Below are 55,859 nucleotides of genomic sequence, written 5' to 3' on the forward strand. Positions count from 1 at the left end.
AGGATGGCTTAAGTTACAAGCCATCCTGGAAGGCTACGATTTAGCAAAATCTCTTGAGCCAGACTTGTGATCAAGAGACAGCTGAAAAGTGCCTTTTTTATTTGGTCGTTACGTATAACTTTGTTAAGTTGATAAAAGATTAGCAACAGAAGTTATAAATTTGAAAAGACTCCCTATTTCACAGTTACTCCCAGGTATGTTTGTGCAAAGCGTTACCAAGCAAACCGGCAGTATTAAAATTAAAAACCAAGGCTGGGTTAAAACTCAGGCTAGTATTAATAACCTTATAAAAGCAGGCATTTTAGAAGTAGAAATAGACCCTGATAAAACCCTCATTGACTCAGTCCCTGAAAAAGATCCTATCGCGATACCTACAACAAAAATAAAGCGTGACCCTTGGCAAAAAACACACAGTGCCGAACAAGAAATTGGGAAGGCAAAAAAGCTTTACGACGAAGCAAAAACACTCCAACTAAAAGCATTTAAAGACATAAAAGCAGGCCGCGATATAGATATTGCGCCATTTAGAGAGCTAGCTAGTGGCTTTATGGACTCGGTTTTTAGAAACCAAGATGCACTAGCCTGCCTTACACAAATGCGCCAAAAAGACGCTTACCTACTTGAGCACTCAATAAATGTCTCTATTTTAATGGGCATTTTTGCAAAGCATTTAGGCATAGAAAAAGACATTATTGTTGAGCTAACAACCGGCGCACTACTGCACGATATTGGTAAAATAAAAATTCCTGATGAAGTGCTCAATAAACCAGGCCGTTTTACTGACGACGAATTTAAAATAATGAAAATGCATTCGCTTTTTAGTAAAGAAATACTAGAAGAGTCGGGCTTAACAGGTATTGCTGTTGATATTGCTGGAATGCATCACGAAAGACTCGATGGTAAAGGCTATCCGTTTGGTAAGAAAGGCGATGAGATAAGTCAGTACGTACGTATGGCGTCAATTGTTGATGTGTATGATGCACTCACTGCAGAGCGTGTTTACAAAGCAGGTATGGAGCCAATAAAGGCGTTTAAAATATTAAAAGACGGATGCCCTGATAGTTTTGATCCTGTTCTACTTAATAAATTTATTCAATGTATTGGTATCCATCCGGTAGGAACGCTCGTTAGATTATCGAGTCAAAAAGTGGGTTTGGTTACCGAGAGTAATCCAAGCACACCACTAAAACCGGTAGTTAAAACATTTTACAGCGCTAAACATAGCCGCTATACCGAAGTAAAAGATATCGATTTATCTAACAAAAAAACAGTAGATACTCTCGAATCAGCTGTTAAACCCAAAGAATATAATATTGATTTAGAACGCTTTTATAAAAATTCAATACTTTCCTAAAACAATTGAGAGCTCAATATTCTATTGAGCTCTCAAACATAATATCTAAGTACTTACTGCGGCCAATCTTGCAGTGCTTTTAAGCTAAACTCATAGCCATCAAAATCAAGTACACTTTGCTCAGGTGTAATTTCTCTTACGGTTAAAGCCCCTATACTTTCCCCTTCATGTAACTCTCGGCCGTTTAACTTGATCCAACGTTTGTCAGCACTCGATGAGTAAATATGAGCCTGATATTTAATGCTAGGCAACATTGATTGCAAACCATCAGGTAGTAACTCTACAGGCTCAACACGTGATGACGTTTTTGATGCATGAGTAACTTCATAATCTTGATTTTTTTCTACGTCTTGTATAGCTTGCGCAAACGCATTTTTAAGCGTTGTAGGCACCGCTTCAAGTTCAGGGTCGCTCACTTGTTGAGCCTGACTACTGCCATTAATTGGCTTACCCAGCACCTTATATTTACTCATATCTAGTTGAGCAGATGATGTATTTTGACTTTGATTTTGCCCAAATACAGAAGCGTTTTGCGTATTGCTTGGGGCGTAATTACTTTGTGGGTTAAATACTGGCTGATTATAATTTTGAACTGGCATTACTTGTTGCATGCTCTGTTGTTGATTATAACCTGCTGTACTCGCCCCCTGACTTGATGGCATAGGAATATATTGCCCGTTAGGGGTTAATAGCATTTGCTGCACACCAGTAGGCGTTTGCACATGCACAAGCTGCCCTTCAATCGTGGCAGTATTTGTTGAAGTTGCTTTGGCTGGTTCTAACTTAGCTATTTGTATTTTTTCAACTTCATTATCTATTTGCTTAATTTCTTTTTTAGGTGCTAAATTTTCGCTTTCAGCCACCTTAATTACAGCGGATTGTGATGTATTTAATAAAGTAGTACCTTGAAACCACTTACCAGTAGTAAAGCCACCAGCTACTGCAATAAAAGCACCTAAACTAGTACCAAAAACTAATGCTAATCGTCTATAACGCTTAAGTGCTTGCTGTTGCTTTAACTGCTCTGATTGCAAGTCGTACTGTTCAGCACTCATATCTGATTGCTGCGACTGCTTTAGCGCATCTAATAAATAAGACATAACTTACCTAACTATAAAATAAATGAAAGCCCAATACCTACGGCAAATAATGCAGCGAATGCAAGGCTATATGGTACAAATGACGTTGCTTTGTTAGCCTCATTAACTGGCGCTACAAAATCCATGGGTAATGACTCATGTGCTGATTTTTTTATTATATCGCTATCAACTATCAACTGCTGCTTTGCAAAAGTGCCTACCAAAGCACGCTCACAGACCAAGTTCATTAATCGTGGCACACCACCGGTTAATTGATGAACAGCTTGCATGGCATCCAACGAAAAAATGCCTTTTTCACACCCTGCAACATGTAACCGATGCTTTATGTAAGCAACTGTTTGGCCTTGCGTAAGTGGTAATAAATGGTAACGAGCTGTTATTCTCTGGGCAAGTTGCCTCAGCTCATTGCGCTTTAAAAGTTCTTGTAACTCCGGTTGGCCAACCAATACTATTTGTAATAATTTTTTATGATCGGTTTCTATATTGGTTAGCAAACGCAATTGCTCAAGCACATTAGGAGCAAGTAATTGCGCTTCATCAATAATAAGTATGGTATGCCCACCCGATTTATTATTAGTCTCTAAATGCTTTTTTATAATATCGGTAAGGCTTTTAAGCGTCGCATTATTAGTATCGTAACTAATGTTGAGCTCATCACAAATACTGGCTAATAACTCCAGCTCTGAAAGTGCTGGGTTATGTATCATCGCTACTTGAGTGTTTTCAGGCAATTGTTCTAACATGCTGCGGGTAATTGTTGTTTTACCTGTGCCTACTTCACCTGTTAATAATACAAAACCACCGTCTTCACCTAATCCGTAGGTAAGGTGTGCTAAGGCTTCTTTATGTCGTTCACTTAAAAATAAGTAATGAGGGTTGGGCGAAATTGAAAAAGGTTTTTCATTCAGGCCAAAATAGCTTAAATACACCGTGATGTTCCTTCGTAATTAAATCACGGCCTATAATGGCAAAAAAACGCGCTAAGTGACAACGTTGTAAGCGCTTTATTATTGAAATAACGTAAATTTATGTAAAACAAAAAAATGCAGCCGTTTTAAGGCTGCACTTTTGTATATCAAATTTTTTGATGTACTTTATTTTTCGTAGCGTACTAACCGTAAATACACATTGCTGGTTTTGGCATGCAAGCTATTCAGCCCACTATCAAATTGATAAACCCACGCCGAGCTCATAGTGCTCACACCCGATGTATTTGACCAATAGTTTTGAAGCTTAGTACCAAAAAACACCTCTTCATTAATGCTCGGCTCGGTGCAACTGTGCTCTAGAATACTCGCTAATTCTTTAATGTTAGGCATTTGCCAATCATCGTAATCTGCGGTTGTATCATTTTTAGCACCGCGAAGCGCTTCTTGCCAAGTAAGGGAAGGTGTAGAACCTTCACAAAGCTGGGTCTCTGTATTATAAGTTTGCCCATAACTACAGCGTTGCCACATTAGTCCAGTTCCTGTATCAGAAACCGTACCGTCTGTATTTATGGTAAATCTATCTGTCGGTGTTGTGGTATCTGCACCGACGTAGCAAGTTTGCGCCGCTGCAATATTAAAGCTCAAGCTTATAGTTGCTAGTGCATAGAGTAATTTTAATTTCATTATTTTCTCCTAACGGCTTCTAACTAAACGTACATAAGCGAGCTTTTCTTTTGGATAAGCAAGGTCGTTACCATTACTCATATCTATAATATACGCTTGCGATAAACTTGTACCATCGGCTGCAGTTTGCGAGGTCCAGTACGGTAAATCCACACTTTCTATATCACCTGATTGAGGAATATAAGGAAAAAACGATTCGTCTATTAGCACTCTTTGCCCTTGTTTCCCGTAATCAATTAAACCTAAAAGCTCGTTATAAGTTGGTAAGCGCCAGTTTGTACCACCACAGAAATCTAAGCTATTCACTTCGTTTATATAACTTTGCACGCCGCAACTGGTATCATCCGGACAAGTTGAATTGGCTGTACTGGTATCGGTAAAAGTCGTAGCTCCTAAATCCCAAAAGTAATGATTTTGCCCTTCACGCAAACTTGTATTTGGCAATACTCCAGAGGATTCAGTTTTTACTTCCCATACAAGCCCAGTAACATTATCGCGTATACAGGTAAAGTCACTACTATCATCACCAACTTCATCAGCAAACTGATTAAGTTTAGTATAATCAAACGCTAAATTACCTTTGCCAACCTTATCTAAACGATTTGCATAGCTATCGCGTCCGAGCTCTGCATCTTGCGCTGGAAAGTCATCGCTTTCACAGTTAATGCGTTGTGTATTATTATAACACTCACCAACACCACTATCGTTTATAAGCCCGAGAGCTTTAGGTGATACATCAACAAATAAAGAGTCTGTATCGGTACGTCCTTTTGAGTCGGTTACCGTTACTTCAAAGCTCAATGTGGTCTCGGTATCTACATCAGAGGCAAAAAATGTCGTTGTACATTGGTTGCTATTACTTAATGTTTCGGTATTACCGGTAAGTTGTTGCCATTTACACTGATAGGTATCGGTAACAGTTTCACTACTTGTTGCATCAAGCGTTACTTGTTCAAACTCTTCAATATTTTGATCAGCACCTGCATTTGCATCCACTAATTCATTTGTTTTGTTAAGCGTCATTGAATATTGCGTACTCGCCTCACCGCCTTCATCATCGGTAACGGTTAGCTGCCAAGATAAATTTACGTTACTTTCAAGTAATGGATGAGAAAAGCTAAGCGTTGACTCATTAAAGCTCGCAATATCTAAATCAGGACCTGATAGCAATTGCCACAAGTAACTATCAATTTGGCCATTATCGTCAGGATCGCTCGACTCAAGGCCGCTCAAAGTCACCGTATCTTTGTAAACAGAAGGAAGTGTTTCAGGAGATGTTTGTGTAACAACAGCAAGAGGAAGTTGGTTATTAGAGCTCACTGAAATAGAAATATCGTCACTAACAGCGCTACTACCTGTACTCTGATAGCTCACTCTTAAGATTATTTCACTATCAGCTTTTACATCCGGTGCGGTAAGTGTTTGCTCAGCGCCATCAAGCGGAAAGCCTTCTAGGCTTGGGCCGCTAACTTGCTGCCATGAAAACGTACCATCAGCGGGAGAGCCTTGTGCTGTGATGGTAAATTCAGTTTTTTCGATAATTTGTAAATCGATTCCAGCATTAACAGAGGTTTCTACAACTGTATTATCGCTATCACCGCCACCGCCTCCACACGCACTTAACAAACCACAAGAAATGAGAGGGATTAAAGCAAACGCTTTCATACGCAGCACCTTTTATGTCAAATAATTACTATAGTGTAATCACAAGCAATAAAGATGCCATTAAAGCACTACAGATAAGTATCTTGATGAATACGTACAAATAGCTTTGTACCTATTTTACTATAATCAATTTTATACTCTCGACCATCTAACGCTTGAATAAACAGCAACTGCTTTTCTTCGCCAAATATATCAGCGCTACTTACATAAACCATCTCTAAATAACGCTCTTTTGCGTCGCGACGGTTTTTGGGTAACTCTTCTTTAAATGGCTCCAAGCCATGTTGCGTTACTTTAATTTTGGGATGAATTTCAGAGTTTACAATCACTAAATCAAGTTTTTTATCTTTATGTATTATGGTATTTCGACCACTTTTTAAAAAAGCTCTGTCTTGGCTCATTTTCTTTCCTACAGTCGCAGCTTAATTGTTAATTTGCGACGCTATAAACTGACTAGGCTCGCGCTTCCATTTATTTAAGTTAGCACTAAATGCCCAAATATCTCTATCTAATACACTGGCAGGTAATAATAAATCGTAACCTGTTAGCAGTTGAAGGTGCTTAGTTCTGTTAGCAAACATGGCTATAAGACCAGTATAGCTTACCCCTTTATGGGATGTGTACTGTGTATCTTCTATTAACCATTCTGATGGGCAACTGCCATTTTTGCAATGTTTTTGAACAACTTGCATAAACAAATTACGCTGCTCTATTAAAAGTTTCCCTGCAATTCTTGGTGCAAAATTTGTTAAAAACTCATCTATGTCATTTACTTTAACACCCACCGCATTGAGCTCTAAGTAATCAAGGCCATCTTCTACTTTTGGTATACCGCTGTGATGGAAGTTATTACGAGACATGCTCCAAGCCCCATATTTATGGCAATAAACAAGCTCCGACTCACTTATCAAAAGGCTATAATACGGCTCTTGAGTTTTTAAATATCCAATAAAAATAGCGGCAATACACAAACTCACTAAAAACACTTCAAGGATGCTAATTTCACCTGGCCTTAGTAAATTAAACAACATAATAAACACTAAGCCTATAGCACCGACTGCAAGCACCTCAATTGCGTTTCGCGCACCTTGTGCCCGAAATTTAATTACATTGTTAGATTTATCCATATTGGTAAAACACCATATAAAAAACAAACATAATAATGGCCCAAATTATGATCTTTCTTGTTGTTATACATAAGTTACAGGTCGTTTTAAATTTCATACATTACCGCTTTATCCTCAACAAAATAGGAACAATGAATAAATCTTATTTACTTTTACGCTTAACGCACAAATTTATGAGACACATAACCGCCTTTTCTCGGTCTTATTTCGTACAATACATATAATTAATTTTCAGGTATGAAACGATGTACTCAAGACAATCAGGTAAAGCTCTTTTTCCATTTATTATTACATTACTACTAATATTTAGCGTTTATTTATATTTACCCGCTAGCCACGGCGAACAAGCCGATTCATCACAAATGTCTACCCAAGTTATGGCTCATACTGTTACCTCTCAGGAAAACGCAGTGATGATAGAAGCCATTGGTAGCGCACGTGCAAACCAAGCTATTTATATAAAAAGTGCACAAAATGATTATGTCACCGATATATATTTTAAAGATGGCGACCTAGTCAGTAAAGGACAAAAACTAGTACAGCTACAAAGCCAACAAGAACAGCTTGCAGTTAAAGAGCTTGGTATTAATTTACGTGAAGAAAAACGTCAGTTAGATCGCCTAACCGAACTTTCACGTTCGCAATCAACGGCAAAGTCGTTACTTGAAGAGCAGCTATCTCGTGTTGATGCAACTGAGGCTCAACTAGAAAGCGCTAAAACAAAGTTAAATGAAATGACTATTACCGCGCCATTTTCGGGCCTGTTAGGTAAGCGTGAAATATCAATAGGTGCCTACGTAAGCAATACAACAATAATAACCACACTTGATGATATTAGTATTATTAAAGTTGACTTTAAAGTACCTGAAAAATATTTAGCACAATTAAATATGGGTATGAAGGTGCTTACCCAAAACGATGCCTACCCAGGGCAGACATTTACTGGCAAGGTAACGCATATTAGCTCGCGTATTGATTCGGTAACACGCAGTGTTGAAGTAACTGCAAGTTTTGCTAATAAATCAGGCTTATTACGCCCTGGTATGTTACTAAACACAGCGCTTGAGCTTAGTAGTAACCAAGCTTTAATGGTGCCAGAAAAAGCCGTTATCCCTTTACAAGACAAACACTTTGTTTTTCAAATTCAAGACGGAATAGCTAATAAAATTGAAGTGCATGTAGCTGGCAGAAATAATGGTTGGGTTGCTATTGATGAAGGCTTAACCGATGGCGAGCAAATTGTTACTGAAGGGCTAATAAAAATTCGCTCTGGAAGTAAAGTAAGCGTAAAGGGGTAATACGTGAAAATTACAGATACTAGTGTTAAACGCCCTGTTTTTGCCATTGTAATTAATTTACTCCTTCTTACTTTTGGATTGGTTGCATTTACTATGCTGCCACTTCGTGAATATCCGGATATTGAAACGCCGATTGTAAATATCAGCACTGAATACACCGGTGCTTCTGCCGAAATTATAGAAACAAAAATAACGCAAATAATAGAAAACCGTATTTCGGGTATTGAAGGTATTAAAAGTATTAACTCATCGAGCCGTAATGGACGTTCAAACATTACCATTGAGTTTGATATTAACCGCGACATAGATGCAGCATCTAACGATGTACGCGAACGCGTGGCTCGTGCACTAGATAGCTTGCCAGATCAAGTACGCCCGCCAGAAGTATCTAAATCAAATAGTGATGAAAGCCCTATTGCATGGTTTGTATTAAACAGCGAAACAATGGACTCGTTACAGTTATCTGATTACGCGCAGCGTTTTATTGTTGACCGCTTAGCGGTGGTAGATGGCGTATCTAATGTACGTATTGGTGGTGAGCGTCAATACGCCATGAAAATTTGGCTAAACCGTCAAGCAATGGCTGCACGCGGTATTACTTCAAGCGACATTGAAAATACACTTCGTACAGAAAACGTTGAGCTACCTGCCGGTGAAATAGAATCAATAGACCGTGACTTTACAGTACGTACTGCACGTAGTTATAAAGATCAACGCGATTTTAAAAACCTAGTAATTAAACGCGGCGATGAAGGCTATTTAGTACGTTTAGGTGAAGTTGCTGATGTACAGCTAGAAGCTGCCGACGACGAAAGCTTATTTCGTGGTAACGGGCGTAATATGATTGGCTTAGGTATTGTAAAACAAGCTAAAGCAAACACACTTACCGTAGTAGATAACGCACGTAGTGAGCTTGAAAAAATCAAACGCAATTTACCTGAAGGCACCACAATTCAAGATAGCTACGATTCGTCTGTATTCATTAAAGAATCAATTAATGAGGTTTACAGCACACTTGCCATCTCTATGGGGTTAGTCGTACTCGTTATATTTTTGTTTTTGGGCAGCATAAGAGCAACGCTTATTCCGGCAGTAACAGTACCAGTCGCACTGGTTGGTAGCTTTATGTTTTTATTAGCAATGGGCTACTCAATCAACTTACTAACTTTACTTGCCTTAGTACTGGCCATTGGTTTAGTAGTAGATGATGCCATTGTAATGCTTGAGAATATTCACCGCCGCATTGAACTGGGTGAGCCACCGTTACTAGCTGCATTTAGAGGCGCGCGTGAAGTAGGTTTTGCCATTGTAGCAACCACTCTTGTGCTTATATCTGTATTTGTACCACTGGTATTTATGGATGGCCGTATAGGCGCATTATTTACCGAGTTTGCTATGGCGGTAAGTGCTGCTGTATTTTTCTCAAGTGTTACCGCACTTACACTCGCACCAGCACTGTGCTCTAAAGTACTTAAAGTATCAGACAAACCAAATAAATTTAGCCAATGGATGGATCGTCAATTTACTAAAATTGAAGTAAGTTACCGTAATTCACTCTCAACTAACATAACTCGTAAATGGGGTTTAATGGTGAGCCTATTATTAGCTGGTTTTGTTAGTTACTCGCTGTTTTTACAAGTTCCTTCTGAGCTAACACCAAAAGAAGACCGTGGCACGTTCTTTATTATGATGAGCGGCCCTGAGGGCGCAAGTTATGAAAATAACGCTGCTAATATGGCAAAAATTGAAGAACGTTTAATGCCCTATTCTGAAGCAGGTGAGCTAAGCCGTGTACTTGTTCGAGTTCCTGGTTGGGGTGGCAGCGGCGGTGTTGCAATTGTAGGTATGGCCGATTGGGATAAACGCAAACGCTCAACATGGGAAGTAATGGACGAAATAAGCGGTAAAATGCAAGAAGTTACCGATGTTCGTGCATTTGCCATTATGCGCCGTGGTATTGGCGGTGGTGGCTCGTCTCGCCCTATTGAGTTTGTATTACAAGGTAACGATTACGCACAACTTGCCGACTGGCGCGACCGTATAATAAAGCGTGCAGAACTAAATCCTGGTCTTGTAAGAATCGACCATGATTATAAAGAAACCTTCCCACAGTTTTTAGTGAGCATAGATAAAAACAAAGCCGCTGATTTAGGTGTATCGGTGTCTGATGTAGGCTCAACCCTTGAAACAATGCTGGGCCAGCGCCGTGTTACAACATTTATTGACCGTGGTGAAGAATACGATGTGATTTTAAAAGGGACTAAAGAAGATTTCACCAACCCTACTGATATTTCAAATATATACCTTAAATCACGAAGCGGTGAACTAGTCCCACTTGATAGCCTTATCAGCTTAAAAGAAGAAGCAACCGCATCACGCTTAAACCGTTATAACCGTATGCGCGCAATTACATTAAGCGCCAACTTAGCTGACGGTTACACACTTGAGCAAGCGCTTAACTTTTTAAACGAAGTAGCCGCGCAAGAAAACGATATAGATGGCGCAGTAGATTACAAAGGTGAATCGCAGCTTTATTACGAAGGCGCATCAGCGATGACCTACGTATTTATACTTGCACTAACCGTTACCTTCTTGGTGCTTGCTGCACAGTTTGAAAGCTTTATGCACCCGTTTGTAATTATGCTTACCGTACCGCTTGGTTTAATGGGCGCTATGTTTGGGCTTTGGGCTACAGGACTGACCTTAAATATTTACAGCCAAATAGGTATTGTCATGCTCATAGGTTTAAGTGCAAAAAATGGTATTTTGATTGTGGAATTTACTAACCAATTACGCGATAAAGGCGTTGAGTTTAGTGAAGCAATACTACAAGCAGCTACCCAGCGTCTTCGCCCAATAATAATGACCTCACTAACAACCGTTATGAGCTCTGTTCCTTTGGTTTTTGCCTCAGGCCCCGGCGCCGAAAGCCGTATGGTAATTGGTGTAGTTGTATTTACTGGCGTTATTGTATCTACCCTGCTGACTCTTTTTGTTGTACCTGCTGCGTATTATGCTCTATCGAAAAATACACAGTCACCTGAGTTTTTACAACAAAAGCTGAATAAACAAGCTGCTGATAAACCTTTCGAAGAGATCTAATCTCTTTATTGCGCCGTAACCTTGTTGTTGCGGCGCATACAATTTATGCTCGCCTTTAAACTCCATATACATTTTAGGAATACTTATGAGCTCAACAACGCAAGTAGCAACATTTGGTGGCGGCTGTTTTTGGTGTATAGATGCAGCATTTAGACGTGTAAATGGCGTACTAACTGTAAGTTCAGGCTATACAGGCGGCGAAACTGACGGCCCAACCTATAATTCTGTATGCTCTGGCACAACTGGGCACGCTGAGGTTGTTAAAATTGAATTTGATACTACTGTAGTTAGCTTTGAAACACTTTTAGCAATGTTTTTCACTTTACATGATGCAACACAATTGAATCGCCAAGGTAACGATATAGGCACACAATATAGAAGCGTTGTTTACTATCACGATGAAGCCCAACTAAAGCAAACCAATGAAATGATAGCCCAACTGCAAAGCCATGTGAGTGAACCGATTGTGACAGAAGTGAGCCCTGCTACTACGTATTATCCGGCAGAGCATTACCATCAAGATTACTATAACGAAAACCCACAGCAAGGTTACTGTAGTATTTTAATAGCACCTAAATTACACAAGTTTGAAACCGTATTTAAAGAGTTTTTAACTGAGTAAATAATTTGAGTAGTTAAACTTAGCTACACAGTAAAAAGCCCGATTTAAATCGGGCTTTTGTCTATGTATTCAAACTAAAAGTGGTAATTAGAATTGGTAGCTTGCGCCTGCAAAAAAGCGACGCTCAGGTGTGTTGTAGTAATACACTTCACCCGTTGTAAAATCAGCGTTTGAATCAACTGCGTTGTATTCTTTATCAAATAAGTTTTCTACACGAAGCGAAACTTCAATGTGTTCATTTACTTGATAATTACCGGCTAAGTTCCAAAGTGTGTATGAGCCTAAACGCGTTACAGCACCTTGTCGGTCACTACGATATTGCATGTCTAAGCTTGCATCAAATGCACCAAACTGTTTTGCAAGTTCCCAGTTAAAGGTACGTTTAGCAACATTGCGTAACTCTGCACCTGTTTCTTTATTTTCTGCGCTTAAGTAAGCAAAGTTAAGGTTACTATCAAAACCAAAAAGCTGCTGAGACAAGCTAAATTCAACCCCTTCAAAGCGCGCTTCATCGATATTAGCGAGTGCAAAATTTGCGTCGTAATCAATTCTATCTTCAATATCGTTTCTGAATATTGCAACATCAACTTGTGTAATGTCAAAGTCCACACTCAAACCAAGCTCACGGTTTACTGATTTTTCAGGCTGTAAATCAGGGTTACCAAAGTTTGGAAAATATAAATCGTTAAAGGTAGGCGCTTTAAAACCAGTGCTTTGACTTATTCTAAAGGTTGCATCTTCAGATAAATGATAGCCTGCAGCTGCCGTATAGGTTGTTTCATCACCAAATTGCTCATCATCATCTTGGCGTACAGTTAAGTTAGCAAGAATTTTATCGGTATCGTAGTAAGCACCTACAAACACAGCAAGTACATCTCGACTATCTTCAACAAACACCTCAGAGCTGTGCGATACATCGTCGTTATACCAGTTAATACCACCACTAATATTAAATTCATTAGACAGTTGATACTGACCGTTGTAATCAATTTGAGTACGTTTAGTTATAAATGTGCTGGTTGCAGGCAGTCCAGTAAAAAAATCGACAAAAGTGTTATCTGAGTCATCCGTTGCAATAGCAATATCAACACTGTGTGATTGGTTCGTGTAATTTTTATTCCAACCAGCAGAAAGTTGATAGTTTTTAAAATCACCTGTTTCAACAGTACTTGTGGCTGGACTAAAACTACTGTCGTAATCAGCAAAACCTTCGCTGTATTGACCAAGTAACTTAAAGTCGCCGTAGTGTGCGTCGGAGTAATTTACTTTAAAACCAAGGTTTTTATTCTCGTAGCCATCTTCATCTGGTGCTACGCCTTGCAGTACATCAAAGTTATCTGTTTTTTCAAAGCCCGCATTAAATGCTGTTGTTATATCACCTGATTTTACAGAGCCTGCCACTTGATAATTTTGGTAAGAATCAGAGCCAAACATAGCATTTACAGATAAGTTATCTGACTCACGCGTTATAATATTAATTACACCAGCGAGTGCGTCAGAGCCATAAATAGCTGCACGTGAGCCTTTAATAATTTCAATGCGTTCAATACTATTTAAAGGGACATTACTTAAAGCTTTTTCACCGAGTGTTGCAGAGCCCGTACGCACGCCATCAATCAAAATTAACGTATCGCCAGAGCCTGTACCACGAAGTGACACACCTGTATTTTGGCCAAAGCCACCGTTTGGATTAACCTGAAAACCAACTTGCTTGCTTAATAACGTAGGTAAATCACGTACATTGCTTGCTTCTATTTCAGCACGGTCAATAACATTCACACTTGCTAAAACATCATTAATTGACTGCTCAAATTTATTAGCTGTAACGGTTATTTTTTCAATTGATTGTTCTGCGCCAGACACAGAAAATGAAAGCGCAGCAGAAATTGCAACGCCTAGAGCTGTTTTGTTTAACATGAAGTCCCCTACCTTTGCCCACCGCAAAGATTTTAGTAAGTAAGATTGCATCAAGGCCGGTCTCCGGACTCAGTAAGCATGTAAAAACAGGCAATACTTTACCGTTGCGGGGGCAGTGTTGGGGTTGTAGTCATCATGAAAACGCACCAACTTCCCGATTATCTTGCCGTTAGTTTCAATACCTTAAAACCAATGCCTAAGCATTAAGCAAGCACCTTGAAAATATGTCGCTATTGTGAGTATTTTGTTTACAAATGTCAATGGACGTCTATACAGCTAAAACAGTTTAACCATACGTGTTACTCAATATTAACTGGGAAATAGCCATCTTCAACTAATACATTAATATCAACTGCTTTTGGCAAACGAGGCTGTGCAAATAGAGTTAGCACAAATAGCAAAAATAATTGATAGGCTTTCATTTAATACCTTGTATTAAAATTACATGTAGTAAATATAGTAGCTTAAATACTAAAAAGCGGATCAATCGAAGGAAGACTTAAGGAGGAGAAATATAAAGCGGCTTTAATTAGCAGTAAAAAATTAAAGCACGCTTTATTACAAAGCTTATAGAGCTTTATTAATCGCGGAAATTTTTAAACTGAAAAGGCTGACCTAGCTCAGCACTACGCACTACTTGCATAGCCTCTTGAAGATCGTCACGTTTTTTACCCGTAACACGTACTTCTTCGCCTTGAATAGCCGCTTGAACTTTAACTTTTGAGTCTTTGATGGCTTTAACTACTTTTTTAGCCATGTCTTTCTCAATGCCTTGCTTAAGGCCTACATTACGAAAAACATTTTTACCCGCTCGCGTAATATCTTGAAGCTCTAAGCTTGATACATCCATACCACGCTTAGATATTTTATTCGCTAAAATATCAAACAATTGCATAACCTGAGAGTCTGCTTCGGCTTTTAGCTTAATTGATTTATCATTTAGCTCTATAGATGCGTCAACACCTCTAAAATCAAAGCGAGTTTCTAGTTCACGATTTGCATTATCAACCGCGTTTTTAGCTTCGTTCATTTCTACTTCAGATACAATATCAAATGAAGGCATTGGTTTGCTCCTAACTATTTAATCTTAATTTTATGTGGCAATTATAACGCTAAAATTATAAATCTTTACATTTTTCTGCATCTTGTTCAGGTGCGATATTAAATTAGTTTGATATACTAGCGCCTCTTTTTTAAGCGATCTTAGGATTTGTCGTGACAAGGCGTGTTTATCAAGCAATTTTTTTAATCAGCATAGTGGCTTTTACCTTTTTATTTGCCAAAGAAATAAAAGGTGGGGTTACAAACCTATTCCCTCATGTTGATAAAGTAGCTCACTTTGGGATTTTTTTCATACTTGCCATAATAATGGATAGAGCATTTAAACTTCCTTTGTACGTGCAAATACTTTTACTTGCCGGCTATGGCGCCTCAATTGAAATAATGCAAGGCACACTCCCTTACAGGCAAGCATCGCTCGGTGACTTTTTTGCAGATTTTGCAGGTGCTGCAAGCTACTTTATATTAAGAGTTATTTTTACTCCTCGAAAAAAGAATCCATATGGCTAATATTTTAATTGTTGGCGATGGCGCTATTGGCTTATTACTAAGCCACTTTCTGAGTGCGTCGCATAATGTCAGTATTTTAACTCGTAAAAACCCAACAAACACTCGCTTTTACAGCAGAGGAAAGGGCGCATCAAAAAAAATTGACGCACAATTTATTTCATTAAACCAGCTAAATAAAGCAACTGAATTTGATGTTGTTTTATTTACCGTTAAAGCTTTTCAAGTACTTGATGCGTTTTCACAAATAAAGCCTTTTTTACCAAGTCATTGCTCGGTTGTACTATCGCACAATGGGATGGGTAACGTTGATGAGGTAAATAGCCAACTAAGCGATCATCAAGCACTCTATTTTTTAACTACCAGCATAGCGGGTTTTAAATCAAACCAATATATTGTGCAACATACTGCTGAAGGGCAAAGCATTATTGGCGGCTGCAATGAATTGGCACTTAAAAATAGTGTACCAATGGCAGATACTTTCAAAGTAATACCAAACCTAAAATTTACTGATAACATTCAGCAGCTTCGTTTTGAAAAACTACTCGTTAATATTGCCATTAATCCATTAAGCGCTTTAAGTAATGTAAAAAATGGTGAATTACGCGCACCTAAGTACAACGCTATAATTTTTAATGCACTCACCGAAGCGTGCAATATAGCAAAGGTACAAGGGCTTAATATCCCATTGATTAAAGCACTTAATACCGCTTATAAAATAATGGAATTAACGTCTGACAATTACTCTTCAATGCAGCAAGACGTAGCGCATAGCAGAGAAACTGAAATATCAGCTATATGTGGCTATATTAGCAAACAAGGTAAACTTCACGGTATTCCTACACCTTACAACGATGAGTTGTTTGTCAAAATTCAGGCAAAAAAAAGCGTGGTATAAACCACGCTTATATAAATTCTTAATCTTAAGACGACAAACCTTATGGGCGATAAACTTTTACAGTTTCAAAGCCTTGCTCATGCAACATAAGTGCTTGTAGCTGGCTCATTACGCCCCTATCGCAATATAAATAGTAGTCAGTGTCTTTTGGTAAGTCACCAAACTTAGTTGCTAAGCGGAAAAATGGTAAATGTACCACTTCAACACCGTCAATTACTAACGGCGCAGCTTCTTCTTCTTCTGGTGAGCGAATATCAACTACCACAGAGCCTACAGGTAAATCTGCAACTGATTCAGCTTCTTTAAGTTCTTGCTTAGCCTCTACGTCAATATCACGCACGTCCATTATACGTGCGTTGTTTACAACGGTATCTAGCACATCAAAGTCGAACTTTTCTTCCTCACCAAGAATAACGTCTATTTTGGCTTTAACCGTTGGCTTTTTAGAAATAACACCACAGTATTCTGGCATTGTTTCTGCCATTTCGGCCGTACCAATTTGGCGAGCAATATTAATGATTTCTTGCTTATCGTGTTGAATAAGCGGGCGTAAAATAAGCGTTTCAGTAACACGGTCAATCACGCTTAAATTCGCTAATGTTTGACTAGATACTTGGCCAATACTTTCACCAGTGACAAGTGCTTGAATGTTTAACTTTTGCGCAACCACACTACCCGCGCGCATCATCATACGTTTAAGTACAACACCCATTTGGCTGTTTTCAACGTTTTCTAGAATTTCAGCAACTACAGGTTCAAAATCAACGGTTACAAACTTAACTTTATGAGTTGAGCTGTATTTTTTCCATAAGTAGTAACTTGCTTGTTTAACGCCAATTTCGTGCGCTGCGCCACCTAGGTTAAAGAATAAAAAGTGAGTACGTGCGCCTTTACGGATCATTTGGTAACTTGCTACGCCGGAGTCAAAGCCTCCCGACATAAGCGAAAGCACATCTTCTTGGGTTGGTAGCGGAAAGCCAGCCATACCAAAATGTGTATGAGAAACAATATAAGCTTTATCGTCTTTTACTTCTAAGCGTATTGTTACTTCTGGGCGGCTAAGTTTAACACTTGCGCCTTCAATATGCTGGTTCAACCCACCACCAACATAACGCTCTAAGTCAGTTGATGTAAAGTCGTGTTGCCCTATACGCTTAGCACGAACACAAAAGGTTTTACCTATAATTGTATGCCCAACTAACGCAATTGTTTTTTGGTAAATATCATCAAGCGTTTCGAATTGTGTTTCGGTTACTTCAATAAATTGAACAATGCCGGGGATGCGTTTTAGGCTGTCGATAAAATCAAGGCGAACTTGTGCATCTTCAAGCTTTGTAACAACTGAAATATTATCCCAGTTATTTCTTACTTGTACTTTTTCGTCAAGACGTCGCAATACAATTTTAATGTTATTTTCTAACACTTTAGTAAAGCGTTTACGGACCGAACGGCTTTTAATGGCTATTTCAGGATGTAGTTTGACGATAAATTTAAGCATAGTTCACTCTTAGACTGCGGGAATTCGCGCTCCCAGGCATTTGGCGCGCGATTATAGCAAAAAATTCAGCGTCTAGGAAACAGCCAAAGACCAACGGCTAAACGACAGTTGGGGCTTGTTGCGCTAATTCGGTATATTTTTCTCGTAATAGGTTCATTTTATCAATGCTTTTATCGGTACTGTACGCTCTAAATAACGTGAGCACTTTTAAAATACCATGATAGATATCTTGCTCAGCAAGCGTACCGCTTGGCCTACGGGCTTTAATATAAGGCGTCCAAAAACTAACTGTTAGCTTAAGTGTATGTGCTAAATCAATGACATCTTGCTCATCAATAGCAATCATTTCACTATCGCGAAGCCCTAAAATAATTTTACGAACTTGCTCTAATAACTCCAGCTGGAAATCAATGTAAGCTTGTTTTAACTCTGAGTCTCTAGAGAGAATATCGCCTAAGTTGTCGTAAAAAAAATGATAACGCCACATCAATTCAAATAACGAATCTAGGTAAGCGGTTAAATGACTAAATGCATCATCTTCTTTATTAATGGGTTTAAAGTGAGTATTTAAATGATCGCGATACAACGCAAAAATATGACGGATAATATCCTCTTTATTTTTAAAGTGATAATAAAGGTTACCCGGGCTCATCCCTAAGTTTGATGCAATATGGTTTGTTGATATTGCACGCTCACCATTTTCGTTAAACAACAAAATACTGGTGTGTATTATTTTATCCTTGGTATTCATATGCTAATACTCAATTATCTATAGGCTACATTACACTCAAAAGAGATTAAGCAGTATAAACAAATATGAGTCATTAAAACACTCCCACCATGGACTGACCTGTTTAAAGAAAGTAAGTGTTTATATGCTTTTTTAGCTAGGCTGCTTTGTATCTCAAACACTGTTAAACTAACGCTAAAATAATAAATAGTGAACATTATGAAAGTTACTGCAATTTACCCTGGTACATTCGACCCGCTAACTAATGGGCATACAGACCTTATTCAACGTGCTGCTAAAATGTTTGATACTGTATTAGTTGCGGTTGCTAATAACCCAAGTAAAAAGCCCTGCTTTAACCTTGAAGAACGAGTTGAACTGGCCAACACTATTTTAAGCCACTTAGATAATGTTAAAGTAATTGGTTTTTCTGGCTTATTGGCAGACCTTGCACGCGATCACAATGCAAATGTACTTATTCGTGGTATTAGAGCGGTATCTGATTTTGACTACGAGTTTCAATTAGCAAATATGAACCGTCGCCTAAATCCAGACTTAGAAAGCGTATTTTTAACACCCGCAGAGCGAAATTCATTTATTTCATCCACTCTCGTTAAAGAAGTAGCCCGCCACAATGGTGATGTAAGCGAGTTTGTAGACCCTGTAATTGTCAAAGCTCTAAAAACTAAACTGGGCTGTGACGGCCAGTAGCTATTTATTTCATTAGCGCATAACTAGTATGCGCTAATTTGGCTTTGGTATAGATGATGTCTTTAATCTTTTAATTAACCAAACCAGCTTCAGTAAGTCTTTATTGATAATTAGTATGAGCGCCATCGTAATATCAATAATAGGCATAAGAAAACCATACAGCATCCATAACCACCAAAAGTCCCAATTATCATAAAGGGTATTATCAATATACATACTCATAAACAGTGAGGCATTAATACCAAGACCTACTATAAGGTAATAAAAGCAGTACGGTACATTACGTCCTAAAAAAATACGCCACATAAAAATAACGGCAATTGTTAGTACATCAAATATAAACAACTTTAAATGCGGAGCTGCAGTAGTTATGTCCATAAACAAACTAAATGTGTACGAAGCCATCATAATAAAGCTAAGGTGAACTCGGCTTTTATCTTGCTTATTAATAGCAGCTGATAAAGTGAAGAAAAAACAAAAAGCCATGTAATAAATATTCGTTAACTGAATTTAATTGCCAAAATAGCTCTTCCATTTTACTAAGACTTCATTGTTACATGTGCTTTTCAGGACGACTCAAGTAATGTTTTAACCTAATTAAACCCAATAGATCCTTATTAGTGGCAAGAACCAAAACCATTATTAAATCAGAAGTAATTTGTCCAATTACGTATAATGCCCAGAACCACCAATAGTCTAAATTACCTAAAATAATGCTATCGTAATGCATGCCATAGAAAACGAATGCATTAAAACCTAACCCTGTAATTAGGTAATAAAACGCAATAGGTATAGTTTTACTAAAAAAAATTCGCCACAAAATCAAAAATACAATGGTCACTACATCAAATAAAAAAAGAGTTAGGTGAGGTGTTTCACTCTGTGGGTCCATAAAAATACTTGATGTATAAGATATCATCATAATGAAAGCTAATTGAGCACAGCCTTTATCGTGTTTGTTAATACTTGCGGATAAGTTATATAAGAAGGCGAGTACAAAGAACCATGTAGTAAAAATAGTTATATAGTCATATAAACCAGCCAGCTGCCATAAAAAATCATGCATTGCGTGACCTTTTAAATTTTTCAGTTAAAAATTTAGTAAGCTTAACTAGACCTAAAAAATCTTTGTTAAAGATAAGCGCTAATGGCATTATCAAATCTGTAAAGTACATACCAAATACATAAACGTTCCAAAACCACCAATAATATAGAGTACCTAAAACCTCTATATCGTAATGCATAGCTAAAAATAAAGATGCATTAATACTCAGACCAAACACAAGATAATAAAATGCGTTAGGAATTGGGCCTCGACTGTAGTACCTAAACGTAAAAATAATAATTAGGGTTGCAATATCGAAGTAAAAATAGTTTAAGTGAGACACTATAACCATATCGAACAGTGTACTTAAGATGTACGAAATCATCATAATACCAGAAAGGTACATTGTATTTTTGTAGGGGCTGTTTATGCTTGCTGATAAATTATAAAGAAATGCAATTACAAAGAACCATGTAATAAAAATACCGACATAATCTCTAACCTCTACTAAATTCCAAAGTATGTCAGCCACTAATTATAATTCCTTTTCATAATACAATTGTGGAACCATGTTTTAGTTACAGCTAAAGCTAAAAAATCTTTGTTTATAAAAAATATAGCTACCATCATAAAATCAGCAGCGTTAACCCCTATCGCATAAGCATTCCAAAGCCACCAATAATTTGTATTATTTAATATATAGATGTCGTAATGCATGAGAAAATGTAGAGCTGAGTTTATAGCTAAGCCAGTAATAATATATAGATAGGTGATACCATCATGCCAGAGCCGCCTAAGGAAAATAATAACTAGGAGAGTTAAAGTATCGGAAAACAAAAAATCGAGATAAGTTACCGTATCAAGATTTGTAAATATACTAAATGAATATGAAATACTCATAACCAAAGACAAATACACTCTTTCTTTATTAGGCTTATTAATCGAATGAGCAAGGAAGTACAAAAAGGCCATAAGGAACCCCCATTGTACAAAGGCACCTATGTACAATGACACTGTTGGACTAATCAAAAGCTCACCCATTACTTACGAGTTTTTTAAGTTTAATTTGAAGGCTTTTAAATGTAGCATCTGTATGATGTTCCTATTGAGTACTAATGAAAGCATCATTAGAGTATCTATAGAGTTAACCCCTATCGAATAAAAACTCCAATACCACCAAGGCTCAATATTATGTAGAACGTATAGGTCATAATGCATTATGAGGGTGAGTACAGCATTTGTTGTAAGCGAAATAATGATGAAATAAAAAGCTTTCGAACATTTGAGTACTTTAAGATATTTTAAAATTAACAGAGTTGAAATTGTAATGAAATCATAAAGCGCCCAGCTTAAATATAAATTTTCTAATAAGTTTATATAACCACTAGAAATATATGAGCAGAGCATAAGCGCAGATAAATAGACAGGAGATTTATTCTCTTTATTTATACTGGATGCTAAGCAATATAAGAAGGCCATTAAAAAGCCCCACTGCGGGAATGCCCCCACATAACCTATTAAGGCTTCAGAGAAGTACATTTAAACTACTTTACTTATACTTTTCTTGAAAAAAGTAAATTAATTAGTTTACTTTTTACCATATGAAGCCCTAAGAAATCTCTATCTACTATTAATGATACAACCATTAATATATCTATAATATTTATAGTGAACTGATAGAGGCTCCAAAACCACCAAGGTTCGAGGTTCTCATAAAAATAAACATCTAAGTACATCAAAATAAAAAAGGTAGTATTAATAAAAAGACCGATTAATAAGTACAAAAAAGAAGGGGTTGTTTTCTTTATTACAAAAAATAGAGCTACAAGACAAGAAACTGTGACTATGTCGTGTAAAGCCCAGTCAAGATAGGTTGTTTGATAATAGGAAAGCCAAGTATAAAAATAATCCGTCGCAGTGTACGATACCATCATAACGAATGAACTGAGTAATAAAGTCGTCTTTCTTTTAACACCTAAGCTGTAAACAAAAATATTAAAAAAGAAAGCCATTAAAAAAGCCCACATAACAAAAGCTGATAATGAAAAAAGACCAAAGAACTCAGTTAAAAACATTCAATACCTTATATTTATTTAGGTTTCTGTCCTGAAAGGATAGAACCACCACCACGCTGTAAGCTATCACTGCTTGCTGCAGCAATAGCCTCTTGAGAGATGCTTACTGTATCAGATTGCAGGGTTTTAGGGCTAGCAGTTTGTTCCATTGCAGGCTTTAATTGTTGTGTTTTGTTGTATGCTTGCATTTGTAATTGACTATTAGCTGAAACTTGCATGTGATTGATCCTTGTAAAAGTTTTAATTATATTTGGTGCAACTTTTAACCACATTATTATGTAGATAAATGCATTACCTGTTTAAAGTAGTGATAGCTATTTTGCTATCTACCTTATACAAAGCAACCAATGTGCCAACTTTTTTTGACACCTTAAAACTCACTCAAAACATACTTATATAATCAACCCAAACAGATCCGACCAGTTTGCAGCAAACATAAAAAAACGCACAGGGGTAACCGTACGTTTTTTATATCCAGGGATTTTAAGCTACGTATTTACACGGGATCTCCGCACGTGTACTTAACTTCAAAATATATTCCATTGCTACTTCGTCACAATTTTCTTTACGAAGGCAAAGTTCACAATCTTTCATTACCTTTTCAGGCAGGCTCTCTTTAGAGCAAAATATAAAACGCTGCTTTTCGAAAAAGTCCGGAACACGTGTTAATACGATTACCCGATTTAGTGCCAATTTTTTGGCTTTAACTAATAAGTGCTCAACTAGCTGTCTACCCTGTCCTGAAACAACGCTTTGTGGGTCTATACCCAATGAGCGTATTTCAGCAAGGCCAGTGTCGTATATATACAACGACGCACACCCAGTTACTCTGCCGTTAATTTCAGTTACAGCAAACTCATTTATTGAATGCACCATATCACTTTTAGCACGCGGTAGGTTTTCGCCTACAGTTGCCCAGTGCTGAACCAATTTAGCTATTGATTCAACATCATCTAAGTTGGCATCACGAACCGTTATTTGCTGTTTTTTTTTCGCTTCTTTTATTGCATTCGTTACTTGCTCAATGGATGTACCGCCAAGTGCTTGACGCGCTTTTATACAGGCGTCAATTTCAAGTACCGGATATACATCGTCTTCAAACACGTCGCTTACCGATTTGTACTGCGCAAGCGAAAGATCTTCAAGTGTTTTACCTTCACTAATAGCAAGCTGAACAAGCACACCCACAATATGATGCCCCTCTCTAAACGGTACGCCTTTAGCAACAAGGTAATCTGCAAGTTCTGTCGCATTAGCATGGCCACCTTTAGCAGCAGCAAGAGTTCGATCGCCTCTTACTTTAACGCCTTTAATACAGGCTTGTGCCATATGAATACAAGCCAGCCATGTTGGCATCGCGTCAAATATGCCCTCTTTGTCTTCTTGCATATCTTTATTGTAGGCAAGTGGCAGCGCCTTTAACGTCATCATCATCGCGCTAAACGCACCAAACACACGCCCGGTTTTACCACGAATAAGCTCAAGTGCATCAGGGTTTTTCTTCTGAGGCATGAGCGATGAGCCCGACGTTACATTATCAGCAAGCTCAATAAAACCCGCTTCACCAGAGTTGTAAAATATTAAATCTTCAGACATACGTGATAGATGAATCATCGAAATAGACGCACAACTTAATAGCTCTACAACAAAGTCACGATCAGATACGCCATCAAGGCTATTTTTAGTAGCGCCTGTAAAGCCTAAGCCTTGTGCAAGTGCTTGGCGATCAATGGGGTAAGCTGTGCCGGCTAATGCGCCACTTCCAAGTGGACAAAAGTTCATGCGTGCTTTTGCATCTTGTAAACGGCTTTCATCACGCTCTAGCATTTCTACATAAGCCATACACCAATGGCTAAATAATACTGGCTGAGCACGTTGTAAGTGCGTATAACCTGGTAATATTGTACCCAGTTCACGCTCAGCTAAAGCAACAAACTCACCTTTAAGCTGCTCAATTGCTTTTAAAATATGTTCGGCTGTATCTCTACACCATAATCTAAAGTCTGTCGCTACTTGGTCATTACGGCTTCTGCCTGTATGTAATTTTTTAGCTAAATCACCTACTTTTTCGATTAAAGCAGCTTCAACATGTGAATGAATATCCTCTGCGCCGGAAGTAGCTACTGCGAGTGGATCAGCTTTTACTTCTTCAAGTAACTCATATAATGCCGCAACAAGCTCTTTGTGCTCATCATTCGATAACACATTTACTTGTTCAAGCGCGCCAGCCCATGCCACAGAGCCAATAATATCTTGCTCCGCTAGCTGATAATCGAAGGGAAGAGAGTCGTTAAATTGCTTAAACGCCTCATCTGGACCCGTAGAAAAACGTCCGCCCCATAATGCCATGAAATCTCTCCAAACCCTGTAGTGCCCCCTTTTACAGGGGCTATAAATAATTTACTTTTTAGCGAGTGCTGAAATTCTGCTTGAAAGCGAGAATAAACGAATAAAGCCTTCAGCGTGTGATTGGTCGTACACATCGTCTTCGCCAAATGTAGCGAATGCTTCGCTGTATAAGCTATTTGGTGACTGCTTTTGAACTGCAGTTACTTGGCCTTTGTATAGCTTAAGTACCACTTCACCTGTTGCCACTTTAGAAAGTGCTTCAGCACCGGCTAAAATAGAATCTTTAAGAGGTGTAAACCAACGACCGTCGTATACCAAATGCGAGAACTCGCCGCCCAGTACTTCTTTCCATTTACGGCTTGCTTTATCAAGCACTAGCTCGTCAATGGCTTGAAGGGCCGCCATAATTACGGTGCCGCCTGGGGTTTCATAACAACCGCGCGACTTCATGCCAACTAAACGGTTTTCTACAATATCAACACGTCCAACACCATGAGGTGATGCAATATCGTTTAATTTAACTAAACAATCGTATGGTTTAAGCTCTACGCCATTTACAGCAACCACTTCGCCTTCAACAACTTTTAGAGTTACTAGTTCTGATTTATCTGGTGCTTGCTCTGGAGAGTTAGTCCAAGTCCATACTTGTTCAGTCGGTTGACACCATGGGTCTTCAAGCTCGCCACCTTCGTGCGAAATATGCCATGCGTTAGCGTCACGGCTATAAATTTTTGTAGCTGATGCCGAGCACGGAATATCGCGCTCTGCTAAGTAATCAAGTAATGATTCACGGCTCGATAAGTCCCACTCACGCCATGGCGCAATTACTTTTAAATCTGGGGCTAGTGCTGCAAAACATGATTCAAAACGAACTTGGTCGTTGCCTTTACCAGTACAACCATGAGAAAGTGCGTCAGCACCTACTTTACGTGCAATTTCAACTTGTGCTTTAGCAATAATTGGGCGCGCCATAGACGTACCTAATAAATAAGTACCTTCGTAAATTGAGCCCGTTTTAAGCGTTGGGTAAATGTAGTCACTTACCATTTCATCTTTTAAGTCAACGACGTAACATTCAGATGCACCAGAGGCGATTGCTTTAGCTTCTACGCCTTCAAGCTCTTCTGCGCCTTGGCCTACATCGGCAACAAATGCAATTACTTCACAGCCGTAGTTTTCTTTTAACCATGGCACAATAGCCGACGTATCAAGACCACCTGAATAGGCTAAAACGACTTTTTTAATTGAACTCATAGGTGTTCCTTAACAAAATTTGGATTTAATAATGTAACTAACAGAGCGTTTTGCGCATGCATACGATTCTCTGCTTGTTGAATAATTTTTGATGATGGACCGTCCATTACCTCAGAGGTAATTTCAAATTCACGATGTGCCGGTTGGCAATGTAATACCGTAGTCGCACCTGTTTGATCTAGCAATGCCTGATTTAATTGATAAGGCATGTATTTTTCTTTTACTTGCTCAAGCGGTGTTGTATCACCCATTGATACCCATGTATCTGCGTATACAACGTTTGCACCAACCGCAGCTTCAACTCTATCGCTTACCATAACTGATGCGCCATTCATTGCTGCAATTTGCTCAGCTTTTTTAAGTATTTGTGAATCTGGTGAACACCCTTTTGGTGTTACAGCAACAAAGTCAGTACCTAGCGTTGCGGCCAGTAACATCAATGAATGAGTCACGTTATTGCCTTCGCCTAAGTAAGCCACTTTAAGCTCACTCACATCGCCATGTACTTCTTGAAGTGTTAAAAAATCAGCAAGTGCTTGGCACGGGTGATATAAATCACACAAGCTATTTACCACAGGTACCGATGAATATTCACCTAACGTGGTTAATGTGCTGTGCTGATTTACACGCGCTACAATACCGTCGGCCCAAGTAGAAATATTAAGTGCAAAATCTTTAATTGATTCACGTGCACCCATAGCGCCATTTTGCTGATCTAAATAAACAGCATGACCACCAAGGCGATTAATGCCTATATCAAACGATAAACGTGTACGTAAACTTTGCTTTTCAAACAATGTTACGATTGATTTACCCGATAATACTTGGCTGTATTTTTCTGGCTTTGCTTTTATATCTTGCGCTAACTTTAATAAATTAAGTGCGCCTTCTTGGTCTAATTCTAAACCCGTTAAAAAATTCTCAAACATAATAAACCTATGGTGTAATCTTTGTTCCGACATGCTCGCCTTGCAGCAGAGCAGTTAAATTTTCTGGCTTTTGCCAGCTGGAAATATACACACCGCGTCGTAAATGTTGGGCAGCGTGAAGGCTGGTCTTAACTTTGACCTCCATCCCGCCCACAATTACTCCATCTGTAATTAAAGTATCAATGTGTTTTGTGTCAAGTTGATGTAACGGTTGTTTATTTGCGTCAAGTACCGCTTCTACATCCGTCATAAAAATTAGTTCTGCATTTAAATTACTGGCAATAGCCGCTGCAGCTTCATCTGCATTTACGTTGTACCACACACCTTGTTCGTCAAAACCAATCGAGCTAACTATTGGTAAACGCCCAATTTTAAGTAAGTCGTTAATAATAGAATCGTCGTTACTTGTGCATTTACCCACTAAGCAAAGCGCTTTTAACTTTTGAGTTGCAGTAACACCCGCCTCAAAAAGGCTTAAGCCAACCGGTTTATGCCCTGCGCTTATAGCCTGTGTCATTAATTGTTTATTAGCGCAACCTGCAAGTGCGCCAACTATATAAGGCATTTGCTCTGCTGGGCTAATACGTAAACCTTGGTGTTTAGCACTAGCAAAACCCGCTTGCTTTAACCATGTATCAACTAAAGAGCCACCGCCATGCACAATGACAAATTCATCATTTGTTTGCTCATTGAGTACATCAAACAATGCTTTAGCAGCATTTTCTGTATTAAGTACTGCACCACCTAGCTTAATTACCCACGTTTTTTTACTCATTTAAAACGCTCCTTTTAAGCCGGTAGTGTGCTCTAAATTCATAGAAATATTAATACACTGCAAAGCTTGTCCAGCAGCGCCTTTTAATAAGTTATCAATAGCAGACATTACAATTAACTGTGTGCCTTGTTGTTGCCAACCAATATCAACAAATGGTTGCTTAGCAACACCTTTAATTGACGGTATTTTATCGCCTAACAAGCGAATTAATGGCTCGTTAGCAAGTACTTGATAAGCCGCAGTAACGTTTTCCTTGGTAACGCCTAGCTTAAGTTGTACATAAATAGTTTCTAAAATACCACGCGGAAAGCTACCTAAATGTGGAGTAAATAATACTTTGTGGCCAAGGTGTTGTTCAATTTCAGGACCGTGGCGATGGTTAAACAAACCATAAGGGGTAAGCGATACTTCACAAAAGTGAGTACCTACACTCGCTTTACGCCCAGCACCCGTAACACCCGATACTGCATTAATAATAATAATACTTTCGCTGCTCAATAAGCCGGCTTGTTTAAGTGGTTTAAGTGCATTAAGCGCAGCTGTTGGGTAACAACCTGCAACAGCAATTAGTTTTGCGTTAGCTATAGCATCATGGTTCCACTCAGCTAGACCGTAAGCGGCTTCATTTAAAAGCTCTGGATGTTGATGTTCAAAACCATAGTAAGTAACGTAGTCGTCATTGCTTGCTAGGCGATAGCCACCTGATAAATCAAATACCTTTTTACCCATAGCTAAAAATTGCGGTGCTAAATCAACACTTACTTTGTGATCGGTACATAAGCATACGTAATCAGCATCACTTTGAATGTCATCAAAAGCTGATACGCTAAGAGGAAGTAAAGGGCAGTCTAGTAAACCAAGGTGCTCTGGGTATAAATCACTTAGCAATTTATTTTTATCTAAGCTACCCTCTGATACATAACAGCCTGTTAAAGTTAAGTTTGTATGCTTAGCAACTAAACTTGCTAACTCTGCGCCGCTATAACCGCTTGCGCCAATAATCACTACATTCATTTGTTACTCGTTATCTTAAAATTAGTTACTACTTACTTATAATGTTCGCTTAAACTAGCTTAGATGCTAATTAAGTCTTTTTTATTAATGAATTTTGATTATCGTCGCATTATTTTCATAGCGTTACTTTAATATATTTATGCTTAAAAAGTGAATTGATATTCATCATAAATACTTTTATATTGTTATGCAATTAAATTGAATACTTATTTTGGATTTTTTTATGCCTTTACCTTCGTTTATTTCCATGTACCAACAATTGATTGCAGCCCCTTCTATTAGTGCTATTGAAGACAACCTGTGTATGAGCAATAAAAACGTAATCGAACTCCTAGCCAGTTGGTGCGAAACACTCGGTTTTACGTGTGAAATTATAGAATTAGAAGGAGGTAAAGGACGCTATAATTTATTAGCAAAACGCGGAGAAGGTGATGGCGGACTAATGCTAGCTGGTCATACCGACACAGTGCCTTTTGATGACAGTCGTTGGAATCATAATCCGTTTAAACTTACCGAACTCGATAATAAATTGTATGGATTAGGAAGTATTGATATGAAAGGCTTTTTTTCCTTTGTATTGCAAGCGATCAGTGAACTTGATGAAAAATACCAAACTCAACCTATTTTAATACTCGCCACTGCCGATGAAGAAACAACAATGGCAGGTGCACAACAAATATGTAAACACCCCAATTTAAAACCTGCACGCTGTATAATAGGCGAACCTACTGATATGACTCCAGTATTTATGCACAAAGGCCATATGAGTACAGCAATAAGAGTAGTTGGTCGCTCTGGGCATAGCTCCGATCCCGAACGTGGTCTTAACGCCATTGAAGTAATGCATAAAGTGATTACAAAATTGATGATCTTAAAAGAACAATTAAAGCATAAGTATTCAATAGAACACTTCGAAATACCTTACCCTACATTGAATTTGGGTAATATTCATGGTGGAGATAACGCGAATAGAATTTGTGGTTGCTGTGAAATGCACATAGATATGCGCCCATTACCAGGTTTAAGTATTAAAGAACTACAAGCATTAGTACACGATGCAATGAAAGATATTAATGATCAATACCCTAACGCAGTGAGTGTTATTGATTTACACGAGCCCATTCCTGCATTTAGTGGCAGCACCGACAGTGCTTTAGTAAAAATGGCTGAAAAAATAGCGGGACAAAAAGCGGTCGCGGTAAATTATTGTACTGAAGCTCCTTTTATACAACAGCTTGGTTGTGAAACAATTGTAATGGGCCCTGGCTCAATTAACCAAGCGCATCAACCTGACGAGTTTTTAGCAATGGAAAAAATAAAACCATCCCAACAAATAATCACCGATATTATTAAAGCCAATTGCTTTAGCTATCAGAGTCACTAGCAGCTTATAACAACACAAATAATAAAGGCGCCAATTGGCGCCTTTATTAAATGATTAAATACTGATATTTAATCACCTTTAACTTCTAAATTAATAAACTTAACTAGCTCTTCAGGTTGCCCTACTAGCATCATAACTTGTTGATTAATTTCCATCATGGTTTTACCTTCAGGTAGCTTTGCAGATACGCTAAATGAATTTAAACCTTTAGCAAAGCTAGTTAAAGCTGCGGCTATGTCTTCAGTAACAGGCGCTTGTTGCAACTGTTGCTCTAGCGTCATTTCCATCTGCTCAAGCGTCATACCTTGCTTTTCAAGCTCGCTTGATAATAAATCTTTTAGCTTACCTTGGTTATTTAAAACAAAGCTAACATTACGTGGCTCTAACTTACTCATTGCTTGCATAACAAGTGTTTGCTGCTGTAACTCTTGCTCGTAAGTAAGTGGCTGGTTACCCGCTTCTTGTTGCGCTTTACTAATCGCTAATGAGGCATCCATTAAGGCTTTTGAATTAGCCAAGCCCATATCCATGTTAAAACTAACAATGTCTTTTGCATCAAGCTTAACAACTACATCACTATTGCCAGACTCTTCATCGTAATCAAGTGATGAATGTAAGTCGTAACTTGCCGACGCTAGCATTTCGTTTGTATCAGCTGGTAGTTTTGAAACAAAATCTTTGTCAAACTGAAAGCTTTTTACATCAAACGATGTATGTGGTGATATTTTATCTGGCTCGTAACCAGTTATTTCAATGCTTTGAATATTAGCAACATTGTCACCCTCAGGGCTTATTACTTCCATGTTTGTTATTTCTACGCTTTTTGAAATAACACTTGCTGATAAACCAGCATATTTAAATGTAGCGCCAGTTTGCTCGCTTACTAAAGCAAGTTGCTTATCTACTTCTGCACGCACTTCTTGTGTAGCTACATAATTTGCATAGCTCACGCCACCAACGCCCGCAGCTACAATTGCTGCAACTATTACTAACTTTTTCATGTTATTTCCTTATTCTATTCTTTGTGTAAACCGAGTTTTATTAAGAGTAACATTACACATTAACACCCGTAAGTGTTAATTAATTAAACTAAGCAACTCATGTACTGTTTTAACTGGCGTAATTTTAGCACCAAGCCCTTCCATTGATTTATGATAATTACGAAATGGAATATATATTTCTGTAAAACCATGCTGAGCGGCTTCTTTAACACGTGGTACACCGCTATCGATTGGGCGTACATCGCCGTTTAAGCTAAGCTCGCCCATAATACAAGTGGTTCGCGGTACAACAAACTCATTTAAGCTGCTAAGTAGCGCGGTAACCAATGCTAAATCAATACACGTTTCTGTTTCATCAATTCTTAGGCCGCCAACAATATTAAAAAAAGTATCGTGAAATATTTTAGTTTTAGTGTGTTTGCGTAATATACCGGTCAGCATTTTTATACGATTCATGTTTAAACCAACACAAACACGCTGCGGAAACTCAGCCTCAGTTTCGGTAGTTAAACATTGAATCTCAAGTAATAAATTACGGTTACCTTTACGGATACAGGTAATTGTAGAACCTGGTGAATCGGTTGTAGACCCCGATAAGAATATTTCGCTCGGGTTATCAACACTTAACATCCCGCGTTCGCACATTTTAAAAATGCCAACTGTATCAATATCGCCAAAGCGGTTTTTATTTGCCCTAAGGGTACGAATTTGCCCATCGTTGGTGTCTATATGTAGCAGTGCATCTACAATGTGTACCAATGTTTGCGGGCCCGCTATTTCATTATTTTTATTTACGTGAGCAATAATGAACATAGTTACATCGTTTTGCTTACAGTATTGAGTTAATGCTTGGGCGGCACTTTTTACTTGCGAAGGCGAGCCTGGGCTACCATTTGCCGTTTCGGTTACAACTGCTTGAATAGAGTCGATGACAGCAAACTTAATTTTATTCTTTTCGAGCTCTTCAATAATAGTTTCAACGCTCGTTTCTGAAAGTAAATAAAGCTCGTCAGGGTTATAGTTTAACTTTAAACGGTTAACCCTATTTTTAAACTGCGATAATGACTCCTCGGCTGTACAGTAAAGTGACGGCATACGTTGTGACATTCGCGCCACCAAGTCCGATAGCAAAGTTGTTTTACCCGCACCTGGGTCACCTGAAATAATATTAACAGAGCCGGTAGTTACACCGCCGCTTAGTACGCGATCGAGCTCGCCTATTTCAGTTAGCTGTTTTTCAGCCTCTGATGTAGCAATATCATTGATTTTTTTAGAGCCACCACCAGCGCCGCCAGCATAACCGCCTACATTCGCTCGAACTGATGTTTTTTTACTTTGCCCTGCTGAAGGTTTAAATTCTGCTAATGTGTTCCACGCACCGCAGCGGCATTGACCCTGCCAACGTGGGTAGTTCATGCCACATTCGGTACACACAAACTCTATTTTTGCCGCTTTAGTCATTTATAACCTTATCTACGATTCTTTAATTTTAAAAACATTTACTGTTAAATGCTTATTTTGCCATTTCAAGCATTTACTTAGCAACAAACTCTTGCTTGCATGAAAATCTAGCGTCACAATCATTAAATAAAAATGGTGTTTCTTTTTAGCGATAATTTAGGGCATACTTTTTGCTTTAAAATAGTTTAAAGTAACTTGCCAACAAAATGGCAAATAACACATAATAACAAGAGCTAAACGGTAGTAACTAGAATAATCGTACCTATATTAATGACATAGCGCGATTTAACGTTTATTGAATTTCTAATAAATGGACTTAACAGTATACCTACTTTTTCAATTAGACGGTGATGGTTTTATAAATGGCTGATGACATAATGCTCAAACACGAAGACCTCGTGAATGAGTTAAAAACATATTTAGGTAATGCTAAATTTGACCTAATTTTTAAATCAAAAACAGCTGGGTTAACTAAACCTGAGCAATTTTTGATGAAAATGGAAATGTCGCGCTTATCTCAGCCGGTGGCACGCTTTGTTGATCTACGTGGATTAGTAACAGGCCAAGTAAAACCGTATGAGCATAACGGTAAACAACACTTTATGGATGACACAGCCATTGAAGTGTTTGAAAAAGCACTTAAACAGCATGGAGAATACACCCTAGCCGTTTACGAAGCCGTAATGAATACAGAAAACAACCACCGCGTATTGCAAAAACAAGCCGCCGAAAAGTCAGAATTACAAGAATTAGAAAGTAACTTAAGCACTGAAGTCATTAAGTTTGCCTCTTACGAGAGTCGCCGTGAAGAGCGAATGAATTACTCAATAAAGGTAACTATTGATTACAAAGATAAAAAGAATATTGCTGCTAGTACTTCAGATATATCTTTAAGCGGTTGTAAGGTTAAGCTTGCAACACGTTACTCTATAAAAAAAGGCGAGCTAATTGCAATGCGCCTAGTGGGCCTTGAACAAGACTTTGAACTTGGCTTAAAAAACGGTATTCAATACGAAGTTGTTGCCGTAGAAAACATCTCTCGCGAATTTAACCACATCCGCTTAAAACGCACTTACATAGAAAATAACGATGCCTTTAATGACTTTTTAGAAAGCTTTATTCACGGTAATAAACGTCGTTATAAAGTAAATCTAGATAATACACTAGATGCTGTAGTATCTAAGGGCTATGAGCAATATTACATCCCTCGTGTAACGTCTTTATATGTATTTTTAAGCAAAAAAGATGAGCAATATTACCCAAGCCTTAGCCTTACTACTGAAAATAATATTTTTATCCAGCGCTACTTTACCGACGAAAGAAAAGTTCCATGTTTATACAATGTACTTAACCATCAGCGTATTACACAATTATTAACTCAAATAACCGCGGTTAAAGAAGATTATCTCTATACATTTACCCATGTATCATCAGGTAAAATTTATTACTACTCAGCAACGCGTACAGAACTAAGTAACAACCCTAATTTACGCGATTTATTTTTAGGTTTTGGTAGTCAAAAAGAGAGTTGGCAGTGCTTTAAAATACAAATAATGCCAAGCCACCCGGATGATTCTTTTATACCGCTTTCATTACCAAATAGTGCTGGTGAAAATATAGAAAAATTAAATAAGCCGCCTTCACCTCGTGTAAAAGGCCTTATAAAAGACGTTAAATATATTGTTGTACTCACTAGTATTGGCAATAAAGCAGAGCAAGCAGATTATAAACAGCTTACTTTTGATAAAGCATTAGTAAATCAGCTTAAGCATTTTGGTCATGCTAAACACAAAACTCCACCTTATTTAGATATTGTGCCACTTGAATACGTAAATTTACGCTCACATAAGCGCTACCTTTATAAAACACCGGTTAGTGTCACGATTAATGATGAAGTATTTAACGGTTATACACGTGACTTTTCAGTAATGGGTTTGCAGTTAGAGTGCGAACAACCAGCTACATTTAAAAAAGGCGACATTGTACTTTTAACATTTCCTGAGCTTCAAAAAATAACTAAAAAGCATAAACTTAGTGAGCTAAAGTACGAAGTAATGGCCATCAGTAAATCATTCACTACTATCAACTTAAAAGCGAATCGCATTGCTGATTTACCCCATGCCGGCGTGACCTTTTTCACTCAGCTAATAGAAGGGAATAAAGACAAACTTAAAGTATCTGAAGAAGCGCCAAAAGTAGAAGGCCTATCTACCGCACTTAGAAATATGGTGACGAAAAGCGTTTGCCAATTTCCGCTGTATTTACACAAAGAAGTAGCACACTTTAAAACGGGTGCAATTGGTTATGGTTTATACGCTAGCCCTATTCATGTGATTTTGCGAAACTTTGGTTTATTAGGCAATAAAACTGATTTTTCGAGCATTCTGACCGAAGAGCAGATTATTAATGTAATAACACCTAATATAAAAGATCGTAGCCGCCAAGACCCACCACTCGCTTTTACACTCGCTATTAATTTTGACCCTCGTAAAGGCAGTATTGAAGAGGCTATTGTTAGCCAATGCGCCCTAGGTGAAGACTACTCCAGCTTTTATAAACAAATTAGCAAAGGCATTACATCACAGCTTATATTTGTGATGCGTTTGTATATTTCGCGCACAGGCCGCCCCGATACTGACTACCTATCTAATGAGCTTAAATACGTAAGCCAGTACGCAATGCACAAAGCAAAAGATTTAGAAGAAGCATTATGGGCTGTTGCAGGCGTGGGTGATGTAGTAGATATAACTGAAGAAGCTTTAAGCCATTTAGAACTTAAAAAAGAGCAAGTTGAACAAATGGGCCGCCGTAAGCTAATTTGGTTAAACCGCTTGCGCTAAGCGGTTTAACTTAAACAACTTTAAAGAGCGGGCTCATTTTCTAACGGAATAGCCAACATATACAACAATTGCAATAATGATCCTTCACAAATAGCCGCTTGTGCTTGCTCAACTACTTTAGGCTTGCCATGTACTGCTACACCTAAACCTGCTTTTGCCATCATGATTAAATCATTTGCGCCATCACCAATAGCAACTGTTTGCGACTTTTCAAGCTCTAGCTTTTGTTGGAGAGACTCTAAAATAATTGCTTTTTGCTGTGCATCTACAATTGTACCTAGTACTTTTCCTGTTAGTTTATCGTCTTTAAATTCAAGTACATTAGCGTGTACTTCATCTAAATTAATAAGCTCTTGAACGCGCTCTGCAAACGGTACAAAACCACCTGATGCAATTGCTAAATACCAATTATGTTGCTTTAAAATTTGGCACAGTGCTTTAATACCAGGCATTAAAGGCAATACACCTTTTAGCTCTTCAATTAAACTTTTTTCAATACCCGCAAGCTTGGCTACGCGCTGATTTAAACTCTCGCTAAAATCAAGTTTACCCGCCATTGCAAGAGCGGTTACAGAAGCAACTTCATCGTATACATCCGCAAGACGTGCTATTTCATCAATGCACTCAATGGTTATTGCAGTTGAATCCATATCCATAACCAATAAACCAGGCTCATATAAATTAGGCGGTGTAGCAACTTGCACTAATTGGCAATCAAGCGTGTTTGAAAACTCTTGTAACACGAGCGGGTTTATAGCTTGATCGCAGTTTTGCGTGTAAAAACATAGTGCTGGAGATAACCCTAAATCTGGTTGGTATTGGCATATGGCGGTTACTGTTTGGTTATGCGTAGCTAAAAAGTCGATAATATTTATAGTATGTTTTTCTTCAAAATCACCTGCAAACGCGATGCTAAATAACCCCAATGCTTTGTTTGGGATATGATCGAGAGGGGTAAATACACCTCCACTATAACTAAACCATGTATTTAGAGTTAAGCGTTGTAATGGTTGCTCAGCAGTTGGCTGTGCCATGTTGATTTGCGACATGGGATCTCCGTGTTTGTTTTTATTTTCCTGATAGTTGGCATATCAAAATGGGTATTCTCAACACTAAATTCGCCATCAGGTGGGGTTTAAGGTTATAGTTAGTGTAGTTGTAACATCAAATCAAAATGCTGTCAGCAGCATAAACGGTGACTATGAAAAATAACCATATTAAAAACCCTATATCCGCATCTCAAAGAAAGCGACTTGTTCGCTTAATACTTGCGGCTGGCTGTTTTGTATTACTAAGCTGGGTAGGTGTTAATAGTAGTTTTCAGAGTCATCAGTTACTTTATGATAGTGCAGACAGCACCGCAAAAAGCCTCACTCAATTTATGGCTTTGAATGTAAAAACGCCGCTTATTGAAAAAAACAAACCACAACTCAATGCCATTTGTAACGATATAAGCAAAGATGAGTTTGTGCTTTCGGCGACTATTTACGATCAACAGGGTATTTTATTAGCCAGTAGCGATAATTGGCAGTCGCACCATGTTTATGGTCAGCTTTCTGACTCTACGCCTGGGATAAGCAAATTAAAAACGCCTTTTATGGAGCCGGTAATAAGCGATGACGACCGCCCTATTGGCTTTGTGTCGGTTACTTATTTAACTCGCGCTGCGATATCCGATAGCCATAATCATTTTCATGATTTAGGTAGGCAGGTTTTATTAATGCTAGTGATTGCCTGTATTTTTACGTGGCAATTAGGCCGAGGGTTAAAACGCTGGCAGGTAAATCGCTATATGCAAAAAACATCTGAGCAAGAATCATAAAGCTGTTTGGCAAGTACATCTCTATCACTGTATGGCTTTAAATCACATAACGCGTTAAACACACTAGGTATATGCAATGGCGTGTTAACTTCACCTTGATGACCGCTTAACGGCATTGAAGGTGAGTCTGTTTCAAGTACTAGGTGCTCTGGCTCAATAGCAGCAATAACAGCACGTGTTTTAGCTGCCCGCTCATACGTAATAACACCGCCTACACCAAGCTTAAAACCGTGTTTAATATAATACTGCGCTTGTTGAAGTGAGCCCGAAAAGGCATGAATCACTCCCCCGTTTTTTGGCCTACAACGTTTAAAAGATTGCGAAATTAAATCATGGCTTTGTCTGTGGTGAACAATAAGCGGTAAATTAAGCTCATTCGAAAGCGCTATTTGCTGCTCAAATAAATAAGTTTGTTTAGGAAGGTTTTCAATACTTCGATCAAGTCCACACTCTCCAATAGCTACCAGTTGGCGCTTATTTGTAGTTGCGAACTCAAAAAGCGCTTTTATGTGCGATTCTTCATGTTGATCTAAAAAGTAAGGATGCAGCCCTGCGGCTATTTTTATACTTGGGTAGGTTGCTTTGAGCTCTATGAGGGCATGCGATTGAGCAAGCGTTATACCAGGCACAACGAACTGATTAACTCCCTTTGCTACACACTCGTTTATGAGTGATTCACGATTCGAATCAAACTCACTAAAGTCGAGATGGCAATGAGAGTCAATAAATTGCACGGTTACTTACTCATCTATTTATTAAGGATTTAAGCGTGTAATTTGCCAGCTGTTATCAGCTTGGCGTTGATACATAAAGCGGTCGTGCAAGCGATGCGCTCCGCCTTGCCAAAACTCAATTTTAGTGGGGACTACGCAGTAACCACCCCAAAAATCAGGAAGTGGAATTTCACCTTTAGAAAACTTGTTTTTCATGTTGGCAAAGGTTTCCATCAACACTTTACGCGACGATATAGGCCGACTTTGCGCTGATGCCCACGCTGCTAATTGGCTTTCTTTAGGGCGCGATAAAAAGTACTTTGCAACGGCTGATGTCGGTAATGGTTTAGCCTCGCCATACACAATAACCTGGCGCTCCATATGATGCCACGGAAAGTGCAAGGAAATTTTGTTATTGCCTTTAAGCTCTTGGGCTTTACGCGAGCCTGTATTGGTAAAAAAGACAAAACCGTCATCATCCAAATGCTTTAAAAGCACAATACGCTGTGAAGGTTGACCACTTTCATCAACAGTTGCTACAACCATTGCTGTTGGATCGGGTAACTGGCTTGCTACCGCATGCTCAAGCCAAGTTTCAAACTGCTTAAACGGATCATCTTGCAAGTTATCTTCGCTTAACGCGTCTTGCAGGTATTCACGGCGGATATCTTCGAGTTTCATAACAAGTCCTTTAAATAAAGCCTAGAAAAGAGCTTAGAGTAGCGAGCTTAAAACATTAGATGTTGAGTAATAACAAATATTAAGATTCAGGTATATCAATAGCAAGAAGCATAGAGTCTCAAGTGTATCGTTGGGTTTCGTTTCACTCTACCCAACCTACAATGTAAAACATTACTTCTGCAAGTGTAGGAGTGCTAGCAAGGCGGTAAAACTATTTATGCCAAGGAGCATACATTTAGTATGTGACTTAGGCTAAATAGTTTTACCAACGCAGCTAAAGCGAACTACACAACTCAGATATCTGCAAGTGTAGAAGTGCTGACAAGACGGAGTGCTTTTTTATGCCAAGGAGCATACATTTAGTATGTGACTTAGGCTAAAAAAGCACGACAACGCAGTCAAAGCGAACTACACGCAGCAGAAGGTTCACCTAAGTAGTTTAGCCTAAGTAGTTTAGCCTAAGACAAGGCATCCAACCCTACTTATCCCTATGAGCATACGGTTTGTATGTGATTAGGGTAAGTCGGGGTGGATAACGCAGTATTAGGTTAAAATACGACGGTGATTACATTTGTTCCATGACTTCAATGCCTAACAAATCCAATCCCGTTTCTAATGTTTTAGAAACCAAATTACACAGCACTAAACGGCTATCACGTACACTTGGCTCTACGCCTTCTTTAAGTACTGGGCAGGCTTCATAAAATGTCATGTATAAACTTGCTAGCTCATATAAGTAACCACATAGTACGTGCGGTGTTGCTTCATTGATCATTAAATCAAGGACCTCTTCAAGCTGTAGTAGCTTAAGTGCAAGTGCTTTTTCTTGAGGTTCAACAATTGCTACGTCTGAATTTAACGTAGTTGCATCAACGCCTGACTTACGGAAAATACTACGTATACGTGTATAAGCATATTGTAAGTAAGGAGCGGTTGCGCCTTCAAAGCTTAGCATGCTGTCCCAGTTGAAAATGTAATCGCTGGTACGGTGCTTAGAAAGGTCAGCGTATTTAACTGCGCCAATACCTACTTTACGGGCAATTTCGCTGCGCTCGCTATCACTTAAGTCAGACTCGCGTTCAGCTAATTTAGTTGCTGCGCGGTTAATTGACTCTTCTAATAAGTCAGCAAGTTTTACAGTGCCACCAGTACGTGTTTTAAATGGTTTGTTATCGGCGCCCATCATGGTGCCAAATGGGCAAAACTCGTAACTTGTTTCGTCTCTTAATAAACCTGCTTTACGCGCTGTTAGCTCTACTTGAGTAAAATGCAGGTTTTGACGTGCATCAACAAAAATTAAGATACGATCAGCACCTAGTTTATTTGAGCGATAATCACATGCAGCTAAATCGGTTGTTGCATATAAAAAGCCACCGCCAGATTTTTGTACGATAAACGCAGATGGTTCGCCATCTTTATTTGCCAGCTCATCTAAAAATACAACTTGTGCACCTTGCGACTCTACTGCAATGTTTTTATCTTTAAGCAGGCTAATTATATCTTTAAGCTCAGCGTTGTATGCGCTTTCAGCCATAATATCGGCTTGGGTAAGCGTTACATTTAAACGTTTGTATACTTCTTCAGAGTGCTTAACTGAGGTGGCTATAAATAGTTTCCAAAGTTTTTCACAGTGTGCGTCGCCGCCTTGTAGTTTAACAACGTAATTACGGGCTTTATCTGCAAATCCTTCTTCGTCATCAAAGCGTTTTTTAGCATCGCGGTAAAAAGTTTCTAAATCGGCAAGTGCAACAGTATCTAAATCTACACCTTGGCTAATTTGATCCTCTAAATGCGCGATTAACATACCAAATTGCGTGCCCCAATCACCCATGTGATTTTGACGTACTACTGTGTCGCCTCTAAATTCCAGCGCACGTACAATTGAGTCACCAATAATAGTTGAACGTAAGTGACCTACGTGCATTTCTTTAGCAAGGTTTGGTGATGAGTAATCAACCACTACTTTTTGTGGGTTAGCGTGCTCGTTTACAGCAAGCTTTGCATCGCTATTAGCTGCTTTAACGCTTTGCGCTAAAAACTCAGGCTTTAAGTGAATATTAATAAAACCAGGGCCTGCGATTTCAGTTTTTTCTGCGATATCGCTTACATCAAGGTTATCTATAATTTTTTGCGCAAGCTCTCGTGGGTTGCTTTTCATTTTTTTAGCTGCGCCCATTGCTGCATTAATTTGGTAATCACCAAACTGTGGGCGTGTGCTTTGCGTTACTGCTGGGTTTGTGTCTTCAGGTAAGCCTGCGCCAGCCATAGCTGCAATAGCTTTTTCGATTAAAATAGTACGAATATTCATGTTTTTACCTTTATAAGCCCACCAAAGCAGGCTTTCTTTTAATTCTTTGAATGAGTTCTAGTTTTCGCGTGTATGGTTAAACGTTACTTCTGGGTAGCGCTCTACCGATAAGTTAAGGTTTACACGGCTCGGCGCTATGTAAGTTAAGTTATCGCCACCATCAAGTGCTAAATTGCTTTCGCACTTACGTTTAAATTCTTCAAACTTTTTAACATCACTGCTTTCTACCCAGCGTGCTGTATTTACGTTTATACCTTCGTAAATAGCATCTACGTTATATTCAGCTTTTAAACGTGCTACAACCACATCAAACTGAAGTACACCTACTGCGCCTACAATTAAATCGTTGTTTATAAGCGGTCTAAATACCTGCACAGCACCCTCTTCTGAAAGCTGTACTAAGCCTTTTAATAATTGCTTTTGCTTAAGCGGATCGCGTAAGCGAATACGGCGGAACAACTCAGGGGCAAAGTTTGGAATACCACTAAATTTAAGTTTTTCGCCTTGGGTAAATGTATCACCAATTTGAATTGTACCGTGGTTATGTAAACCAATAATATCGCCAGCGTAAGCATCTTCTGCTCGCTCACGATCGCCCGCCATAAAGGTTACCGCATCAGAAATACTCACTTGCTTACCAATACGCACGTGATTCATCTTCATGCCTTGGCTGTACTTACCCGATACAATACGCATAAATGCAATACGGTCACGGTGCTTCGGATCCATGTTTGCCTGAATTTTAAATACAAAACCGGTAAAGTTTTCTTCAGTTGCAACAACAAGTCTGTCTTCTGTTTCGCGCGGTAATGGCGTTGGTGCCCATTTAGTTAAACCATCTAAAACGTGGTCAACACCAAAGTTACCCAGTGCAGTACCGTAATAAACAGGCGAAAGCTTACCGGCTAAAAACAGCTCTAAATCAAATTCGTTTGATGCACCAATAACAAGCTCAAGTTCATCGCGTAATTGCGCAGCTAAGTCTTCGCCAATAGCGATATCTAGCTCTGGATTATCAAGCCCTTTAATAGTGCGAACTTCTTGAATTTTATGACCTTGACCTGTTTTATATAAAACAGCTTCGTCATTATGAATGTGGTAAACACCTTTAAACTCTTTACCACAGCCAATTGGCCAAGTGATGGGCGCACAGGCAATATTAAGCTCTGTTTCAACTTCGTCCAATACTTCCATTGGGTCGCGTATTTCACGGTCACACTTATTCATAAACGTAACAATTGGCGTTGTACGCAGGCGTGTAACTTCCATGAGCTTACGGGTACGATCTTCTACACCCTTTGCCGCATCAATAACCATTAAGCACGAATCTACCGCTGTTAGCGTGCGGTAAGTATCTTCCGAGAAGTCTTCGTGTCCTGGCGTATCAAGTAAATTAACAAGCGCATTGTTATACGGAAATTGCATTACCGAGGTAGTAACCGATATACCACGCTCTTTTTCCATTTCCATCCAGTCAGATTTTGCATGCTGGTTAGAGCCACGACCTTTTACAGTACCGGCTCTTTGAATAGCTTGTCCGAACAACAATACTTTTTCGGTGATAGTTGTTTTACCAGCATCCGGGTGAGAGATGATAGCAAAAGTCCTTCGCTTGCTGATTTCATTGATAATAGTTTGGTCTGCCATTAATAAATTCTTTTAGTTTGATGCGGGGTTGAATGCATTTAAATAAGCGCTTGCGAGTAAACCCGTAATGTTGATCGTAATTAGCTACTATTTTCGCTGATTTTAACGTTATAAACAGCTGATAATAAAACGCCAATAGCTAATTTTTTAATAATGGCAATTGTAACAGGAGTCGGTATAAAAGTGTGCTATCTAACTTAAAAATATCTTAGCTTTGTAATGAAGAGATATGAATAGAAATATTTGAAATATGGTCAGCAATTAAATTACAGACCATTTTATAATTGCTTAAGCGATGATTCGTTGCTTTTTAAGCTTATTTTCACCGAGGAATTTATATAAGTATTTTATTTCAAAACCTTAGATAAATTAGACTTACCAGTTAGCACATACTCGACTCTAAATTAATAATTACTTAGCGCTCACCTAACACTTCAAAATCGTCACTTTTTAACTTTGCTTTTCCATCGGCTGCAACAACCCAATGCTCGCGATGAACAACACCGTGTGCTTGATTCATTGTCCATTTAGCTGATAAAACATAACCATCTTCACCAAGCTTTTCCCATGTTACATCAGTGTATTGCACATTTTTAAAGCCTTGATCCATGATCCCTTGCCAAAAGCTTTCTATCGCAGCCTCTCCATTAAACACACCAAATGGGCGTGCATGCATTTCACAATCAGAAAAATACTGTTGCGCGCAGCCTTTTGCATCTTGGCTATTAAATGCATGCTGCCAATCCGCTATCCCTTGTTTGCATTTTTGAAGTACTAATTCGCTATTCATAGATCACCTGTAGTTAATAAATTACGCTTATATTAGTCATATCTTTTAATACTAAAAACAAAGATAATAAAAAATACAGTTTAGAAAAACAGAACAATAAACATGAGTAAATTTAAACAAATGTCGGTGTTTGCAAATATTGTTGAGGCAGGTTCTATATCTGCCGCAGCTGATAAACTTAATGTTTCTAAATCGGTAGTAAGCCAGCATTTAAAAGCGTTAGAACTAGAGCTTGGGGTAACCCTTTTAAAACGCACAACGCGTAGGCAAGCATTAACGCCAACCGGCGAGCTGTTTTACATACAATGTAAAGAATTAAATAATATCGCGACTACGGCATGGGATACCGTAAAAACTCAACAAGCAGAGCCTACTGGTAATATAAAGATAACCGCTCCGAATGCATTAATGGAAACGCTTATTACCCCTGTTATTGCTAACTTAATGACTCAATACCCCAAATTAACGCCAGAGCTTGTAAGTGCCGATCAGCATATAGATTTTTTAGATCATAATATTGATCTCGCTATTCGAGTAGGTCCCTCAAAAGACAGCGCCCTAAAACAAAAGCGCATAGGTAGCTTTACCGACAGGCTGTGTATAAAAACGGGAGTAATTAAAAACCCTAAACAACTAGAGTCTGAAATATTAAATAAAACACCTTACATCGCTAACACTTGGCAAGGGTTAAATATAGATCACACTTTTAAAAATGAACATGGGGAAGCACTTCACTTCAGTACCCAAGCTCGCTGCCTTGCAAACTCGTTCCATAGTTGTTTATCGCTTATAAAAGCAGGAGCTGGAATGGGTCTGGTACCTGATTTTTACTTAAACTTGGTAAAGCCTTCACTTGAGGTAATTAACCCCGATTACTCACTTAGTAGTAAAAGTATTTATGCATTAACGCCCTACACGCGCAACATGCCAATCTCTGTAAAAATATGCATTGATGAAATAACAAAGCACTTAAACAAACTTACAACTTAAGTTTAATAAGCGTTACAGCACTTTTTTAAATATATAAGGCATAAAAAATTACTTTTATATGTATAAATATTGTAAATTTTATTCAAGCACTAAAATACTATTTTAATAATACGTAACTTATTAAATTAAAATAACTTAACTATACAAATAAGCAGCTATTTTTAGCCAAATACCACACAATTAATGGTTACATTTCAGCCATCAAGACCGCTATAAGCTTGTTTAATAAAGTCGTAACGCATATTATTGATAGATTGCATGGAGGATAAGTAGTTTGGTCATGAAAACCAGTAAGTTAAGTATTAGATTATTATGGTATATAACACCCCTTGTTATTCTACCGTTGCTATTTTTAGGTGGCTTTACGCTCACCAATGTAACTAATTCAACCCAAAAACAAGCTGATTTAATAATGAGCCGTTTTGTTGAGCAGCAACAGCAAAAAATATTTAACTACATCGACTCTTTTCACTCTACTGCAAAGCTACTTTCAACATCTCCGGTACTCAGTGACTTTTTAGCAAATGACGTTCGCGCAAATGGAAATTACACGCGAAAACTTGGCGCACTAATGGATGTATTTGCCAGCTACAGTGAAGCCTATCCGGATATAATTAGTATTAATTTAGTCTCTGCCAGCGGGAAAAGTGACGCTTATTATTCTAACAACTTAACCACAGCCCCAAAAAGCTATCCATTTTTTAATCAAGTATTGCAAAGTAATTTAAGTAAACAGCAGTTTATGATTCAAAAAGATGATGGCACTACGAGTTTATATTTTATTCAACGAATTTATAGCGTTGATTACTACTTAAAGCGCCCACAACAGCTTGGGTTTATTGTAATGCATGTAGAGCCTTCAATACTTAACTCCAGTATTTTAGAAGCCCCGTATAACAACACACTTAATTTAATGCTGACCAAAGACGGTAAGATTTTATTTAGCTCTGACTACAACATGCGCGGCCAATATATAAGCGAATACGAACTCAACCAAATCCACGACTTAGCTGATATTGGCATGCTTTCGACCATTGAGCTCTCAAGCATAGATAAAATTGAGAGAATGATTTTTGCAGTGCAAATGCCTGGTGGATATTATTACGTATCGACCATTCCAAAAGGAGTGCTTTATCAATCAGGTAAAGCCATAAGTTTAATAACAGGCTTAATTGTTATTATTTCGGTGATCACCCTGCCTATATTAATTTTTGTAGTGGTACGTAATTTATTACTTAACCCAATTGAGTTACTAGGTGCTGCAAGCCACCGCGTGGGTGACGGTGATTTATCGGTGCACTTACCAGCTCATACAAATGATGAAGTGGGTGTTTTATTTAACGACTTTAACCACATGGTTAATCAAATAAGACACTACCAGCAGCAGCTTGAAGAATATAAGCACCATCTTGAAGATAAAGTAGAAAGCCGTACCCAAGCACTTGAAGCTATGAACAGCCAACTTGAGTTAGCTATTGGCCAAGCTGAGCAAGCCAATCAACTTAAGAGCCGCTTTTTAGCTAACATGAGCCACGAAATACGCACGCCGCTCACGGCTATTATGGGCTTTACAGAGCAGTTACTACACAACGATAAAGTAACTAACGATAAGCAACACCTAAGCACTATTTTACGTAATTCAAAACACTTACTAGAGCTAATAAATAACATACTCGATTTATCAAAAATCGAAGCCGAAAAGCTAGCTGTTGATTTGTCAGCGTTAAACGTAGTGCAGCTTGTGCACGACATTGAATCAATTATTCAACCACTGGCACAAGAAAAGCAATTAACCCTTAATATAGACTATCAACTGCCGCTACCTCGCACCATTTATAGTGATGTGACCCGCTTAAAACAAATACTTATAAACATTGCTAATAACGCGGTTAAATTCACTGAAAATGGCAGTGTATCTATTTGTGTGCATTATTTGGAAGCGAGTCAAAAACTTGAGTTTGTAATCAAAGATACCGGTATTGGTATGTCTGAGCATCAAATAGAACGTGTATTTAAACCGTTTGAACAAGCCGATGCCACAACCACACGTCGTTTTGGTGGTACAGGTCTTGGGTTGTGTATTTCTAAAAACTTAGCACTGTTACTTGGTGGTGATGTAACTCTTGAAAGTGAAGTGGGTGTTGGTAGCCGTGTTACAATTAGGGTGGCATGTCAGTTATCAGATGATCAACCAATGCTTGAGTTTTTAACACAAGACAGCCAGTTAATACCAGAAAAAGACCCTCTCTTATCGTTTGCGACCAATAGCTTTGACGCCAATATATTAGTGGCTGAGGACAACCCAGATAACCAACTATTAATTAAATTACTACTGCAAACCTGGGGCCTTGAACCTGATATTGCCAGTAATGGCGCGCAAGCCGTAGAAATGGCGCTCGTAAACGACTACCAACTTATTATTATGGATATGCAAATGCCTGTAATGGGCGGCTTAGAAGCGACTAGAATGCTACGCCATGCAGCATACGATGGCCCTATTATTGCCCTTACTGCCAATGTAATGAACCATGACATAGGCACCTACCTAGAAGCGGGTTGTGATAAAGCACTGGCTAAACCCATTGATAAAGATGCACTCGAAAAAGTACTTGTAAGCTATTTACATCTTGAAAAAGACAATCAAAATAAATGGGATAGCTTATTAAAGAGCGAGAAGTTTCAGCAAATAGCTGATAACTATTTAGCAAACTTACCTACATATTTAGAGGACGTTAAAGCTCTGCAACACTCTGATGACTGGGAAGCACTAAGAAGTATAGCGCACAGTATTAAAGGAAGTTCTGGATGCTTTAACTTTGATGAAATTTACCATAGCGCAGCAGCACTTGAAGAGAACTTAAAAAGTAACAATAAAGTACCAAGAGACGAGCTAGTAAATGATTTGATAGTAGCTATTGAGCAAGCTATTAGCGACAAAGAGTCCTAAAAAGCAAACTAGCAAAGCGGTACAAATACAGTGTTTTAGCGGCTCTGTGCTTTAAATATTAATTATCGACTTTAATTATGAAAAGTTTAAACCTAGCGCCATACCCATTAAAATAGCGTCTTCAAAGCCATTTTTAGCAGGGTTATCACTTGGGTAATAGTTTTTACGCACTGACATTTCAGTAAAGCCTGCGTTCTCGTACAGCGCAATAGCACGCGTATTTGATTCACGTACTTCTAAAAATAGGTTTTCAGCATTTTGCTGCTCACCATATTCAATAAACTGCGCTAACAACTGCCTTGCAATACCCTTACCTTGGTGACTTGGCGTTACACAAATATCCATAAGTGTAAAATCAGGCCCTGCTTTTTCACCAATATAAAAACCAATCATGCTCGCCTCATCAAATGCGGCAACATTAAAATAGCGCCCACCTATACATGAACCCATTGTATTTAAAGTCCACGGATGGCTATGACACGCTGTTTCGACGGCCATTAATTGAGATATTGCTGTTTCATCTACTGATTTAAAGTTTATCAAGGTGTTCACTCATTAAAGCCCATAAAGCACGCTTCTCAGAGGCGTTGAGCTGTGGGGTTGGCAATGTAAGCTTATTGTCGTTTAATTGCATCTCACTACCCTGTACAACGCTATTTATAATAATAGGCTTTGCACTGAGTTTAATGTCTGCAAGTAATTGCTCATTGAGCGTTAAAGAACTAGCTATCGCACTTTGCGATAAAGTATTAGCTTGATCATTTATTTTTGGACAATAATGTTGATTGAGTTCAAGATTTTCTATATCAAAAATAGCTGCGTAACGTGGATGCATAACAACTCAGTAGATTAGACATTTGAACAATATAAGAAGTAATAAAAACGATGTAAAGAAGAAATGGCAGGGGCGGAGAGATTCGAACTCCCAACCATCGGTTTTGGAGACCGCTGTTCTACCAATTGGAACTACGCCCCTGCAATGACGACGAATTATAGAGAAGTTTCGCCAAAGGTAAAGAGAAAAATCACTCTTTTAGTTCAACTGCTTTTTAAATAAACAAAACGGCGAATTAGCATGCTAATTCGCCGTTTTTTAATCACTTAAGATTAGTTAATTAAAACTAAAATTAATTATTCCCATTCGATAGTTGCAGGTGGCTTACCTGAAATATCGTAAACAACACGAGAAATACCATCTATTTCGTTAATGATACGGTTAGAAACCACACCTAAAAATTCATACGGTAAATGTGACCAACGCGCAGTCATAAAGTCGATTGTTTCAACACAACGAAGTGATACAACCCAATCGTACTTACGTGCATCGCCCATAACCCCTACCGATTTAACCGGTAAGAATACAGTAAACGCTTGGCTTACTTTATGGTAAAGCTCAGCTTTGTGAAGCTCTTCGATGAAAATCGCATCAGCGCGGCGTAATAAATCACAGTATTCTTTTTTGATTTCGCCAAGTACACGCACACCTAAACCTGGTCCAGGGAAAGGATGACGGTAAAGCATGTCGTACGGTAAACCTAGCTCTAGGCCAATTTTACGTACTTCGTCTTTAAATAACTCACGTAATGGCTCAACAAGGCCCATTTTCATGTCATCTGGTAACCCGCCCACATTGTGGTGAGATTTAATAACATGCGCTTTACCAGTTGCAGATGCCGCTGATTCAATTACATCTGGGTAAATTGTACCTTGCGCTAACCATTTTGCATTTTTAAGCTTTTTGGCTTGCTCATCAAATACATTAATAAACGTATGACCAATGGCTTTACGTTTATCTTCTGGGTCAGACTTACCTGCAAGGTCATTTAAAAACTGCTCTTCAGCTTCAACTTTAACAATGTTTAAGCCAAATTTATTACCAAACATGTCCATTACTTGCTGGCCTTCGTTTAAACGAAGTAAACCATTATCAACAAATACACATGTTAGCCTTTCGCCAATTGCACGGTGAATAAGCATAGCCACAACCGATGAATCAACACCGCCAGAAAGACCTAAAATAACTTCGTCATCGCCAACAGTTTCTTTTATGCGCTCAATTGCATTATCGATAATTTTTGCAGCAGTCCACAATTTTTCACAGCCACAAATATCAATAGCAAAACGCTCTAATAAACGCTGACCTTGATGCGTGTGTGTTACTTCTGGGTGGAACTGTACGCCGTAAAAACGTTTTTCTTCGTTAGACATTGCAGCATGTGGACAAGTAGATGTTTTAGCTGTTGTTGTAAAACCAGCTGGAATATCCATTACTTTGTCGCCATGGCTCATCCATACGTCGAGTATGCCGTTGCCGCCATCGGTAATGCTGTCTTCAATCGCATCAAACAATGCACAGTTACCTGCTTTTTCTACTTGTGCGTAACCAAACTCTTTTTTATCAGAGCTGTGTACACTACCACCTAGTTGAGCTGCCATTGTTTGCATACCGTAGCAAATACCTAGTACAGGCACGCCTGCATTAAATACATACTCTGGAGCGCGCGGGCTGTTTTCAAGTGTTGTTGATTCTGGGCCACCAGAAAGAATAATACCTTGTGGGTTGAACTCGCGGATTTGCTCTTCAGTCACATCCCATGCCCATAGCTCACAGTAAACACCAATTTCGCGGATACGGCGCGCGATTAATTGCGTGTATTGTGAACCAAAGTCTAAAATGAGAATTCGTGAATCGTGAATATCTTTGCTCATGGAGTATCTCGTAAAGTCTGATGCTAAATGTCATTTGTTAATGTAAACGACTAAAAAGAGGGCTTGCAAAGCAAGCCCAGTATATTAAATTAATTACGCTGCTTAACCTAAGCGGTAATTTGGTGCTTCTTTAGTGATTTGCACATCGTGTACGTGCGATTCACCCATACCCGCTGAAGTAACGCGTACAAACTGTGGTTTTGTATTAAGCTCTTCAATTGTTGCACAACCCGTTAAACCCATAGCACTACGTAAGCCGCCCACTTGCTGATGAATAATCGTTGCAATTGGACCTTTGTAAGCTACGCGACCTTCAATACCTTCAGGTACTAACTTGTCTGCTTCGTTTGATTTTTGGAAGTAACGATCTGATGAACCTTCTTTTTGGTCCATCGCACCTAATGAGCCCATACCACGGTAAGACTTGTAGTAACGACCTTGGTATAATTCAACTTCACCTGGTGCTTCTTCTGTACCAGCAAGAAGTGAGCCCACCATTACACACGATGCACCAGCAACAAGTGCCTTAACAATATCGCCAGAAAAACGAATGCCGCCATCAGCAATTACAGGAATGTCGCGACCTTTTAAGCCTTCAACAGCATCTGAAATAGCGGTAATTTGTGGAACGCCACAACCGGTAACAATACGTGTAGTACAGATAGAACCTGGGCCTATACCTACTTTAACTGCATCGGCACCAGCGTCTGCAAGTGCAACCGCACCTTCAGCGGTCGCTACGTTACCAGCAATTATTTGTAAATTTGGGTATTCTTTACGCGTTTTATAAACACGGTCAATAACACCTTGAGAGTGACCATGCGATGTATCGATAAGTAAAACATCAATACCCGCTTCTACTAATGCAGCAATACGCTCATCAGTACCAGCGCCAACACTTACAGCGGCACCTACGCGTAAACGACCTTGGTCGTCTTTACATGCGTCTGGTTTGTCTTGGGCTTTTTGGTAATCTTTTACTGTGATCATGCCTTTAAGTTTAAAAGCGTCATCAACAACAAGGATTTTTTCAATGCGGTGTTCGTGCATTAAGCCTAAAATTTCTTCGCGAGCTGCGCCTTCCTTAACGGTAACAAGCTTTTCTTTTTTAGTCATAACGGTAGAAACAGGCTGTTCAAGCTTCGTTTCAAAACGCATGTCACGGCTAGTTACAATACCAACAAGTACATTGTCGCTATCGGTAACTGGAAAGCCTGAAAAACCTTTTTCGTGTGAAAGCTCAATAGCGTCTGCTATTGTTAAATCGGCAGTCACCGTTACAGGGTATGAAACAATACCTGCTTCGTAGGTTTTAACTTTACGTACGTTTTTCGCTTGTTCTTCAATAGTCATGTTTTTATGAATAAAACCAAGACCACCTTCTTGCGCAAGGGCAATAGCTAAACGAGCTTCTGTAACAGTATCCATAGATGCTGAAATAAGCGGCAAGTTAAGTTTGATACCACGCGTTAAGCGAGTTGAAATATTTGCCGTGTGTGGCAAAACAGTAGAATGACCAGGTACTAAAAGTACGTCATCAAAGGTAAGAGCTTCTTTAGCGATTCTAAGCATTTTGGCAACTTCTCACATGTGGATCTAAGATAAGGAATTGCGGCCAAATTTTAACAGCGTTGTTGCCATGAGTAAATAATATTTCGCAAATATTTATGATAAAGTAGTGCAATAAATAGTTTTAGGTTGTTTTTTATGTTTTCGAAGCCTTCGCAGGCGGTTTACACCGTTTCACGCCTTAATAGAGAAATTCGCACAATCCTTGAGCAAGGTTTTGCATCTTTAGTGCTCACGGGCGAAATTTCTAACTTTATTACCCCAGCATCTGGACATTGGTACTTTTCGTTAAAGGACGATAAAGCACAAATTAAAGCCGCAATGTGGCGAGGTAATAATCGCAACCAAAGCTACAGCCCTGCCAATGGCGCACAAGTAACAGTAAAAGCGCGCGTATCACTTTATGAGCCTCGCGGTGATTACCAGCTTATTGTTGAACATATGGAACCTGCAGGCGAAGGTCAGCTAAAGCAAGAATTCGATGCACTTAAAATGCGCTTAGCCGCCGAAGGACTATTTAGCTCTGTTCACAAACAGCCATTACCCCAAAATATAAACCGTATTGGTGTTATTACTTCAGCGACCGGCGCTGCTATAAAAGATATTTTAACGATACTTAAACGCCGTGCGCCGCAATTAGAAGTCATTATTTACCCTGCCATGGTGCAAGGTAAAGAAGCGCATGTGCATTTAATTAATCAAATAGAGTTGGCCAATGCTCGTGACGAGGTAGACGTACTTATTTTAGGACGCGGCGGCGGTTCACTTGAAGATTTATGGTGTTTTAACCATGAACAGCTTGCGCGTGCTATTTATCAAAGTGAATTACCCATAGTAAGTGCGGTAGGTCACGAAATAGACACAACCATTAGCGACTACGTTGCTGATGTTCGTGCAGCTACTCCATCAGCAGCAGCTGAGCTTGTAAGCCCAAATACGCAAGAGTTACACAACAAAGTAACGCAATTAGTTAATCGCTTGTCTAACGCGTTTAAACACGATATTGCTGACAAACGCGCACTAGCAACGCAGCTACAACATCGCCTTAATTTGTGTCATCCGCGTAACCAACTTAATCAAAAATCACAACGATTGGACGAGCTAAGTATTGCACTGCAACAAGCTATGCGTAACCGTTTATATCAGCAAGAGCGCACGCTTAATAATTTAACACCGCGTTTAATGCGCCAATCACCCGATAAAAAACTCGCTACAGCAAGCCATCAACTTTCGCAATTACAAGCTAGGCTAAACCAAGCTATACAGCATCAGTTACGCCAAGCTAATAATAGCTTAGCATTGCAAGCAAGTAGGTTAGATTCGGTAAGTCCGCTTAATGTTTTAGCGCGCGGTTATAGCATCACTAAAACACAGCAAGGGAAAGTAGTTAAATCTGTGGATCAAATTAAAATAGGCGATGTTTTAATTACAGAGCTCGTTGATGGCTCTATAGAATCACAGGTCATACCTATTACTTAAACTGATACAGTTTAAAGCTCGGTACTTAGCAAGAATTTAAGCTCGCTATCGCTCGATGTGGAGGTAGTGCTTTTAAATTGTTGCCAAAACTCTTGTTTCATCAACTTGTCGCTTAGCTCTCGCCATTGAGCACTGTCAAATGCATCGTTGTCAGCAGGTGCGGCAAGTTCAAATTCGCATATCGTTGTTTTACATTTTGCACTAACAACATCAGGCATAATTACCAAATCAGCTGTTAATAAAAAATCTTGTAATGCCATTTCAGTACGATAAGCCCATTCTTCGTCACGCGTTTGCTTTTCAAATTTTTCACGTAAAATTTGCTCAAAGTCTGATGGCCCCCTCATTTGCTTTAAAACGCTTTTAAGCGTCGCTTTCTGTTCGGCGAGTTGTTGCTTGAGTTGCACAACTTGCTCATCAAGAGGTAAGTCATCAAGCACTTCAGTTTCAGCCGTAATTGGGGCAGTATCATCACTTTGCTCAAAACTAGCGACTTGCTCAGTAACGGCAGGTTCAACATCATCTGCTGTTACTTCATTACTTTTTGTTTGCTCAGCATTAGGCTTTTGCTGGTTTGCATAAACTTGCTGTAAATCAGTAGCCTCTGAATCACTTGAAGCTAAATTAAAATAGCTCCAAGTTAAACCTACACCTGCAATAAACCCAATCCCTAGAGCCAATAAACTATTCTTGTTCATGTTAATTCCTTTTAGTTTAATTACTTTTAATTACTTTTAATTGCTTTGAATTGCTTATAGCATTGCGCTCGTGTGTGATTCGTTTTCAGGCTCAGGATTTGCTAAAAAGTTTTGGTTCATACTTTGCGCCGGACAAGGACAATCCGGTCGACCAATAATTTTAGCAGGTACACCAACCGCAGTCGTATGTGCAGGTACATTACTTAGCACAACAGAGCCTGCACCAATACGTGCGCCCTCGCCTACTTCAATATTACCCAGAACTTTAGCGCCGGCGCCAATTAATACGCCTGCTCTAATTTTAGGATGACGATCGCCCTGCTCATTACCTGTACCGCCAAGCGTTACCGATTGCAGGATTGATACGTTATCTTCAATTACCGCAGTTTCACCAATAACAATACCTGTCGCATGGTCAAACATAATGCCTTTGCCCACTTTACACGCGGGGTGAATATCTACTCCAAACACTTCAGATGTACGGCTTTGAATAAAACGCGCTAACTCTCTGCGATTTTGTTGCCATAAACAATTGGCCAAACGGTGCGCCTGAATAGCATGAAAACCTTTTAGGTTTAACATCACGGTAAGATGCGTTTCTGCTGCGGGGTCTCTATCTTTAACTGCTTTAATATCCTCTGCTACAAAAGACAGCATACGGTCACATTTTACAAATGCCTGATCAAATAACTCACGAATAGTAAATGCAGAGACCACTGCATCAGCTAATTTATTAGCAACAATAAAACTTAATGCCGAACCTAAACAATCATGATTCAAAATGCATGAATACACATGACTTGCTAATAATGGTTCACGTTTTACTACATCGTTAGCTTCGTCGCGAAGCTGTTGCCAAATTGCATGACGCATAATACTGCACTGCCTTAAGTTGATATAAAATAGCCTTTTCCCAAGTCTAACGGATTTAGCCACAAAGGTGTTAATCCCTTAGTTATTTGTTCTGGTTATTAGATATAACTAGCACCCAGAAATGATATTTTAAATACGCACCCACTTTTTAGATTAAGTTATACGACAGTTGCTAAAATTTCCAATACATACTTAAAATATAATAAATTAATAAAAATCAAAAGCTAACAACATATGACAGCTCACCTGTCATATGCCAAAATACATACTGGCGTACAGCTGACGGCGTAAATAACAAAAACAAACGCTAAATTAGCATCATCAACTCAACAAGGATAACGATGATGAAAAACGATGTATTAAATATAAGAAAATTAGGTTACAAATTTTACTTTCAAGATGGCGATAATCAAATAGCGTGTTTTGGTAGCTACTTTACAGGGAAAGAAGAAGTATACGTAAATGATGAACTTATAAGTAATAAGCGTAACCAAAGGATTCACAGTGGCCATCAATTTAATATTGGTGACAATGATTTTAAAGTAATGTTTGAAATGCGTAATATTTTAACTGGCAGGTTAGAGTGCTCACTTTATAAAAATGGCCAATTTATAAAAAGTTATGAACAATCATCATTATTAAATAACCCAAAAACTTCGTTAAAAGTGCTTTTTGGCTGCTTTTTTGGAGGCCTAGTTGGTGGCTACTTGCTAATTATAATTTTAGAATTCTTGATTGGGAAATTTTAAAATGCAACTTAATCCTAAAACAATAAAAGAACTTAGGCAGCAATTTAATTGGACGCAACAGCAACTTGCCGATGCCTGCGATGTAAGCTTGAGAACAATCCAACGGGTAGAAAAAGAAGGCGCGGCATCAAAAGAAACCACAATGGCTTTATGCGCGGTTTTAGAAGTACGCCAGGGTAAATTAATTAAGCTTGATGAAGATACAACACCTCTCAGTGGTGCAACAACTTTAAACAAGCACACTATAACCACGGTGTTAGCATTGTCATCAGTAGTCAGCTTCATATTAGGCATGATAACTGTTTTTTTTATTATGAAATAAGGAGCTGCAGCAATGTTAAAATATGAGTCGAAAGAGCTACGTGGCCACATCACTTTAGTTGTAATAATAAGTGCAATGATACTTTTTGGGTTAGGTGTAAAAATTGGTTCAATACTATATCCAATACCATAAAAAATGCCCCAATATATGGTAACACCGATCAGTTAAGGTATTTTTGATCGGTTGACCGATTTTTTGGTTGCTTCACAATACCCTTATCATCTTTTGATTATG

At 38.7% G+C, this 55,859-nt stretch carries 50 protein-coding genes, 1 tRNA gene and 1 riboswitch; of the genes, 15 read left to right on the forward strand and 36 right to left on the reverse strand.

Annotation, left to right across the window (positions count from 1 at the left end; translation table 11 throughout):
• Positions 1-160 precede the first annotated feature (160 nt).
• Positions 161-1,354 (forward strand): HD-GYP domain-containing protein, encoded by a 1,194-nt coding sequence (locus tag GQR55_RS12565; protein WP_166420870.1) that lies wholly within the window; start codon positions 161-163, stop codon positions 1,352-1,354.
• 53 nt (positions 1,355-1,407) lie between these two features.
• On the opposite strand, the gene GQR55_RS12570 is transcribed toward GQR55_RS12565, so the two are convergent.
• The 6 genes from GQR55_RS12570 to GQR55_RS12595 all read right to left on the reverse strand — a co-directional run bounded on the left by GQR55_RS12570 (position 1,408) and on the right by GQR55_RS12595 (position 6,859).
• Entirely contained in the window at positions 1,408-2,454 is a 1,047-nt protein-coding gene (locus tag GQR55_RS12570; protein WP_166420871.1) for a general secretion pathway protein GspB, read from the reverse strand.
• An 11-nt stretch (positions 2,455-2,465) separates the two neighbouring features.
• A complete protein-coding gene (locus GQR55_RS12575) occupies positions 2,466-3,383 on the reverse strand; it encodes an AAA family ATPase (RefSeq protein ID WP_166420872.1) in 918 nt (305 codons plus the stop codon).
• 165 nt (positions 3,384-3,548) lie between these two features.
• Positions 3,549-4,067 carry a DUF1566 domain-containing protein gene (locus tag GQR55_RS12580; protein ID WP_166420873.1) on the reverse strand — a complete coding sequence of 173 codons (519 nt, stop codon included), beginning with the start codon at positions 4,065-4,067 and terminating at the stop codon, positions 3,549-3,551.
• Between the two features lie 9 nt (positions 4,068-4,076).
• A complete protein-coding gene (locus tag GQR55_RS12585) occupies positions 4,077-5,732 on the reverse strand; it encodes a DUF1566 domain-containing protein (protein WP_166420874.1) in 1,656 nt (551 codons plus the stop codon).
• A gap of 68 nt (positions 5,733-5,800) precedes the next feature.
• On the reverse strand, positions 5,801-6,133 hold the full coding sequence (locus GQR55_RS12590; protein WP_166420875.1) for a hypothetical protein: 333 nt from the start codon (positions 6,131-6,133) through the stop codon (positions 5,801-5,803).
• Between the two features lie 21 nt (positions 6,134-6,154).
• A complete protein-coding gene (locus GQR55_RS12595) occupies positions 6,155-6,859 on the reverse strand; it encodes a DUF2982 domain-containing protein (RefSeq protein WP_166420876.1) in 705 nt (234 codons plus the stop codon).
• A gap of 245 nt (positions 6,860-7,104) precedes the next feature.
• Here GQR55_RS12595 and GQR55_RS12600 point away from each other — a divergent pair, with 245 nt between their 5' ends.
• From GQR55_RS12600 to msrA, 3 genes are all read left to right on the forward strand, one after another.
• The gene (locus tag GQR55_RS12600) at positions 7,105-8,157 is read left to right on the forward strand and encodes an efflux RND transporter periplasmic adaptor subunit (protein ID WP_166420877.1); all 1,053 of its coding nucleotides are present in this window, start codon (positions 7,105-7,107) and stop codon (positions 8,155-8,157) included.
• Positions 8,158-8,160: 3 nt separating this feature from the next.
• Positions 8,161-11,259: an efflux RND transporter permease subunit gene (locus GQR55_RS12605; RefSeq protein WP_166420878.1), complete on the forward strand. Its 3,099-nt coding sequence runs from the start codon at positions 8,161-8,163 to the stop codon at positions 11,257-11,259.
• 85 nt (positions 11,260-11,344) lie between these two features.
• Positions 11,345-11,881 carry a peptide-methionine (S)-S-oxide reductase MsrA gene (gene msrA / locus GQR55_RS12610; protein ID WP_166420879.1) on the forward strand — a complete coding sequence of 179 codons (537 nt, stop codon included), beginning with the start codon at positions 11,345-11,347 and terminating at the stop codon, positions 11,879-11,881.
• An 87-nt stretch (positions 11,882-11,968) separates the two neighbouring features.
• Here the strand turns inward: msrA and GQR55_RS12615 are convergent, their stop codons facing one another.
• The 3 genes from GQR55_RS12615 to GQR55_RS12620 form a co-directional block, all read right to left on the reverse strand.
• Positions 11,969-13,798, reverse strand: coding sequence for a TonB-dependent receptor (locus tag GQR55_RS12615; protein WP_166420880.1), 1,830 nt, complete (start codon positions 13,796-13,798; stop codon positions 11,969-11,971).
• 36 nt (positions 13,799-13,834) lie between these two features.
• Positions 13,835-13,999, reverse strand: a riboswitch (cobalamin riboswitch).
• Between the two features lie 98 nt (positions 14,000-14,097).
• Entirely contained in the window at positions 14,098-14,220 is a 123-nt protein-coding gene (locus tag GQR55_RS20315) for a hypothetical protein (protein ID WP_277344829.1), read from the reverse strand.
• A 158-nt stretch (positions 14,221-14,378) separates the two neighbouring features.
• Positions 14,379-14,861, reverse strand: a complete 483-nt coding sequence (locus GQR55_RS12620) for a YajQ family cyclic di-GMP-binding protein (protein WP_166420881.1) — start codon at positions 14,859-14,861, stop codon at positions 14,379-14,381.
• Positions 14,862-15,013: 152 nt separating this feature from the next.
• On the opposite strand from GQR55_RS12620, the gene GQR55_RS12625 reads away from it, so the two are divergent.
• A complete protein-coding gene (locus tag GQR55_RS12625; protein WP_166420882.1) occupies positions 15,014-15,367 on the forward strand; it encodes a VanZ family protein in 354 nt (117 codons plus the stop codon).
• A complete protein-coding gene (locus GQR55_RS12630) occupies positions 15,360-16,262 on the forward strand; it encodes a 2-dehydropantoate 2-reductase (protein ID WP_166420883.1) in 903 nt (300 codons plus the stop codon). Before GQR55_RS12625 ends, GQR55_RS12630 begins: the two co-directional genes overlap by 8 nt.
• 40 nt (positions 16,263-16,302) lie before the next feature.
• On the opposite strand, the gene thiI is transcribed toward GQR55_RS12630, so the two are convergent.
• A complete protein-coding gene (gene thiI / locus GQR55_RS12635; RefSeq protein WP_166420884.1) occupies positions 16,303-17,760 on the reverse strand; it encodes a tRNA uracil 4-sulfurtransferase ThiI in 1,458 nt (485 codons plus the stop codon).
• A 97-nt stretch (positions 17,761-17,857) separates the two neighbouring features.
• A complete protein-coding gene (locus GQR55_RS12640; RefSeq protein WP_166420885.1) occupies positions 17,858-18,511 on the reverse strand; it encodes a TetR/AcrR family transcriptional regulator in 654 nt (217 codons plus the stop codon).
• A gap of 198 nt (positions 18,512-18,709) precedes the next feature.
• Here GQR55_RS12640 and coaD point away from each other — a divergent pair, with 198 nt between their 5' ends.
• Positions 18,710-19,201, forward strand: a complete 492-nt coding sequence (coaD, locus tag GQR55_RS12645; protein WP_166420886.1) for a pantetheine-phosphate adenylyltransferase — start codon at positions 18,710-18,712, stop codon at positions 19,199-19,201.
• A gap of 33 nt (positions 19,202-19,234) precedes the next feature.
• Here coaD and GQR55_RS12650 read toward each other — a convergent pair whose 3' ends face one another.
• The 10 genes from GQR55_RS12650 to argC all read right to left on the reverse strand — a co-directional run bounded on the left by GQR55_RS12650 (position 19,235) and on the right by argC (position 28,642).
• Positions 19,235-19,687 carry a hypothetical protein gene (locus GQR55_RS12650; RefSeq protein WP_166420887.1) on the reverse strand — a complete coding sequence of 151 codons (453 nt, stop codon included), beginning with the start codon at positions 19,685-19,687 and terminating at the stop codon, positions 19,235-19,237.
• Between the two features lie 67 nt (positions 19,688-19,754).
• On the reverse strand, positions 19,755-20,267 hold the full coding sequence (locus GQR55_RS12655) for a hypothetical protein (protein ID WP_166420888.1): 513 nt from the start codon (positions 20,265-20,267) through the stop codon (positions 19,755-19,757).
• Positions 20,260-20,778 carry a hypothetical protein gene (locus tag GQR55_RS12660; RefSeq protein WP_166420889.1) on the reverse strand — a complete coding sequence of 173 codons (519 nt, stop codon included), beginning with the start codon at positions 20,776-20,778 and terminating at the stop codon, positions 20,260-20,262. The genes GQR55_RS12655 and GQR55_RS12660 overlap by 8 nt, the downstream gene beginning before the upstream one ends.
• A gap of 1,021 nt (positions 20,779-21,799) precedes the next feature.
• Positions 21,800-22,321 (reverse strand): hypothetical protein, encoded by a 522-nt coding sequence (locus GQR55_RS12665; protein WP_166420890.1) that lies wholly within the window; start codon positions 22,319-22,321, stop codon positions 21,800-21,802.
• A gap of 14 nt (positions 22,322-22,335) precedes the next feature.
• Complete coding sequence (locus tag GQR55_RS12670) at positions 22,336-22,539, reverse strand: hypothetical protein (protein ID WP_166420891.1); 204 nt, start codon at positions 22,537-22,539, stop codon at positions 22,336-22,338.
• 265 nt (positions 22,540-22,804) lie between these two features.
• Entirely contained in the window at positions 22,805-24,670 is a 1,866-nt protein-coding gene (gene argH / locus GQR55_RS12675; RefSeq protein WP_166420892.1) for an argininosuccinate lyase, read from the reverse strand.
• Between the two features lie 51 nt (positions 24,671-24,721).
• A complete protein-coding gene (locus tag GQR55_RS12680; RefSeq protein ID WP_007581653.1) occupies positions 24,722-25,924 on the reverse strand; it encodes an argininosuccinate synthase in 1,203 nt (400 codons plus the stop codon).
• Positions 25,921-26,853: an ornithine carbamoyltransferase gene (locus tag GQR55_RS12685; RefSeq protein WP_166420893.1), complete on the reverse strand. Its 933-nt coding sequence runs from the start codon at positions 26,851-26,853 to the stop codon at positions 25,921-25,923. Before GQR55_RS12685 ends, GQR55_RS12680 begins: the two co-directional genes overlap by 4 nt.
• Positions 26,854-26,860: 7 nt before the next feature.
• A complete protein-coding gene (gene argB / locus GQR55_RS12690; protein ID WP_166420894.1) occupies positions 26,861-27,628 on the reverse strand; it encodes an acetylglutamate kinase in 768 nt (255 codons plus the stop codon).
• Positions 27,629-28,642, reverse strand: a complete 1,014-nt coding sequence (argC, locus tag GQR55_RS12695; RefSeq protein WP_166420895.1) for an N-acetyl-gamma-glutamyl-phosphate reductase — start codon at positions 28,640-28,642, stop codon at positions 27,629-27,631. It lies immediately after the preceding gene.
• 223 nt (positions 28,643-28,865) lie between these two features.
• Between argC and argE the strand changes: the two genes are divergently transcribed.
• Positions 28,866-30,026, forward strand: coding sequence for an acetylornithine deacetylase (gene argE / locus GQR55_RS12700; protein ID WP_166420896.1), 1,161 nt, complete (start codon positions 28,866-28,868; stop codon positions 30,024-30,026).
• A gap of 68 nt (positions 30,027-30,094) precedes the next feature.
• Here argE and GQR55_RS12705 read toward each other — a convergent pair whose 3' ends face one another.
• Positions 30,095-31,027: a hypothetical protein gene (locus GQR55_RS12705; RefSeq protein ID WP_024598619.1), complete on the reverse strand. Its 933-nt coding sequence runs from the start codon at positions 31,025-31,027 to the stop codon at positions 30,095-30,097.
• 75 nt (positions 31,028-31,102) lie between these two features.
• The gene (gene radA, locus GQR55_RS12710; RefSeq protein ID WP_166420897.1) at positions 31,103-32,488 is read right to left on the reverse strand and encodes a DNA repair protein RadA; all 1,386 of its coding nucleotides are present in this window, start codon (positions 32,486-32,488) and stop codon (positions 31,103-31,105) included.
• 362 nt (positions 32,489-32,850) lie between these two features.
• Between radA and GQR55_RS12715 the strand changes: the two genes are divergently transcribed.
• Positions 32,851-35,328 (forward strand): PilZ domain-containing protein, encoded by a 2,478-nt coding sequence (locus GQR55_RS12715; RefSeq protein ID WP_166420898.1) that lies wholly within the window; start codon positions 32,851-32,853, stop codon positions 35,326-35,328.
• Positions 35,329-35,348: 20 nt separating this feature from the next.
• Here GQR55_RS12715 and serB read toward each other — a convergent pair whose 3' ends face one another.
• Entirely contained in the window at positions 35,349-36,377 is a 1,029-nt protein-coding gene (gene serB / locus GQR55_RS12720) for a phosphoserine phosphatase SerB (protein ID WP_166420899.1), read from the reverse strand.
• Between the two features lie 152 nt (positions 36,378-36,529).
• On the opposite strand from serB, the gene GQR55_RS12725 reads away from it, so the two are divergent.
• Positions 36,530-37,150 (forward strand): AhpA/YtjB family protein, encoded by a 621-nt coding sequence (locus GQR55_RS12725; protein ID WP_166420900.1) that lies wholly within the window; start codon positions 36,530-36,532, stop codon positions 37,148-37,150.
• On the opposite strand, the gene GQR55_RS12730 is transcribed toward GQR55_RS12725, so the two are convergent.
• From GQR55_RS12730 to GQR55_RS12750, 5 genes are all read right to left on the reverse strand, one after another.
• Positions 37,117-37,884: a TatD family hydrolase gene (locus tag GQR55_RS12730; protein WP_166420901.1), complete on the reverse strand. Its 768-nt coding sequence runs from the start codon at positions 37,882-37,884 to the stop codon at positions 37,117-37,119. The two genes, GQR55_RS12725 and GQR55_RS12730, sit on opposite strands and share 34 nt — an antisense overlap.
• Before the next feature lie 21 nt (positions 37,885-37,905).
• Positions 37,906-38,544, reverse strand: a complete 639-nt coding sequence (pdxH, locus tag GQR55_RS12735; RefSeq protein WP_166420902.1) for a pyridoxamine 5'-phosphate oxidase — start codon at positions 38,542-38,544, stop codon at positions 37,906-37,908.
• A 565-nt stretch (positions 38,545-39,109) separates the two neighbouring features.
• On the reverse strand, positions 39,110-40,852 hold the full coding sequence (argS, locus tag GQR55_RS12740; RefSeq protein WP_166420903.1) for an arginine--tRNA ligase: 1,743 nt from the start codon (positions 40,850-40,852) through the stop codon (positions 39,110-39,112).
• 57 nt (positions 40,853-40,909) lie between these two features.
• On the reverse strand, positions 40,910-42,499 hold the full coding sequence (gene prfC, locus GQR55_RS12745; RefSeq protein ID WP_166420904.1) for a peptide chain release factor 3: 1,590 nt from the start codon (positions 42,497-42,499) through the stop codon (positions 40,910-40,912).
• Between the two features lie 415 nt (positions 42,500-42,914).
• The gene (locus GQR55_RS12750; RefSeq protein ID WP_166420905.1) at positions 42,915-43,289 is read right to left on the reverse strand and encodes an isochorismatase; all 375 of its coding nucleotides are present in this window, start codon (positions 43,287-43,289) and stop codon (positions 42,915-42,917) included.
• Positions 43,290-43,391: 102 nt separating this feature from the next.
• Here GQR55_RS12750 and GQR55_RS12755 point away from each other — a divergent pair, with 102 nt between their 5' ends.
• Both GQR55_RS12755 and GQR55_RS12760 read left to right on the forward strand, forming a co-directional pair.
• Positions 43,392-44,279 carry a LysR family transcriptional regulator gene (locus GQR55_RS12755; RefSeq protein ID WP_166420906.1) on the forward strand — a complete coding sequence of 296 codons (888 nt, stop codon included), beginning with the start codon at positions 43,392-43,394 and terminating at the stop codon, positions 44,277-44,279.
• A gap of 280 nt (positions 44,280-44,559) precedes the next feature.
• Complete coding sequence (locus GQR55_RS12760) at positions 44,560-47,226, forward strand: ATP-binding protein (RefSeq protein ID WP_166420907.1); 2,667 nt, start codon at positions 44,560-44,562, stop codon at positions 47,224-47,226.
• 75 nt (positions 47,227-47,301) lie between these two features.
• On the opposite strand, the gene rimI is transcribed toward GQR55_RS12760, so the two are convergent.
• The 5 genes from rimI to guaB all read right to left on the reverse strand — a co-directional run bounded on the left by rimI (position 47,302) and on the right by guaB (position 51,507).
• On the reverse strand, positions 47,302-47,769 hold the full coding sequence (rimI, locus tag GQR55_RS12765) for a ribosomal protein S18-alanine N-acetyltransferase (protein ID WP_166420916.1): 468 nt from the start codon (positions 47,767-47,769) through the stop codon (positions 47,302-47,304).
• Positions 47,756-48,061, reverse strand: a complete 306-nt coding sequence (locus GQR55_RS12770) for a hypothetical protein (protein WP_166420908.1) — start codon at positions 48,059-48,061, stop codon at positions 47,756-47,758. The genes rimI and GQR55_RS12770 overlap by 14 nt, the downstream gene beginning before the upstream one ends.
• A 64-nt stretch (positions 48,062-48,125) precedes the next feature.
• Positions 48,126-48,202, reverse strand: a tRNA-Trp gene (locus tag GQR55_RS12775).
• Between the two features lie 155 nt (positions 48,203-48,357).
• Positions 48,358-49,935, reverse strand: a complete 1,578-nt coding sequence (gene guaA / locus GQR55_RS12780) for a glutamine-hydrolyzing GMP synthase (RefSeq protein WP_166420909.1) — start codon at positions 49,933-49,935, stop codon at positions 48,358-48,360.
• A 102-nt stretch (positions 49,936-50,037) separates the two neighbouring features.
• Positions 50,038-51,507 (reverse strand): IMP dehydrogenase, encoded by a 1,470-nt coding sequence (gene guaB / locus GQR55_RS12785; RefSeq protein ID WP_166420910.1) that lies wholly within the window; start codon positions 51,505-51,507, stop codon positions 50,038-50,040.
• Between the two features lie 135 nt (positions 51,508-51,642).
• Between guaB and xseA the strand changes: the two genes are divergently transcribed.
• Positions 51,643-52,983, forward strand: a complete 1,341-nt coding sequence (gene xseA / locus GQR55_RS12790) for an exodeoxyribonuclease VII large subunit (protein ID WP_166420911.1) — start codon at positions 51,643-51,645, stop codon at positions 52,981-52,983.
• Between the two features lie 11 nt (positions 52,984-52,994).
• On the opposite strand, the gene GQR55_RS12795 is transcribed toward xseA, so the two are convergent.
• On the reverse strand, positions 52,995-53,681 hold the full coding sequence (locus tag GQR55_RS12795) for a hypothetical protein (protein ID WP_166420912.1): 687 nt from the start codon (positions 53,679-53,681) through the stop codon (positions 52,995-52,997).
• Positions 53,682-53,735: 54 nt separating this feature from the next.
• Positions 53,736-54,554, reverse strand: coding sequence for a serine O-acetyltransferase (gene cysE, locus GQR55_RS12800; RefSeq protein WP_166420913.1), 819 nt, complete (start codon positions 54,552-54,554; stop codon positions 53,736-53,738).
• A gap of 344 nt (positions 54,555-54,898) precedes the next feature.
• Between cysE and GQR55_RS12805 the strand changes: the two genes are divergently transcribed.
• Both GQR55_RS12805 and GQR55_RS12810 read left to right on the forward strand, forming a co-directional pair.
• Entirely contained in the window at positions 54,899-55,303 is a 405-nt protein-coding gene (locus GQR55_RS12805; RefSeq protein WP_206012091.1) for a hypothetical protein, read from the forward strand.
• Position 55,304: 1 nt separating this feature from the next.
• Positions 55,305-55,625 (forward strand): helix-turn-helix transcriptional regulator, encoded by a 321-nt coding sequence (locus GQR55_RS12810; protein WP_166420915.1) that lies wholly within the window; start codon positions 55,305-55,307, stop codon positions 55,623-55,625.
• Positions 55,626-55,859: the final 234 nt, after the last annotated feature.

The sequence above is a fragment of the Pseudoalteromonas sp. Z1A8 genome, assembly GCF_011378855.1.
Classification (GTDB): Bacteria; Pseudomonadota; Gammaproteobacteria; order Enterobacterales; family Alteromonadaceae; genus Pseudoalteromonas.

What these genes read in the sequence shown, in the direction of transcription:
- GQR55_RS12570 (WP_166420871.1), bottom strand. Translation starts at nt 2,454, where the DNA reads ATGTCTTATTTATTAGATGCGCTAAAGCAGTCGCAGCAATCAGATATG.
- GQR55_RS12580 (WP_166420873.1), bottom strand. Translation starts at nt 4,067, where the DNA reads ATGAAATTAAAATTACTCTATGCACTAGCAACTATAAGCTTGAGCTTT.
- GQR55_RS12585 (WP_166420874.1), bottom strand. Translation starts at nt 5,732, where the DNA reads ATGAAAGCGTTTGCTTTAATCCCTCTCATTTCTTGTGGTTTGTTAAGT.
- GQR55_RS12590 (WP_166420875.1), bottom strand. Translation starts at nt 6,133, where the DNA reads ATGAGCCAAGACAGAGCTTTTTTAAAAAGTGGTCGAAATACCATAATA.
- GQR55_RS12595 (WP_166420876.1), bottom strand. Translation starts at nt 6,859, where the DNA reads ATGGATAAATCTAACAATGTAATTAAATTTCGGGCACAAGGTGCGCGA.
- GQR55_RS12600 (WP_166420877.1), top strand. Translation starts at nt 7,105, where the DNA reads ATGTACTCAAGACAATCAGGTAAAGCTCTTTTTCCATTTATTATTACA.
- msrA (WP_166420879.1), top strand. Translation starts at nt 11,345, where the DNA reads ATGAGCTCAACAACGCAAGTAGCAACATTTGGTGGCGGCTGTTTTTGG.
- GQR55_RS12615 (WP_166420880.1), bottom strand. Translation starts at nt 13,798, where the DNA reads ATGTTAAACAAAACAGCTCTAGGCGTTGCAATTTCTGCTGCGCTTTCA.
- GQR55_RS20315 (WP_277344829.1), bottom strand. Translation starts at nt 14,220, where the DNA reads ATGAAAGCCTATCAATTATTTTTGCTATTTGTGCTAACTCTATTTGCA.
- GQR55_RS12620 (WP_166420881.1), bottom strand. Translation starts at nt 14,861, where the DNA reads ATGCCTTCATTTGATATTGTATCTGAAGTAGAAATGAACGAAGCTAAA.
- GQR55_RS12630 (WP_166420883.1), top strand. Translation starts at nt 15,360, where the DNA reads ATGGCTAATATTTTAATTGTTGGCGATGGCGCTATTGGCTTATTACTA.
- thiI (WP_166420884.1), bottom strand. Translation starts at nt 17,760, where the DNA reads ATGCTTAAATTTATCGTCAAACTACATCCTGAAATAGCCATTAAAAGC.
- GQR55_RS12640 (WP_166420885.1), bottom strand. Translation starts at nt 18,511, where the DNA reads ATGAATACCAAGGATAAAATAATACACACCAGTATTTTGTTGTTTAAC.
- coaD (WP_166420886.1), top strand. Translation starts at nt 18,710, where the DNA reads ATGAAAGTTACTGCAATTTACCCTGGTACATTCGACCCGCTAACTAAT.
- GQR55_RS12650 (WP_166420887.1), bottom strand. Translation starts at nt 19,687, where the DNA reads ATGGCTTTTTGTTTTTTCTTCACTTTATCAGCTGCTATTAATAAGCAA.
- GQR55_RS12655 (WP_166420888.1), bottom strand. Translation starts at nt 20,267, where the DNA reads ATGCATGATTTTTTATGGCAGCTGGCTGGTTTATATGACTATATAACT.
- GQR55_RS12665 (WP_166420890.1), bottom strand. Translation starts at nt 22,321, where the DNA reads ATGTTTTTAACTGAGTTCTTTGGTCTTTTTTCATTATCAGCTTTTGTT.
- GQR55_RS12670 (WP_166420891.1), bottom strand. Translation starts at nt 22,539, where the DNA reads ATGCAAGTTTCAGCTAATAGTCAATTACAAATGCAAGCATACAACAAA.
- argH (WP_166420892.1), bottom strand. Translation starts at nt 24,670, where the DNA reads ATGGCATTATGGGGCGGACGTTTTTCTACGGGTCCAGATGAGGCGTTT.
- GQR55_RS12680 (WP_007581653.1), bottom strand. Translation starts at nt 25,924, where the DNA reads ATGAGTTCAATTAAAAAAGTCGTTTTAGCCTATTCAGGTGGTCTTGAT.
- GQR55_RS12685 (WP_166420893.1), bottom strand. Translation starts at nt 26,853, where the DNA reads ATGTTTGAGAATTTTTTAACGGGTTTAGAATTAGACCAAGAAGGCGCA.
- argB (WP_166420894.1), bottom strand. Translation starts at nt 27,628, where the DNA reads ATGAGTAAAAAAACGTGGGTAATTAAGCTAGGTGGTGCAGTACTTAAT.
- argC (WP_166420895.1), bottom strand. Translation starts at nt 28,642, where the DNA reads ATGAATGTAGTGATTATTGGCGCAAGCGGTTATAGCGGCGCAGAGTTA.
- argE (WP_166420896.1), top strand. Translation starts at nt 28,866, where the DNA reads ATGCCTTTACCTTCGTTTATTTCCATGTACCAACAATTGATTGCAGCC.
- GQR55_RS12705 (WP_024598619.1), bottom strand. Translation starts at nt 31,027, where the DNA reads ATGAAAAAGTTAGTAATAGTTGCAGCAATTGTAGCTGCGGGCGTTGGT.
- radA (WP_166420897.1), bottom strand. Translation starts at nt 32,488, where the DNA reads ATGACTAAAGCGGCAAAAATAGAGTTTGTGTGTACCGAATGTGGCATG.
- GQR55_RS12715 (WP_166420898.1), top strand. Translation starts at nt 32,851, where the DNA reads ATGGCTGATGACATAATGCTCAAACACGAAGACCTCGTGAATGAGTTA.
- serB (WP_166420899.1), bottom strand. Translation starts at nt 36,377, where the DNA reads ATGTCGCAAATCAACATGGCACAGCCAACTGCTGAGCAACCATTACAA.
- GQR55_RS12725 (WP_166420900.1), top strand. Translation starts at nt 36,530, where the DNA reads ATGAAAAATAACCATATTAAAAACCCTATATCCGCATCTCAAAGAAAG.
- pdxH (WP_166420902.1), bottom strand. Translation starts at nt 38,544, where the DNA reads ATGAAACTCGAAGATATCCGCCGTGAATACCTGCAAGACGCGTTAAGC.
- argS (WP_166420903.1), bottom strand. Translation starts at nt 40,852, where the DNA reads ATGAATATTCGTACTATTTTAATCGAAAAAGCTATTGCAGCTATGGCT.
- prfC (WP_166420904.1), bottom strand. Translation starts at nt 42,499, where the DNA reads ATGGCAGACCAAACTATTATCAATGAAATCAGCAAGCGAAGGACTTTT.
- GQR55_RS12750 (WP_166420905.1), bottom strand. Translation starts at nt 43,289, where the DNA reads ATGAATAGCGAATTAGTACTTCAAAAATGCAAACAAGGGATAGCGGAT.
- GQR55_RS12755 (WP_166420906.1), top strand. Translation starts at nt 43,392, where the DNA reads ATGAGTAAATTTAAACAAATGTCGGTGTTTGCAAATATTGTTGAGGCA.
- GQR55_RS12760 (WP_166420907.1), top strand. Translation starts at nt 44,560, where the DNA reads ATGAAAACCAGTAAGTTAAGTATTAGATTATTATGGTATATAACACCC.
- GQR55_RS12770 (WP_166420908.1), bottom strand. Translation starts at nt 48,061, where the DNA reads ATGCATCCACGTTACGCAGCTATTTTTGATATAGAAAATCTTGAACTC.
- guaA (WP_166420909.1), bottom strand. Translation starts at nt 49,935, where the DNA reads ATGAGCAAAGATATTCACGATTCACGAATTCTCATTTTAGACTTTGGT.
- guaB (WP_166420910.1), bottom strand. Translation starts at nt 51,507, where the DNA reads ATGCTTAGAATCGCTAAAGAAGCTCTTACCTTTGATGACGTACTTTTA.
- xseA (WP_166420911.1), top strand. Translation starts at nt 51,643, where the DNA reads ATGTTTTCGAAGCCTTCGCAGGCGGTTTACACCGTTTCACGCCTTAAT.
- GQR55_RS12795 (WP_166420912.1), bottom strand. Translation starts at nt 53,681, where the DNA reads ATGAACAAGAATAGTTTATTGGCTCTAGGGATTGGGTTTATTGCAGGT.
- cysE (WP_166420913.1), bottom strand. Translation starts at nt 54,554, where the DNA reads ATGCGTCATGCAATTTGGCAACAGCTTCGCGACGAAGCTAACGATGTA.
- GQR55_RS12805 (WP_206012091.1), top strand. Translation starts at nt 54,899, where the DNA reads ATGAAAAACGATGTATTAAATATAAGAAAATTAGGTTACAAATTTTAC.
- GQR55_RS12810 (WP_166420915.1), top strand. Translation starts at nt 55,305, where the DNA reads ATGCAACTTAATCCTAAAACAATAAAAGAACTTAGGCAGCAATTTAAT.